51 protein-coding genes and 4 pseudogenes (1 of these 55 running past the window's edge) are annotated in these 56570 nt (G+C 68.7%); 26 read left to right on the top strand and 29 right to left on the bottom strand.

Going from position 1 to position 56570, the window contains the following annotated elements; translation table 11 throughout:
- The 3 genes from J4O73_RS21250 to J4O73_RS21240 all read right to left on the bottom strand — a co-directional run.
- Nucleotides 1-498, bottom strand: the start of a protein-coding gene (locus tag J4O73_RS21250; RefSeq protein ID WP_426220635.1) for a HEAT repeat domain-containing protein. 1722 nt of this gene lie to the left of the window's left edge; the window shows 498 of its 2220 coding nt (coding positions 1-498); it begins with the start codon at nt 496-498; its stop codon lies off the left edge, out of view.
- Nucleotides 499-759: 261 nt separating this feature from the next.
- The gene (locus J4O73_RS21245; RefSeq protein ID WP_426220633.1) at nt 760-1512 is read right to left on the bottom strand and encodes a hypothetical protein; all 753 of its coding nucleotides are present in this window, start codon (nt 1510-1512) and stop codon (nt 760-762) included.
- Nucleotides 1497-1772, bottom strand: a complete 276-nt coding sequence (locus J4O73_RS21240; RefSeq protein WP_426220631.1) for a hypothetical protein — start codon at nt 1770-1772, stop codon at nt 1497-1499. The genes J4O73_RS21245 and J4O73_RS21240 overlap by 16 nt, the downstream gene beginning before the upstream one ends.
- Before the next feature lie 300 nt (nt 1773-2072).
- Here J4O73_RS21240 and J4O73_RS21235 point away from each other — a divergent pair, with 300 nt between their 5' ends.
- Together J4O73_RS21235 and J4O73_RS21230 are read left to right on the top strand one after the other, a co-directional pair.
- On the top strand, nt 2073-3233 hold the full coding sequence (locus J4O73_RS21235) for a helix-turn-helix transcriptional regulator (RefSeq protein WP_426220629.1): 1161 nt from the start codon (nt 2073-2075) through the stop codon (nt 3231-3233).
- A gap of 73 nt (nt 3234-3306) precedes the next feature.
- Nucleotides 3307-4060, top strand: a protein-coding gene (locus J4O73_RS21230; protein ID WP_426220628.1) for an IS5 family transposase whose coding sequence is annotated in 2 segments (ribosomal slippage) — nt 3307-3638 and nt 3637-4060 — 756 coding nt in all. Because the reading frame shifts where the segments join, the coding sequence is not laid out codon by codon here.
- Nucleotides 4061-4200: 140 nt separating this feature from the next.
- On the opposite strand, the gene J4O73_RS21225 is transcribed toward J4O73_RS21230, so the two are convergent.
- Nucleotides 4201-5718, bottom strand: coding sequence for a hypothetical protein (locus J4O73_RS21225; RefSeq protein WP_426220626.1), 1518 nt, complete (start codon nt 5716-5718; stop codon nt 4201-4203).
- Between the two features lie 327 nt (nt 5719-6045).
- On the opposite strand from J4O73_RS21225, the gene J4O73_RS21220 reads away from it, so the two are divergent.
- Complete coding sequence (locus tag J4O73_RS21220; protein ID WP_426220624.1) at nt 6046-6183, top strand: hypothetical protein; 138 nt, start codon at nt 6046-6048, stop codon at nt 6181-6183.
- Nucleotides 6184-6653: 470 nt separating this feature from the next.
- Here J4O73_RS21220 and J4O73_RS21215 read toward each other — a convergent pair.
- Nucleotides 6654-7286 (bottom strand): annotated as a pseudogene (locus J4O73_RS21215) (tyrosine-type recombinase/integrase).
- A 631-nt stretch (nt 7287-7917) separates the two neighbouring features.
- On the opposite strand from J4O73_RS21215, the gene J4O73_RS21210 reads away from it, so the two are divergent.
- A complete protein-coding gene (locus tag J4O73_RS21210; protein ID WP_426220622.1) occupies nt 7918-8898 on the top strand; it encodes an HWE histidine kinase domain-containing protein in 981 nt (326 codons plus the stop codon).
- Nucleotides 8899-9082: 184 nt separating this feature from the next.
- Nucleotides 9083-11740, top strand: a complete 2658-nt coding sequence (locus J4O73_RS21205) for a PAS domain S-box protein (RefSeq protein ID WP_426220620.1) — start codon at nt 9083-9085, stop codon at nt 11738-11740.
- Between the two features lie 57 nt (nt 11741-11797).
- On the opposite strand, the gene J4O73_RS21200 is transcribed toward J4O73_RS21205, so the two are convergent.
- Nucleotides 11798-12343, bottom strand: a complete 546-nt coding sequence (locus tag J4O73_RS21200) for a PAS domain-containing protein (RefSeq protein ID WP_426220618.1) — start codon at nt 12341-12343, stop codon at nt 11798-11800.
- Nucleotides 12344-12558: 215 nt separating this feature from the next.
- On the bottom strand, nt 12559-12834 hold the full coding sequence (locus tag J4O73_RS21195; RefSeq protein ID WP_426220616.1) for a hypothetical protein: 276 nt from the start codon (nt 12832-12834) through the stop codon (nt 12559-12561).
- Between the two features lie 274 nt (nt 12835-13108).
- Between J4O73_RS21195 and J4O73_RS21190 the strand changes: the two genes are divergently transcribed.
- Together J4O73_RS21190 and J4O73_RS21185 are read left to right on the top strand one after the other, a co-directional pair.
- Nucleotides 13109-13741, top strand: a complete 633-nt coding sequence (locus tag J4O73_RS21190; protein WP_426220615.1) for a PAS domain-containing protein — start codon at nt 13109-13111, stop codon at nt 13739-13741.
- Nucleotides 13742-13795: 54 nt separating this feature from the next.
- Nucleotides 13796-15541: an ATP-binding protein gene (locus J4O73_RS21185; protein WP_426220613.1), complete on the top strand. Its 1746-nt coding sequence runs from the start codon at nt 13796-13798 to the stop codon at nt 15539-15541.
- A 10-nt stretch (nt 15542-15551) separates the two neighbouring features.
- Here J4O73_RS21185 and J4O73_RS21180 read toward each other — a convergent pair whose 3' ends face one another.
- From J4O73_RS21180 to J4O73_RS21165, 4 genes are all read right to left on the bottom strand, one after another.
- Nucleotides 15552-15926, bottom strand: coding sequence for a response regulator (locus J4O73_RS21180; RefSeq protein ID WP_426220611.1), 375 nt, complete (start codon nt 15924-15926; stop codon nt 15552-15554).
- Nucleotides 15927-15937: 11 nt separating this feature from the next.
- Complete coding sequence (locus J4O73_RS21175; protein ID WP_426220609.1) at nt 15938-18436, bottom strand: GAF domain-containing protein; 2499 nt, start codon at nt 18434-18436, stop codon at nt 15938-15940.
- An 11-nt stretch (nt 18437-18447) separates the two neighbouring features.
- Nucleotides 18448-19248, bottom strand: a complete 801-nt coding sequence (locus J4O73_RS21170; protein ID WP_426220713.1) for a Crp/Fnr family transcriptional regulator — start codon at nt 19246-19248, stop codon at nt 18448-18450.
- A 172-nt stretch (nt 19249-19420) separates the two neighbouring features.
- On the bottom strand, nt 19421-19564 hold the full coding sequence (locus J4O73_RS21165; protein WP_426220607.1) for a BA14K family protein: 144 nt from the start codon (nt 19562-19564) through the stop codon (nt 19421-19423).
- A 794-nt stretch (nt 19565-20358) separates the two neighbouring features.
- On the opposite strand from J4O73_RS21165, the gene J4O73_RS21160 reads away from it, so the two are divergent.
- Nucleotides 20359-20571, top strand: a complete 213-nt coding sequence (locus tag J4O73_RS21160; protein ID WP_426220606.1) for a hypothetical protein — start codon at nt 20359-20361, stop codon at nt 20569-20571.
- A gap of 107 nt (nt 20572-20678) precedes the next feature.
- On the top strand, nt 20679-20840 hold the full coding sequence (locus J4O73_RS21155) for a hypothetical protein (RefSeq protein ID WP_426220604.1): 162 nt from the start codon (nt 20679-20681) through the stop codon (nt 20838-20840).
- Nucleotides 20841-20893: 53 nt separating this feature from the next.
- Here the strand turns inward: J4O73_RS21155 and J4O73_RS21150 are convergent, their stop codons facing one another.
- Nucleotides 20894-21139, bottom strand: coding sequence for a hypothetical protein (locus J4O73_RS21150; protein ID WP_426220603.1), 246 nt, complete (start codon nt 21137-21139; stop codon nt 20894-20896).
- Nucleotides 21140-21280: 141 nt separating this feature from the next.
- Here J4O73_RS21150 and J4O73_RS21145 point away from each other — a divergent pair.
- The 4 genes and pseudogenes from J4O73_RS21145 to J4O73_RS21130 all read left to right on the top strand — a co-directional run.
- Nucleotides 21281-21595: pseudogene (locus J4O73_RS21145) on the top strand (FAD-dependent oxidoreductase); the annotation flags it as partial.
- A gap of 143 nt (nt 21596-21738) precedes the next feature.
- A complete protein-coding gene (locus J4O73_RS21140; RefSeq protein WP_426220601.1) occupies nt 21739-22644 on the top strand; it encodes an SDR family oxidoreductase in 906 nt (301 codons plus the stop codon).
- Between the two features lie 94 nt (nt 22645-22738).
- On the top strand, nt 22739-23527 hold the full coding sequence (locus J4O73_RS21135) for an alpha/beta fold hydrolase (RefSeq protein WP_426220599.1): 789 nt from the start codon (nt 22739-22741) through the stop codon (nt 23525-23527).
- A 189-nt stretch (nt 23528-23716) separates the two neighbouring features.
- Nucleotides 23717-24286 carry a type 1 glutamine amidotransferase domain-containing protein gene (locus J4O73_RS21130; RefSeq protein ID WP_426220597.1) on the top strand — a complete coding sequence of 190 codons (570 nt, stop codon included), beginning with the start codon at nt 23717-23719 and terminating at the stop codon, nt 24284-24286.
- A gap of 111 nt (nt 24287-24397) precedes the next feature.
- Here the strand turns inward: J4O73_RS21130 and J4O73_RS21125 are convergent, their stop codons facing one another.
- On the bottom strand, nt 24398-24811 hold the full coding sequence (locus tag J4O73_RS21125) for an ester cyclase (protein WP_426220595.1): 414 nt from the start codon (nt 24809-24811) through the stop codon (nt 24398-24400).
- A gap of 213 nt (nt 24812-25024) precedes the next feature.
- On the bottom strand, nt 25025-26104 hold the full coding sequence (locus tag J4O73_RS21120) for a molybdopterin-dependent oxidoreductase (protein WP_426220593.1): 1080 nt from the start codon (nt 26102-26104) through the stop codon (nt 25025-25027).
- 225 nt (nt 26105-26329) lie between these two features.
- On the opposite strand from J4O73_RS21120, the gene J4O73_RS21115 reads away from it, so the two are divergent.
- Together J4O73_RS21115 and J4O73_RS21110 are read left to right on the top strand one after the other, a co-directional pair.
- Nucleotides 26330-27502 (top strand): zinc-dependent alcohol dehydrogenase, encoded by a 1173-nt coding sequence (locus tag J4O73_RS21115; RefSeq protein ID WP_426220591.1) that lies wholly within the window; start codon nt 26330-26332, stop codon nt 27500-27502.
- A gap of 89 nt (nt 27503-27591) precedes the next feature.
- Complete coding sequence (locus J4O73_RS21110) at nt 27592-28398, top strand: SDR family NAD(P)-dependent oxidoreductase (RefSeq protein ID WP_426220589.1); 807 nt, start codon at nt 27592-27594, stop codon at nt 28396-28398.
- A 328-nt stretch (nt 28399-28726) separates the two neighbouring features.
- Here J4O73_RS21110 and J4O73_RS21105 read toward each other — a convergent pair whose 3' ends face one another.
- From J4O73_RS21105 to J4O73_RS21095, 3 genes are all read right to left on the bottom strand, one after another.
- Nucleotides 28727-29683, bottom strand: a complete 957-nt coding sequence (locus J4O73_RS21105; RefSeq protein ID WP_426220587.1) for a DUF1775 domain-containing protein — start codon at nt 29681-29683, stop codon at nt 28727-28729.
- A 100-nt stretch (nt 29684-29783) separates the two neighbouring features.
- Nucleotides 29784-31934: a TonB-dependent receptor family protein gene (locus J4O73_RS21100; protein ID WP_426220586.1), complete on the bottom strand. Its 2151-nt coding sequence runs from the start codon at nt 31932-31934 to the stop codon at nt 29784-29786.
- Nucleotides 31935-31979: 45 nt separating this feature from the next.
- Nucleotides 31980-32318 carry a hypothetical protein gene (locus J4O73_RS21095; protein WP_426220584.1) on the bottom strand — a complete coding sequence of 113 codons (339 nt, stop codon included), beginning with the start codon at nt 32316-32318 and terminating at the stop codon, nt 31980-31982.
- 364 nt (nt 32319-32682) lie between these two features.
- Here J4O73_RS21095 and J4O73_RS21090 point away from each other — a divergent pair, with 364 nt between their 5' ends.
- Genes J4O73_RS21090 through J4O73_RS21080 form a run of 3 tightly spaced genes read left to right on the top strand, consistent with a single transcriptional unit; the run spans nt 32683 to nt 34882 of the window.
- Nucleotides 32683-33519 (top strand): DUF4394 domain-containing protein, encoded by an 837-nt coding sequence (locus tag J4O73_RS21090; RefSeq protein WP_426220583.1) that lies wholly within the window; start codon nt 32683-32685, stop codon nt 33517-33519.
- A 59-nt stretch (nt 33520-33578) separates the two neighbouring features.
- Nucleotides 33579-34118, top strand: a complete 540-nt coding sequence (locus J4O73_RS21085) for a sigma-70 family RNA polymerase sigma factor (RefSeq protein WP_426220581.1) — start codon at nt 33579-33581, stop codon at nt 34116-34118.
- Nucleotides 34115-34882: an anti-sigma factor gene (locus J4O73_RS21080; RefSeq protein WP_426220580.1), complete on the top strand. Its 768-nt coding sequence runs from the start codon at nt 34115-34117 to the stop codon at nt 34880-34882. Before J4O73_RS21085 ends, J4O73_RS21080 begins: the two co-directional genes overlap by 4 nt.
- 220 nt (nt 34883-35102) lie before the next feature.
- Here J4O73_RS21080 and J4O73_RS21075 read toward each other — a convergent pair whose 3' ends face one another.
- The 8 genes from J4O73_RS21075 to J4O73_RS21040 all read right to left on the bottom strand — a co-directional run bounded on the left by J4O73_RS21075 (nt 35103) and on the right by J4O73_RS21040 (nt 44643).
- The gene (locus J4O73_RS21075; RefSeq protein WP_426220578.1) at nt 35103-38246 is read right to left on the bottom strand and encodes a multidrug efflux RND transporter permease subunit; all 3144 of its coding nucleotides are present in this window, start codon (nt 38244-38246) and stop codon (nt 35103-35105) included.
- A gap of 20 nt (nt 38247-38266) precedes the next feature.
- Nucleotides 38267-39445, bottom strand: coding sequence for an efflux RND transporter periplasmic adaptor subunit (locus tag J4O73_RS21070; protein WP_426220711.1), 1179 nt, complete (start codon nt 39443-39445; stop codon nt 38267-38269).
- Between the two features lie 10 nt (nt 39446-39455).
- Nucleotides 39456-39899: a hypothetical protein gene (locus J4O73_RS21065; RefSeq protein ID WP_426220576.1), complete on the bottom strand. Its 444-nt coding sequence runs from the start codon at nt 39897-39899 to the stop codon at nt 39456-39458.
- Nucleotides 39900-40020: 121 nt separating this feature from the next.
- Nucleotides 40021-40305, bottom strand: coding sequence for a hypothetical protein (locus tag J4O73_RS21060; RefSeq protein WP_426220574.1), 285 nt, complete (start codon nt 40303-40305; stop codon nt 40021-40023).
- Nucleotides 40306-40401: 96 nt separating this feature from the next.
- On the bottom strand, nt 40402-41733 hold the full coding sequence (locus J4O73_RS21055; protein WP_426220572.1) for a sensor histidine kinase: 1332 nt from the start codon (nt 41731-41733) through the stop codon (nt 40402-40404).
- Nucleotides 41733-42404, bottom strand: coding sequence for a response regulator transcription factor (locus J4O73_RS21050; protein ID WP_426220570.1), 672 nt, complete (start codon nt 42402-42404; stop codon nt 41733-41735). Before J4O73_RS21050 ends, J4O73_RS21055 begins: the two co-directional genes overlap by 1 nt.
- A 112-nt stretch (nt 42405-42516) precedes the next feature.
- On the bottom strand, nt 42517-44289 hold the full coding sequence (locus J4O73_RS21045; RefSeq protein WP_426220569.1) for an ABC transporter ATP-binding protein: 1773 nt from the start codon (nt 44287-44289) through the stop codon (nt 42517-42519).
- A 135-nt stretch (nt 44290-44424) separates the two neighbouring features.
- Nucleotides 44425-44643 (bottom strand): hypothetical protein, encoded by a 219-nt coding sequence (locus J4O73_RS21040; RefSeq protein WP_426220567.1) that lies wholly within the window; start codon nt 44641-44643, stop codon nt 44425-44427.
- A gap of 815 nt (nt 44644-45458) precedes the next feature.
- Between J4O73_RS21040 and J4O73_RS21035 the strand changes: the two genes are divergently transcribed.
- Complete coding sequence (locus tag J4O73_RS21035) at nt 45459-46274, top strand: hypothetical protein (RefSeq protein ID WP_426220566.1); 816 nt, start codon at nt 45459-45461, stop codon at nt 46272-46274.
- 474 nt (nt 46275-46748) lie between these two features.
- Nucleotides 46749-47165, top strand: coding sequence for a BA14K family protein (locus J4O73_RS21030; protein WP_426220564.1), 417 nt, complete (start codon nt 46749-46751; stop codon nt 47163-47165).
- Between the two features lie 343 nt (nt 47166-47508).
- Here the strand turns inward: J4O73_RS21030 and J4O73_RS21025 are convergent, their stop codons facing one another.
- The gene (locus tag J4O73_RS21025) at nt 47509-47688 is read right to left on the bottom strand and encodes a hypothetical protein (RefSeq protein ID WP_426220562.1); all 180 of its coding nucleotides are present in this window, start codon (nt 47686-47688) and stop codon (nt 47509-47511) included.
- A 975-nt stretch (nt 47689-48663) separates the two neighbouring features.
- On the opposite strand from J4O73_RS21025, the gene J4O73_RS21020 reads away from it, so the two are divergent.
- From J4O73_RS21020 to J4O73_RS20995, 6 genes are all read left to right on the top strand, one after another.
- Entirely contained in the window at nt 48664-49119 is a 456-nt protein-coding gene (locus J4O73_RS21020) for a hypothetical protein (RefSeq protein ID WP_426220560.1), read from the top strand.
- 138 nt (nt 49120-49257) lie between these two features.
- Complete coding sequence (locus tag J4O73_RS21015) at nt 49258-49776, top strand: PRC-barrel domain-containing protein (protein ID WP_426220558.1); 519 nt, start codon at nt 49258-49260, stop codon at nt 49774-49776.
- Nucleotides 49777-49938: 162 nt separating this feature from the next.
- On the top strand, nt 49939-50268 hold the full coding sequence (locus J4O73_RS21010; RefSeq protein WP_426220556.1) for a ribosome modulation factor: 330 nt from the start codon (nt 49939-49941) through the stop codon (nt 50266-50268).
- Nucleotides 50269-50913: 645 nt separating this feature from the next.
- Nucleotides 50914-52974, top strand: a complete 2061-nt coding sequence (locus J4O73_RS21005; RefSeq protein WP_426220554.1) for an ATP-binding protein — start codon at nt 50914-50916, stop codon at nt 52972-52974.
- 17 nt (nt 52975-52991) lie between these two features.
- A complete protein-coding gene (locus J4O73_RS21000; RefSeq protein WP_426220552.1) occupies nt 52992-53657 on the top strand; it encodes a response regulator transcription factor in 666 nt (221 codons plus the stop codon).
- 67 nt (nt 53658-53724) lie between these two features.
- A complete protein-coding gene (locus J4O73_RS20995) occupies nt 53725-53952 on the top strand; it encodes a hypothetical protein (RefSeq protein ID WP_426220551.1) in 228 nt (75 codons plus the stop codon).
- A gap of 14 nt (nt 53953-53966) precedes the next feature.
- Here the strand turns inward: J4O73_RS20995 and J4O73_RS20990 are convergent, their stop codons facing one another.
- The 3 genes and pseudogenes from J4O73_RS20990 to J4O73_RS20980 all read right to left on the bottom strand — a co-directional run.
- On the bottom strand, nt 53967-55880 hold the full coding sequence (locus tag J4O73_RS20990; RefSeq protein ID WP_426220549.1) for a potassium transporter Kup: 1914 nt from the start codon (nt 55878-55880) through the stop codon (nt 53967-53969).
- Between the two features lie 239 nt (nt 55881-56119).
- Nucleotides 56120-56416: pseudogene (locus J4O73_RS20985) on the bottom strand (DUF2254 family protein); the annotation flags it as partial.
- 42 nt (nt 56417-56458) lie between these two features.
- Nucleotides 56459-56570, bottom strand: a pseudogene (locus J4O73_RS20980) (IS630 family transposase); the annotation flags it as partial.

Raw genomic sequence — 56570 nt, 5'->3', positions numbered from 1 at the left:
GGCGGCGAACCGATCCAGCAGGGCCGTCGCGTCGCGGAAATACTCGTCCGGAACGCGCCCTGTGTTCGGCGCCGACATGCGCACGATCACCCTGCCGCGCACGACCCTGAACAGGAGGAACTCTTCGGGAATAAAATCGTCCCAGCCGGTGCCCTCGGCGCGGCCCGATGGGCAGAAGAGATCGCCGGAGATCCAAGAGGCCGGCACCGGCGTATCGACCTCATGGACGTCGAGCAGGCCGATCAGCCGTCGGGGTCGCCTGCTCCTGACGCTCGGGCCGAAGCCGTCTTCCGCCTCTCCGCCGAACCCTTGTAAGGCGAGCTGGTCTCCTGCGATCGACCATGTGGCGGTGTAGCCCCTGTAGTTTGCAGTGCTGGTCGTTCGGCTGAACTCACAGTAGTCCCAGCGCGGATGCCCGGGCGGCAAGAGTGGATATCCGGGGTATACGAAATAGGATCCGGTATCCAGTTCGAGCCTGTCGGGCACCTGTCGCGTCATTTTTTCCTCTCGCATGGCCCATCGTTCGCCGAGGTGATTTCGTCGCAAGCAGATATGACTGTTAGTTATTTGCCATCGATGGACGAAAATTAGGCCGCGAAAGATGATGCAATCCGATCCTCCGGATGTGAACGGCCCGACCATGGCGCATCGCCTGTTCGACTCGCGGGCCGTTCTAGTCATTCTCCACAAAGATATCTGATTCTATGGCTGTGCCGGGCCCATACGTTTTCGGAGGTCATGATCTCGACGTGCGGGCGATCAGTAGACGCAGGTTCGAGACGCGCTCCCGCGCTTGACCTCGACCGCCCGGATCGACGGAACATCGTAGGCGGGGGCGGCCACCGTCGCGCCGCCGCCGGGCGCGAGCTCGCCGGCCTGCGTCCACGCGGTACGCGCGGTGTTGGCCGCGTCCACGAACTGGACGGCGATCGCCAGCGCCGAGCACGCGTTGGTGATGCGGTACTCCCGGCCCCGCTCGCCGAAGCCCCCGCCGCCGGTCGGCACCACTGAAGCGCAGCGGCAGGCCTCGGGCCCGAGCGGGGCGTCGTCCGGGCGATCCTCCGGCCCGCGGCCCTCCAGGTAAGCCTCGACCCAGCCGCGGCAGCGCAGGAAGCTCTGCTGGACAGGGGGGTTGTGGCCCTGCGCCGCCATGAGCGCGTCGAAGGGCACGCGTCCACCGGCGAGAAACGCCCGGAACCGCGCCTGCGCGCCCGCATCGACAAACACCCAGTCGACGTTGCCCCGGTTCTCGCGGGCGCAGGCGGCCTTCATGTCGGGCCCGCTCTGCCCGGAGGCGCCGCAGCCCCTAGCCTCCGCCTGCGCCCGACACGCGCGGGCGGAGGCTAGGCCGGACTCCGCCACGCAGGCCGCGACGGCCCGGGTGATCGTGTCGGCACAGTCGAGGGCGCGGGCCGGGCCGGCCTGCCCGAGGAGGATCGCCGCGGTCCAGGCGAGGCCCCGGATCGGCCCGGGCGAGCGCCGCGCGGGCCGAGGGCTTAGATCTCGTCGCATCCCGACGGCATCCGTGCGCATCCGCCCGCGATCATGGCGTTGCAGTAGACCTGCAGGCACTCGCGGAAGGACCCAGCCTGACCGCTCGATCCGCCGCCGATGTCCTTCCAGTTCCTGTGGCACTGCTCGGCGTTCTGGTAGGCCGTGGGACACAGGGGTGATTCGGCCATCCGGAAGCGGCCGTCCCGACTCGCCCCATCCTGGGCCGCGAGCGGCGTGCTGCACAATCCCACGATCAACGCGATGAGCGCCCGCTTCATATTGATCTCCCACACCGCCGGTCGGTCGCGACCCTGGGTAGACCGCTGTCTCGCCCGTCGTCCGGTCCGGTGACCGCCCGCTGAAGCGAAGATGCCTGCGCTCGCGCGGGCGTTCGCCACCCGAATGGGTGGATGGCCTCGAGAAAGGCAGTGCAGCGTCGCCACCTCTTCGATAGACTTCTGTCTCGGAAAGCGTCGGTCCCCGATCGCCGCGCCGCAGGGGGACAGCGGCGATCGGGCTTGGCGAGAGACGGGGCCGGCCCGACCCGCGCGGATCGTCCAGGAGATGACACGAACAGGATGGCCGCCACGGATAGACACGCTGCGATCGAGGACCTCGGTGCGCTGGTCGATCTGGCCGCGTTCGACCTCGAACGGTGGCAGGAAGTCGTGGACGCGCTCGCGCGCGACCTGCCGGGCACACGCGTCGCGCTGCAGGTCGTGGATCCCGCCCTGGGCCGCGCCGCCCCCGCGGTCGCCGCGGGGTGGGACGCCCGTGACCTAGACGCGTACGCGAAGCACTACGGCGCCATCAACCCGTGGGTCCCGGCGCTGCTGCGGGCCCGACCGATGACGACGTTGTTCTCGGATCGGGTGCTTGCCCCGTCCGAGTTTCGCCGGAGCGCGTTCTATCAGGATTGGCTCCGGCACGTCGGAGACGCCGACGCCTCGACGGGCGTCAAGCTGCTGGACGGCGGCGGCCGGTTCGGTGCGCTCACGCTGAGCTACGACGCCCGCCGCGCCGACCGGGTCAACCCGGACGCCACGCGAGTGCTCGTCGCGCTCGCGCCGCGCATCGAGCGCGCGCTACGCGCCGGTCGCATCCACGCCATAACCCGGTGGCGGGCCGGAACCATCCCTCTACTGGGGGCCGTATCGGAGCCGATCCTAGTCGCCGCGCGCGACGGCAGGCTCCTGGAGGTCAACGCCGCCGCGTCGGAACTGGTCTCGGCGGGCGTCCTCCGCGCGGGCGCGTCCGACCGAATCCGACTGGCCGACCCGCGGCTGGACCGGATCTTCCACGCGGGGCTCCGCGCAGCTTGCGCGGGCAACCCCATAAGCGAGCCGGCGGGCGGCCTCAGGATCGAAACCCCTCTCGGGCGCTTCGCGCTGACGATCCTCGGCCTGCGCCCCGAAGTGTCGCGGACGCTCGGCTTGACCTCGTGGCTCACCGCGGGCGAGGCCGCACTCGTGGTGATGCAGCCCTGCTGCGGCCCGCCGGAGGTGGCGCGGCACCTCGTGCAGCGCTACGGCCTGTCGCCGGCGGAACTGCGCGTGGCGCTGGCCATGGACGGCGCACGCCCGCTGCCCGCCGTCGCGGCGGATCTCGGGATCGGCTACGAGACGGCGCGCTTCCATCTCAAGCGGATCTTCGCCAAGCTCGGGATCTCGCGGCAGGCCGAATTGGTGGTCTTGCTCACCAAGCTCCGGGGGGCGGACGGCGAGGCGGGATGGCTGTGAGAACTAGCGTCCGGACCCATAACGGTGGCGCGGACGGCTTGGGTGTGATTCACGGCTCCTGTGGGAGGGGCCGATGGATCATTTCTGGCTGACGGACGAGCAGTTTGCGAGGATCGCACCGCTTCTGCCAAACGACAAACGGGGCAAGGAGCGCGTGGACGACCGGCGCGTGATCAGCGGCATCGTCCACGTGCTCAAATCTGGAGGGCGCTGGACGGACGCGCCGCGCGAGATCTACGGGTCGAAGAAGACCCTCTACAATCGCTTCGTGCGCTGGGCGGCCAAGGGGATCTGGGTCGAGCTGTTCGAGACGCTGGCCCGAGCTGGCGGGCCGCCCTCTCAGGTGCTGATCGACTCCACCGCCGTGAAGGCCCATCGCTGCGCCGCGGGGGGCAAGGGGGGAGCAGAGCCAAGCCATCGGTCGCTCGCGGGGCGGGCGCACGACCAAGATCCACGCCCTCACCGACCGCTTCTGCCGTCCGCTCGCGTTCCTGCTGACCGGGGGACAGGCCGCCGACTGCAAGGCTGGCGCGCTGCTGCTCGAACGCTTGCCCGCCTGCCGCATCGTGCTGGCGGACAAGGGCTACGACAGCGACGCCATTCGGCGGCAGATCGAGGCGGCCGGGGCCGCACCCAACATCCCGCCCAAGATCAACCGCCGCTGGAAGCCGTGCTTCTCCCCCGCACTCTATCGAGGGCGTAACGCCATCGAACGCATGTTCGGCCGCCTCAAGGACTTCCGCCGCATCGCCACCCGCTACGACCGTCTGGCGATCAACTATCTCGCCGCCGTCTGCCTCACCGCCACTGTCAGCTATTGGTTATGAGTCCGGACGCTAATCGCCGGAGCGGCTGATCCCGCGCGACGTGAGGCCGTCCCGCGGCCGGTCTCGGGGGAGGCCCCTCCGTTCCCGATCGAGGCGGGCCCCGAAGCCCTCGCCGCCGCGCGCCCTCGGCGCCGGGCGCTCTACCGGCCGCCGCTTATGCCGCTCCGGTTGGACGGGGCATTGCCAGTCGGGGCGCCGGCTGCGTAGGGATGGCACGAGAAGGCGGTGCCGTAACCATTAGAGGCCGCGTAGGAGCCCGGCGGACAGCTGCGTGTGCCACCCGAGGCCCCCCCGCCGGAGAAACCGCCGCCGTGTCCGGCAGCGTAGCCCTGCAGGGCAGCCGATCCGATTGAGAGAAGGCCGCCGAGGAAGCTCGACACGTCGCCGGACCCGCCGGACCCGCGACGATCGACCCGTCCCTCCTCCTCTAACACCCAGTCCGACAGGCGATTGCCGAGCGCAAACCTGTAACAATCGCTCACACCGGCCTGCGCGCAGTTCCTCTCGGCGTCGGCGGTGGCCTCGTTCTGCGAAGCCCGCCCCCACACGGAGAAACATTGTCCCCGATCTCCGACGATCCCGCCGGCGATAGCCTTGTAGTTGTCCTTCGACCGGTAGCCCTGCAGGTTCCAGATGTCGACGCAGGAGTCGTAGATCCCCTGCGAGGGGGACCGCCAACCGGTCGAGCTCGTCGCGAGGACGCGGTTGGCATTGAAGCCGTTCAGGCGGGCGTTCTCGTCGCGGCGGTACTCCGCGTCGCGGTCCGCGAGGGCGCGCCGCGCCTGTTGCGCCACCCATTCGCGGACCCCACGGTCCCAGGCGACCACGTGGCAATCCCGTACGCCCCCGGCGTGGCAGCTCGCCTTGACGGCGTCGAGCGCAGCTGCCTGATTGGCGTAACCGCTCCCCCACCAGCAACGGTATCCCGAGGCCGCCTTGCCGCCGAACATTGCGACCGAGCCCGAGGCCGCCTTGGCACTCAGGTCGGCTCGGTCCCAGTTGGCCTGGCACGCGTCGTATATGTGTTCCTGCTCATTGCGCGCCGGTGTGGAGGCCTCCCACATCATGATCCCAGCCAGCGTTTCGGCCGCGACGCCCGGATCGCCGGCCCGCATATCAGGATTGCTGGCGTAGGTGTCGCCGACCCGACGGTCGTTGAAGCTCGATTGCTCGATGCGGACGACGACCCCGCTCCTCCGAGCGTAATTCAAGAATTTCGTCCAATATCGCGTCTTGCTCGGTTCATCATCGGTGGCGATCTGGACGACGACCGTGCATCTGGCGCATTCGCCCGTACGTTCGCCGTAGACGATGAATCTTTTTCCGCTGAGCGTCTTGTGCGGCCCGGCAAGGTAGAACGCGTTCTCGGCGATGTGCTCCTCATCGACCCGCGTGATCGCCTGCTCCTTGATGAGCCTCATCCACGACGGCGCGTCCCAGCCGACCGCCAAGCTGATCGTGAAGCTGGACGTCACCTTCTCGGCGGTGCCGTAGGTGTACGAGGCGGCCTTCTCACGCGTGGCCGGCGTGACCGCACGGAACGTGTTCGGGATCCGCATCCGGAAGGTCGTGTCGTATCCGTCCTTGGACAGGACGCGCACCGACTGCTCGCCCATTGTCTTCAGGAATGCCGCGTCCTCGCCCTGAACGACCGACATGGACGCTGCGGGCATCGCCGCGCTCGGGATCAGGATGGCCGCGAAGACCGTGAGCCGACTGCTAGACAGGGTGTACCTCCCCCCGGAACATACGTCGCCACTATCCCCGCGCGATGGATGGGCCGATCTCGCCCGAGCGCCGTGCCATCTCGACGACGGGCGCCTTCCGTTGACTGCGGTTGCGGCCGACGATGCTCCGTCGATCCATCCACAACCCTCGCGATGCTTCACCCCGCACCGTAACCCCCGGACGCATCTTCGCACTTGAGAAGAGCGACGTGTATAATGTCGATGAATTCGCTGGTCCCCACCCGATCGGGGGGCACATTGACCCTGTTTGTGGCGACCAGCCTCGTCGCTCCGCCGACCTCGGAAGCCTCGATCATTCCGATCAAGTCGCCGAGTTGGGTGCCGACTATCTGCGAAGTCCTGCCCAGCGGTGGCATCGCCGATTACACCATCTAGGATGAGCCACGTTCGGCCCGCGGTTTCTTTGCCGCGGGAGCGCCAATCCGTATTCAGACGGACGCGCAATGCCCTGTGTATGGGCGTCCAGTCCGTGCCGGCTGTTGTCCTCATGCTCATGGACGCACTGTTGGCTCCTTGTGCGCCGACGCCGAACTGGGATCGGGGGCTGAGCGACCTCTGACCGGCATCACATCAGATCATCAGGACCGAAGCATCGTCCGTCAGTGCGTGGGCGACGCGCTGCACCTGCCGAGCTCGCCCTACACGCTGAAGCAAGCAGGGCGGATCATTCGGTACTGAGATGGTGGGCCGACAAATCCCGCGGGTCCCCTCATACGAATGCGCTGGCGTCGAATAGTTGCATCTGCTTCTGGGATGGCTTCACGCGGATTGGATGACCGGCGTGGGCGCTTTGCTGCCAGTCCGGTTCCGAAGCCCCTCGACCTAAAAGCCGAGGGGCCAAACGCTCAAATCTCAGTTCCCTCTGCCGAGGTCAGGGCATCCTCGACGTCGACACCGAGGTATCTGACCGTGCTCTCGATCTTGGTATGGCCGAGCAGGATCTGGACGGCACGTAGGTTGCCGGTTCGCTTGTAGATCAACGATGCCTTCGTGCGGCGGAGGGAATGGGTGCCATAATCCTCGCTGCGCAGCCCGATGCCTGTGACACACTCATCGACCAAGCGCGCATACTGCCGGGTGCTGATGTGCGTGACCCCGTCGAGCCTGCTGGGGAAAGCGTAGTCGTCGAGCGTACCACTCCTGGCCTCCAGTCATGCGAGGATGCTGGTACGTGCGGGTTCGAGCAATTCGAACTGCACCGGTCGGCCGGTCTTGCGCTGGATAACGATGGCCCGGCTACGAACGCGGCCGCCACTGACGAGATCGCCGATCTTTAGCTTGACGATGTCGCAGCCGCGCAGCTTGCTGTCGATGGCAAGGTCGAACATTGCCCGGTCGCGTGTGCGCCGTTCGCGGTCGAGCCAGAACCGGATGGCCCAGACCTGCTGAGGTTTGAGGGCCCGTTTGGCGCCAAGCTTGCGTCCAGCATTCCAGGCCGGCCGTCCTTTGACGGCCGGATCGTGTGCAGAATGTCCCATCGTCTATCTCCTCGCCGGCCTATGCCGACGAGGCGAGGAGACACCCGAACTGATGCTCCGTTGATCAGGCCGTATGCGGACGTTCCGCTGGCGACCCAACTCAGCCATTCACGAAGAGACACGCGGCTCTCGAAAGCGGACATGGGTCCGTCATGTGCATCCTCGGCATCATGTTGGCTACCAGCGGACTGGCATTCCTTGATCTCGCGCACGCGGTAGGGATGCAGCGCCAGCGCTTAGATCTCACCGCTGTTGAGAACGCGGTGCGGCAGCACCCCATAGTAGTCAGACGGAATGCACTGGCTAACCGACGCGACCATGGCCGAACGCGGCACGGGCACGACGAATAACCCGGCTGCGCCATCCCGTTTCTCGGGCGCGAAGTCCCCAAGAAGTGCACGCCGATGTCGTCGAGGTGTTCGGCCATCATGCCCCGCCGGCGATCTCATCCTGCGGATTAAGACCGCCGACGCCCATTTGAACTCGCCTGGTCTGTTGGCAACCGCAATATCGCGAATGGGTTGTCATGCGTAACGTCGACCCGCCCTAAGTCATTTGGGACACCGGGTTTTCAGCGACGGCCAGGGTTGGGGGTTTTGCGGTGTCGGTAGCAAACGATGGTTCGGGCGGGGTGGACTTGCGGCTCCTCCAAGCCGCGGTCGAGGCGACCGGCGAGGCCATCCTCATCACCACGGCCGACCTCGACGAGCCCGGGCCGATCATCGTCTACGCCAACCCAGCATTCACCCGGCTCACTGGCTACGATGCACGAGAGGTGGTCGGTCGCAGCCCGCGCTTCCTTCAAGGCGAGGGCACCGACCGGGCGGCGTTGGACAGGACCCGCGCATCGCTGATGGCCGGCGAGCCGTTCCAGGGCGAGGCGCTGAACTACCGCAAGGACGGGTCGACCTACATGGTCGAGTGGCTGATCACCCCGGTCAGGGACGGGGGCGGACGCATCACCAACTGGGTCTCCGCCCAGCGCGACGTCACCGAGCGGCGCGCGTTCGAGGACCGGCAGGCGCTGATGGTGCGCGAGCTCCATCACCGGGTGAAGAACACCCTGGCCACGGTCCAGGCTGTCCTGAACGCCACGATGCGCTCGTCGGTCACCATGGCCGAGTTCTCGCGGGCCTTCGGCGGCCGCATCGTGTCGCTGGCCCGCACCCATGCGCTAATCACCGAGGACGAGGCCCAGGTCGCATCGTTCGAGGGCCTGCTGCGGGCCGAACTAGACGCCTACAACGAGGGCGGCCGGATCAGGCTTGAAGGGCCACGTCTCAAGCTGCCCTCGGACCTCGCGGTGCCGGTCAGCATGGCCCTGCACGAGTTGACCACCAACGCCCTGCGCCACGGCGCGCTGGGGCATCCGGACGGGCGCGTCGTCGTATCGTGGTCGGTCGCGGACGGTCCGGACGGCCCGTGGATGGCCTGGACCTGGAACGAGCATGACGGGCCTCCGCCGGCGCTTCCCACGCGGGAGGGGTTCGGGACGCGCCTCCTGAGCAAGATCTTGACGGCGCAGGTTGCGGCCGAGGTCGAGATCGCATTCGACGACGACGGTTTGCGGATAGATGTCCGGCTCCCGCTTGGGCGGCGCCAAGCGCAGTGATTTTGCCAGACCCGACGGGGATGGGTCGTCCACGGCTCCTCACGGTCGACAATGCATCCGGGGCGCTTCGATAATCCGTAGGGACGCCCCGCGCACGGCCTGATAGACGGGTAGCCGGGCCAGCGCGCCGGGCTACCATATTTCCGGCTCGAAGCCCCGCCGATACCTGCAGCCTGCCCGTGTGATGGAACCCAGTCGCAACAGCGCGGACGAGAACGCGCGCCTCCGGGCGCTGGACAGCTATCGCCTGCTCGACACCCCGCGGGAGCAGGACTTCGACGAGATCGCGGAGGCCGCCGCCGAGCTGTGCGAGACGCCCATCGCCGTGGTCAACCTCGTCGGCGACGGGCGTCAGTTCTTCAAGGCCGAGGTTGGCCTCGGCGTCCGCGAGACCCCACTTGAGAGCTCGTTCTGCCGGCAGGCCCTCCTGCAGGAGGACTTCCTGTACGTTCCCGACGCGACCCGCGACGCCCGCTTCGATTGCAACCCCCTGGTCCGAGGCGAGCCCGGCCTGCGCTTCTACGCCGGCGCGCTGCTGAAGACGGCGGAGGGCCACCCGGTCGGCACGGTGTGCGTGCTCGACACCAAGCCGCACGCGCTCACCGAGCGGCAGCGCAAGGGCCTGATGCGCCTCGCCCGCCAGGCCATGGCTCAGATGGAACTGCGCCGCTCCCTCAGGGAGCAGGCCGAGCAGCGGCTGCTGCACGAGCGCATCCTCGACAGCGCCATCGATTACGCCATCATCGCCACCGACCCCGAGGGGCGGATCACCCGATGGAACGCCGGCGCCGAGCGCATCCTGGGCTGGACCGAGGCCGAGATGCTCGGGCAGCCCGCCGACACCTTCTTCACGCCCGAGGACCGCGAACGCCGGAGGGCCGGGACCGAGATGCGCCTCGCCTGCGAGTTCGGCGCCGGCGACGACGAGCGCTGGCACCTGCGCAAGGACGGCACCCGGTTCTGGGCGTCCGGCGAGATGATGCCGCTCCGGACCGAGGCCGGCCAGACCGTCGGCTTCATCAAGATCCTGCGCGACCGCACCGACCAGCGCGAGGCGAACGCCGCGCTAGAGGCCAGCGAGCTCCGCTACCGATCGCTCGTCGAGGTCAGCCCGCAGGTCGTCTGGTTCGGGGACGCGGGCGGCACGGTCACCTACTGCAACGCCTACTGGTACGAGTACACGGGCCTGCCTCAGGACGAGGCCGGCCGGGTCGGCTGGGGGGAGGCCATCCATCCCGACCACCTGGAACCCGTGCGGGAGGCCTGGGCGGCCGCGGTCGCCTCCGGACAGCCCTACGAGATCGAGTTCCCCCTGCGCAGCTCCGACGGCCGGTACCGCTGGTTCCTGTCGCGGGCGCGGCCGGTGATGAACGAGGCCGGCGCGGTCGCGAGCTGGATCGGCACGTCGCTCGACATCCACGACCGCCGCGTGGCCGAGGACGGGTTGCTCAGGACCCGGGAGCAACTGCGGCTGGCGGTGGATGCGACCGCCACCGGCATCTTCGACTACGACCTCGTCGCGGACGACCTCGTCTGGGACGCCCGCACCAAGTCCTTCTTCGGCCTGGGGCCGGACGCGCATGTCGACCTCGATGTCTATCTCGCACGCGTCCACCCCGCCGACCGCGACCTCGCCACCGAGGCGGTGAACGCGGCCCTCGATCCGGCGGGGAGCGGCACGTACGACGTTTCCTACCGGACCGTGGCCGCTGAGGACGGGACCGAGCGCTGGGTGTCGGCCAAGGGCCAGACCCTTTTCGAGAACGGGCGGGCGATCCGCCTCATCGGCACCGCGCGCGACATCACCGCCGACAAGCGTGCCGAGGAGGCGGTGCGCGAGGCCGAGGAACGCTACCGTCTGGCCGCCCGGGCCACCAACGACGCGATCTGGGACTGGGACCTCGCCACGAACCACGTCCTCTGGAACGAGGCGCTCCATACCGCCCATGGATACGCGCCGGACGCCGTCGAGCCGACCGGGGACTGGTGGATCGCCCACATCCATCCCGACGACCGCACCCGGGTCGAAGGCTCGATCCACGGGGTCATCGACGGCACGGGGACGGGCTGGATGGACGAGTACCGGTTCCGCCGCGCCGACGGCACCTATGCGGACATCCTCGACCGCGGCAACGTCATCCGTGACCGGGACGGAAAGGCGGTGCGGATGATCGGAGCCATGTTCGACATCAGCGAGCGCAAGCGCGCCGAGGAGCACCAGCGCCTTCTCACCGGCGAGTTGCAGCACCGCGTGAAGAACACCCTGGCCATGGTCCAGGCCATCGCCGCACAGACGTTCCGGAACGTCGGCGGTGCCGAGGTGGCGCACGAGGCCTTCTCCGCGCGCCTGATCTCGCTCGGTCGGGCGCACGACATCCTGACCCAGGCGAATTGGACGGAGGCGCCCATCGCCGAGGTCGTCGAGGGGGCCCTTTCCGTCCATCGCGGGGCGGCCGCTTCCCGCATCCGCGCCAGCGGGCCGGACGTCCCCCTGTCCGCCAAGGCGGCCCTCGCGCTGGCGCTGTCCCTGCACGAACTCGCGACGAACGCGGCCAAGTACGGGGCCCTGTCCGTGGAGGCCGGCAGCGTCGACCTGCGCTGGCACGTGGTGCACGAGGGCGGTGCCCCCCGGTTCTCCCTGACCTGGGCCGAGCAGGGCGGCCCTCCGATCCTGGCGCAGCCGACCCGGCGCGGCTTCGGCTCCCGCCTGATCGAGCGCAGCTTCGCGTCCGAGGTCGGCGGCGAGGTCAGGCTGACCTACGCCCCGACAGGCCTGACTTGCCGGCTGGAAGCACCGCTCGCCGCGATGCAGGAGACACGCGGCGACGAGGCAGCCGCGTAACGCGCCCCGTTCCCCGGACCGGGCATCGTCCCGGGGAGCATCTGCCCTCGGGGCGGATCAGTTCAGTCGCTTCGGTTCCCCCATCCTGGCGGCCAGGGCCCGGCCGATCTTGAACAGTGCGTTGCGGAGGTCGGGCAGCGCCTCCTTGCCGCCGTCGACCTCGATCAGCGAATGGGCGAGGAGCAGGTGATCGGCGACTTGGTCGAGGCGGGAGCTCGGCATGGTGTTCGGATGTGGCACCGGCGGCACGAAGCGCTCGATGTTGCCGTAGGCCGTGATCGTGTCCGTCGCGCCCTCGGCCAGTTCGGTCACCGTGCCGAGATGGCCGATGAATGCATCCCCATGCATCCCGAACGAGGGGACGCCGCCGGCCCCGACCCAGCGGAGGGCGCCATCCGGCTTGATCAGCCGGTACCGGACGCTGAACTCCTCGCCGCGACGGACAGCGACGGACATGGTTTCCTCGACAACGGTCCTGTCGTCGGAATGGACCCGGGCCAGCCATCCACGTCCCAGGGCGTCGGCAACCTCCTGGCCGGTCAGCGTCGTCCACTCCGGACTGGCGTAGACGCAGCTACCGTCCGCGTCCGTGACGAAGATCATCGGCCGGCCTCGGCTTGGGCGAACACCCGAAGACAGTATCGTTCCGCCGGCGTTAGACAAGCGGCGAACCGACAAGCCGCCCGACGGCATCGTTAGCCCGACAGCCACCGAGGACTCCGTGGCATCCCCGCCGAGAGAGTTGCGGCGGGACCCGCTTGGCAAATCCCGCCGCCCGTCACCCACTCAGCCGCTTATCGACCGAGGCGGGTGAGCCGTCACATCCGGTGACCGCGGTGATGGCCCATCATGCGGCCGCGCATGTGGTGGTGGTGCATCATGCGGTGGCCGCGGTGATGGCGCATCATGTGACCGCGCATGTGGCGGTGACCCATCATGTGGCCGCGGTGGCCGTGCATGCCGTCCATCCGGACCTCGGTTACGGCGGTCGGTGCCTCGACCGCGCCGACCAAGCCGGGGGCGGCGGAAGCGGGGGCGACCGAGAGGGCCCCCAGGGTCGCCAGGATGGCGGCGGCAAACAGAGATTTCTTCATGGGCGTCCTCGCATCATCTTTGCCGGCCCGACGTCGGGTCGACGGCGGCCAGGAACAGGGAACGGCACGGCATCCGCCCCGTTCCGTCAGCTAAGCTGTCTTCCTCGGGGGAGCCCGGGACGGGCCTTCCGCGCGGCGCCCCACCGTCGAGGCGACCCGGGTCCCGACCGAAGCCCGGGGTTTCCGGCCGCGGCGTCGCGACCGGGCCGCATGCCAAGTCCGGCGTTGTCCCCCGCCGCCGCCGGGGCTATCCACCCGTGTGACCGAGGGGGCCATGGACGCCGAGAACGAGAGGCTGCGACGGCGCGAGCGAGAGCTCGAAGACCGCGTCGCGCAACTTGAGGCACGCTTGGAGGCGTCCCGGGGCGACGGCCTGCGGCGACCGGGCCAGGGGCAGCGCACCTCGGCGGCCTCCGCCGACCTGCTGTTCACGGCGGCGGAGAAGACCCGCATGCCGCAGATCATCACGGACCCCAACCTGCCCGACAACCTCATCGTCTTCGCGAACCGGGCGTTCCAGAACCTGTGCGGCTACGACGCCGGGGAGCTGATCGGGCGCAACTGCCGGTTCCTCCAAGGACCGCGCACCGACCCGGCCGACATCGCCAAGGTTCGCGACGCCATCGCCGCCCGGCGCGACGTCGTCGTAGAGATCCTGAACTACCACCGCGACGGCACGCCCTTCCGCAACGAGCTGTACGTCAGCCCGGTCTTCGACCCGGACGGCCACCTTCGTTACTTCTTCGCGAGCCAACTCGACGTCACCCGGTTCCGCACCGCCGAGGGCGTGCTCGCCGAGAGCGAGGCCCGCTACCGCGCCCTGTTCAACGCCGTCGACAGCGGGTTCTGCATCATCGAGATGCGCTTCGACGCGCGCGGGCGCGCCGTCGATTACCGCTTCGTGTAGGTGAACCCGGCCTTCGAGATCCAGACGGGGCTGCGCGACGTGGTCGGACGCAGGATGAGCGAGCTCGCACCCGCCCACGAGCGCTCGTGGTACGACACCTACGGGCAGGTCGCGCTGACCGGGAATCCCGTGCGGTTCGAGAGCGGCGCGGTGGCCCTCGGCCGCTGGTTCGACGTCCACGCCCTGCGGGTCGGCGAGCCCGAGCAGCACCGTGTCGCCGTCCTGTTCAACGACATCACCGACCGCCGCCGGGCCGAGACCACGCTCCGGGCGACGGCGGAGGAGAAGGCCACCGAGCGCGACCTCGTCTGGCGCGCCAGCCGCGACCTGCTCGTCGTCTGCGGCTTCGACGGCATCTTCCACTCCGCGAACGACGCCTGGACCGCGACGCTGGGATGGGACCTCTCCGACGTCGTGGGCGCCCGTTTCGACGCCCTCGTCCACCCGGACGACCGGGACGCCGCGGCGCACGCGTTCGAACGGGTCAGCGCCGGGGACGCCATCGACGACGTCGACGTGCGCGTCCGGACGCGCGACGGCGGCCACCGCTGGTTCTCGTGGAACGCCATCCCGACGGGCGACCGCTTCTACGCCGCCGGCCGCGACGTCACCGAACGGCGGGCCCTGGAGGAGCAGCTCCGCCAGTCCCAGAAGCTGGAGGCGGTCGGGCAACTCACCGGCGGCGTCGCCCATGACTTCAACAACCTGCTGACGGTGATCAAGTCGTCGACGGACCTGCTGAAGCGACCCGACCTCGCCGAGGAGCGTCGCGTCCGTTACGTCGGCGCCATCGCCGATACCGTCGACCGCGCCGCCAAGCTCACGGGCCAGCTTCTCGCATTCGCCCGCCGACAGGCGCTCAGGCCCGAGACCTTCGCGGTGAACCGCGCCGTGGCGGCGGTCTCCGACATGGTCGGCACGCTCACCGGGTCCCGGGTCCACGTCGAACTCGACCTGCCGGAAGGCGAGAGCCGCGACCTGCACGTGAACGCCGACCCGAGCCAGTTCGACACCGCCCTGGTGAACCTCGTGGTCAACGCCCGCGACGCGATGGACGGCGAGGGCCACCTGCGCATCCGGCTCCGCCGGGCGAACCTGGTCCCGGCCGTGCGGGCGCACCCCCGCCGTCGCGGGGACTTCGTCGCGGTCTCAATTTCCGACACGGGCACCGGCATCGCGCCGGAGAACCTGGAGCGCATCTTCGAGCCGTTCTTCACGACCAAGACCATCGGCCAGGGCACCGGCCTCGGGCTCAGCCAAGTCTTCGGCTTCGCCAAGCAGTCCGGCGGCGAGATCACGGTCGAGAGCGCGCCCGGCGACGGCACGACCTTCACGCTCTACCTCCCGCGCGTCGCCCCTGCCGAAGAGGTGCGGGAAGCGGATGAGCCGGAGGAACTGGCGGAGGGGCATGGCACCTGCGTCCTCGTCGTGGAGGACAACCTCGAAGTGGGGGCCTTCGCCCAGCAGGCACTGAGCGAGCTCGGCTATTCCACGGTCTGGGCCAAGGACGGGCACCAGGCGCTGGGCGAGATCGAACGCATCCCCTACCGGTTCGAGGTGGTGTTCTCAGACGTGATGATGCCGGGGATGAACGGCGTCGAGCTCGCGGGCGAGATCCGTCGGCGGCGCCCCGACATGCCCGTCGTCCTGACCTCCGGCTACAGCGACGTGCTGGCCGCCGAGGGCACCCATGGCTTCGACCTGCTGCGCAAGCCGTACTCGGTGGCCGACCTGTCACGCATCCTTCGCCGGGCCGTGCAGGACGCGGGGACGCGTCGCCGCAACCGGGAGCTTCGGTGAGGGTGGCCGGCTACGCCACCAGGCGGCGCATCGCGGCGGAAACCTCCTCGCACCGGTAGGGCTTCTCGAAGAACACCCCCCGCGCCGGAAGGTCGTCGGGCTCCGGGTTCACCTTGCCGGAGGTCATGATGATCTCGACGGGAGGCCATCGGTCGCGGATCACGTGGGCGAGCCTGAGGCCGTCCTCGCCGGCGCCGAGGTCGATGTCCGAGAACACGAGGCGGATGTCGGGTCGTGCCTCCAGGATGCGGACGGCGTCGTCCGCCCCGCGGGCCTCCAGGGCCTCGAAGCCCGCATCCTCGACGAGGTCCAGCGCCATCAGGCGCATCACCGGCTCGTCCTCGATGACGAGGACCGTCCCGCGCTGACCCGAACCCGATGTCACGACCACAACCCTCATGCTTGCTGCAACTGGACGAGCGGCGCGCGCATCGTCGCCTCGAAACCTTCCTCCGGATAACGCAGGTCGACGCCGCCCGATCCGGCGAGGCCCATGCGGATGAGCCGCGATCCGAACCCGGCGCGGTTCGACTGCGCGGGGGCGACCGGCGGCGGACCGCCACGCTCTGTCCACGTCAGCACCACCTCGGCGGCCTCGCCCGCACCCTCGAAGCGCCACGCGACCGCGACGCGGCCCGTCGGCACCGATAGCGCCCCGTACTTCGCCGCGTTGGTCGCAAGCTCGTGCAGGAGCAGGGAGAACGAGAGCGTCGCCCGCGGGTCGAGGTCGAACTCGGGACCCTCGACGGTGACCCGGTCGCCGTGGCCCGCCGCCGCGAGGACGGCGAGGACGACGTCGCGGGCGGGTGCCGCCGTCCACGTCTTGTGCAGGAGCACGTTGTGGGCGGTCGACAGCGCGTGGATGCGCCGCTCGAACGCTTCCACGGGCGCGCGGTCGGGAACGCTGCGGAGGGTCTGCGTCGCGATGGAGAGGACCATCGCCAGCATGTTCTTCAGCCGGTGCGAGATCTCCTCGTTGAGGATGCGCTGGTCCTCCTCGGCCCGCACGCGGGCGACGCCCGCCTCAAGGCGTTCGGCGACGTTGCGCAGGAATCCCAGGGTCTCCGGCGACCAGCGGTGGGGCTTGCCATCGTGGACGATGAACACCGCCACCGTGCGTCCGCGGTCGCGGACCGGCATGTTGACGATTGCGACGATGCCGATGTCGAGCAACGGTCGTGGGTCGTGGCGCGTGCGCGGATCGGTGAGTACATCCTCGATGACGAGGGCCTCGCCGCGACGCAGGTCGTCACGCAGGTCGCCGTAGTCGGCGAAGCGGTGCCGGCCGACGATGCTGGCGACGCCGGGGGCCGTCCAATCCGTCTCGATGTCGATGAACTCGACGGCGGCGTCGACCCGCCCGAACCCCGCGCGCGTCGCCCCGAGGGTGGTCCCGACGATCTCGGCGGCCGCGTGGACCATCTCGGGGATGGCGGTGAGGTCGCGCAGCCGGTCACCCAGCGTGAGCAGGGCCACGCGCCGCGCGTCGGCCTGAACGCGGTCGGTCACTTCGAGGAAGGTGACCGCGAACCGGTCCGAGCCGACGGCGAAGGCCCGCCCCTCGTACCACCGGTCGAGGGCGCCGACCCGACGGACGAACTCATGCGGCTGCCCGGTCCGCACGACCTCCGCGAACTCGTCGACCCAGGCGTCCTCGATTCCCGGCAGGACCTCACGGATCGTCCGGCCCACGACCTCCGTCGCATCGATGCCGACGAGGTCGCCCCAGGCGCGGTTGACCTCGACGTAGCGCCAGTCGACGACGGCGCCCGCCGCGTCTCGGACGACCTCGCCGACGATGAAGCCTTCGCTCAGCCGCTCGAACAGGCTGCGCCAGTAGGCTCCCGTCTCGGCGAGCGCCGCCTCGCCGTCGAGGCGCTCGTACACCGCCGCCATCAGTCGGGCGAGCGTCTCGAAGAAGGTCAGGGCCTCCCGGTCGAAGGCGGGGATCTGCGTCGAGGCGAAGGCGATGACCGCGCAGAGCTCACCCCGGCTGATGACCGGGAAGCCCGCGTAGGCGTCGAGGCCGAGGCTGCGCGGGCCGGCCCGCTCTGGCTCAAGCCCGACCTGGAGGCCGGTCAGGACCAGCGGCTCTCGCGTCTCGGCGACGATCCCGCAGAGCGGCGCGCCGAACGGCATCCGTTGGAGGGCCCTGCGCACCTCGGGGTTGACGTTCACGGCGTGGGTCAAGCGCAGGTGCCCCCGGTCCGGGGTCAGGTCGTAGAGGTAGGCCCGGTCGAACCCCAGGGCCTTGGCCCCGTCGTTCAGGATGGGTTCGAGGACCGCCGCGGGGTCGTCCGCTGAGACCAGGGCCGTCGAGGCCCGGGCGAGGACGTCCAACCGCTGCGCTTGGCGGATCTCGGCGGCCTGGGCCTCCAGCAGCCTGTCACGGTCCTCCACCGCCCTCCGCATCTGGAGCTGCGTCACGACCTGGGCGGCGAGCGTGCGCAGGTCTTCCTTCTGGTCCGGGGTCAGGCCCCCGGGCCGCGGCTTGGTGTCGATGACGCAGAGCGAACCGAGCACCTGCCCGTCCGGCATGCGCAGGGGCGCGCCGGCGTAGAAGCGGATGAACGGCTCGCCTGTGACCAGGGGGTTGGCCGCCGTGCGCGGGTCCGCGGTCAGGTCGGGCACGATCAGGAGGTCGGGCTCGGCCAGCGCGAACTTGCACACCGAGCGGTCGAGGTCGGTCTCGCAAGAGGGGAAATTGACCCGCGCCTTGAACCACTGGCGGTCCGCGGCGACGAAGCTGACGAGGCCGACGGGGACCTGGCAGAGCCGCGTGGCGAGGCGCACGATGCCGTCGTAGGCGGCCTCCGGGACGGTGTCGAGGATGCCGAAGGATTGCAGCGCTGCGAGCCGCGGGTCGTCGGCGACGAGAAGGTCGATGTCGTTCATGCCCGGCGTGTTCATGCCGACAACGCCCTGCGTGCGGACACGGGGTCGGGAGCCCCCTCGGGATCGAGCGAGACGAGGGTGCCGTCCGGTGCGAACGAGGCGCCCAGGACGAGGGCGAAGTGCACGTGGACTCGGCGATGGCACTCGCAGGACGCCGCCTCCAGCGCTCTCCTGTCGCGGACCGTGATCCGCGCCCGGGCGATCTCCACGAGCCCCCGCTCGTGGAGGCGGTTCAGGATGCCGCTGAGGTAGGTCCGGCGCACGCCGAGCATGTCGGCCAGCAGGTCCTGGGTGACCGGCAACACGTCGCTGCCCAGCCGGTCGTGCAGCGTCAGCAGCCACCGCGCGCAGCGCTGCTCGATGGGGTGCGCGGCGTTGCAGGCGACCGACTGCACGACCTGCGCGAGCAGGCAGTCGGCGTAGCGCACCATGGCGTTCCGGACCGGCAGCGAGGCGCGCTTGGCCGACTGCATCTCGGCGGCGCCGATGCGCACCGCCGCCCCGCCCATCTGGACTACGGCTCGGTTGAAGGCGGGCAGGAAACCCTCGCTGACGACGCCGCCCAGCGCACCCTCGCGCCCGACGGTGGCTGTCTCGATGGTCCGGCCCTCCTCCAGCGGCACGATCAGGGTGACGACGGTCCCGTCGAGCGGAAAGACCACGGAGGTGACGTCGTCGCCCGGCTCGAACAGGACGTCGCCGCGGACCAGGGAGATGAGTTCAGCGTGGGGCGCGAGCCGCCCGCGCTCACCGGGCGGCAGGGAGCGCAGGAGGAGGTTGCGCTCCATCTGAGTGGTCGAGCAGGGCGGCATTCTTTGAGGCAGGTCGGTTTCCTTCGCCCGCTCTAGCTCGGCCAAGGCGCCGTGTCCGTTCTGTAGTGAACACTTCGCGGTGAAAAGGGGCGGAAGTGCGGGTGGTCGGTGACCGCAAACAAAAGGGCCCCGGCCGCATCGCGACCGGGGCCCGCATCCTCAACCCCGAACCTTACAAGCGAGGATGACGGAAGCCGTCACAGCCGAGGTAGGTGCCCGAGGCCGGGTCGTAGGACGCGAAGCGGGCTGCGCAGTAGCCGGAACCGCCCACCGCGACGGGGCGGGCATACACGAGGGCCGGCTCGTAGACCGCCACGGGACGCGCCGCGGCGTTCGCGGCCGCCGAGCCGATACGGTGCCCGCCGTGAAGCCGAGGAGCCCGGCACCGACCGCGGCGCCGACGCCTAGCCCGCGACGATACCCGTGGCCGCCCCGCCAGCCCCCGAAGCCGGGGCGGTGCCAGCCGCCGTAGCCGCGGGACTACGAGCCGGTGGTCGGGAGTGCGCCCGCCTTCAGGGCGCTCATGGCCTTGCCGGCTCGGCTTGTGTCGGAGCGGCGGCGAGGCCCACCAGCAAGGCCAGGGTGGCGACACCGGTCATGATCCTCGTCGAATGTCTCCGTCCTCGTGAAATATGGGAAAGCCGCCCGGCAGCATTTCACGAGGGCGGGAGCGGTAACTCGGGATCGTGGTTCCAAAAATACGGCTATATTTTCGTATCGGCATGCAAAGTGGAAGACATTTGGAAACGCACGCGAGTGACTTGAGCGCTATAAATCATGAAAGGCACGGGCCGGTCGGGAGATTGGTCTTGGAATTCAAATTTTGGGTGCTTTTCCGCACGCCGACACCGCGGACATAGACCTGTACCGGTATGTGCGCATCATCGACATCGCTGACCGGCACACCATCTGCGAATCCATAAGGCCAGGCACAATGGTTCGGGCCGCGCCGGGCCTGTTCCGTTCCTCCGAGCTGCCTGCGGACCATCGGTCCGAGGGTCTTTCCCTTCCCCAGGTTGTACCGGCGCCCCCGTGCCCTTCGGCGACTGGTACGGCCGCGTGGCCGGGCCTCGCACGAGGCCCGGCCCGTGCCTTTTCGATGGAGCTTCGATGGACCTGTACTGCGAGACGGCCGTGCGCGAGGCGACCGAAGCGGGCCTGATGCCGCGCGAGATTGACGCCCTCCTGCAAGGCCGCCCGTTGACCGCGCTGGTGCCGCCGCTGCTGGCCGAGGCGGTTGACGACTACGCCGACAGGGCCACCAGCGAGCTCTTCATCCGCTACCTCGTGGAAGGTCCGGACGGCGACGCGGCCGTCGCTTGAACCGCGGTCGAAGCACTGCAGGCTTTCCCGGGCAGGTGCCGGGGGGCGGCCGCGACCGTGCATCCGCAGTCGCGTTCGTGCGTATTGAAGAACGCACGGAGGTCACCATGCCCGATGACAAGGACCGCACCGACGAGGCGCCCACGCCGACCGAGGATCTCGGCCTGCCGACGCCGCCGAGCCCGGGGCGGATGCCGCCGCCCCACCTTCCGCCCCCTCCCGAGGACGACGCATCGCCGACGAAGTCGCCCTCCGACGGTAGAGGATGATCCTCCCTTACCGGTCGGCCCCGCCACGCTGCGCGTCGGGGTCGTCTCCGGGATCAGGCGGTGAGGCGCTGCGCGTTGTCTGCGACCAGTTCTCGGTATCGGGCTACGACCTGCCCAGCGCTGCCGCCGGCCATCAGGGTGTTGGTGGCCTCCATCGCGGCCAAGACCTTCTCGCCCACCATCGAGACGATCTCAGCCTGGCCCTCGGCTCCGCCCCAAGCTATGCGCACGAGGCGCAGCTCGATGACCTTCTGAGCCTCGATGGCGAGGAGGAAGGCGGCGAAGAACGGGTTCGGCATGGAGGCTCCGGTCGGACGATGTCCTCCGGGAACGCCTGGGCGATGCCCCGGTGCATGCCTGCGATGACACAGGCGGGCGATGAGGCCCCCACGATGCGACCACCGCAGCCGTGCCGCCTGCTCTATTCGCCCCAACGGATGGCCGCCGGTTTCGCCTTCGCGTCGGCGGATCTGGTCGCCCTGTTCGGAAGCGACGTGGCGTCGGCAATTCGGCCGCTCGCGGCGACGTCGTGGAGCCGGACGGCCTCGATAGGCTGCGCGTATAGCTGTGCTCTGCCGGGCCGGTCGGGTGCGCGGGCGCTGCTGGCCCGGCCCTTCGAGGACAGGCTCTTCTTGGCCGGCGAGGCCACTCATTCCTTCGATTTCACCACCGCCCACGGCGCCCACGACAGTGGGCAGCGGGCCGCCGACGAGGCCATGGCGGCGCTCGGGTGCCAACGCGGCCAAGCGGCCTGACGGGAGCTCCGGCGGCGTCCACGTGGCCGCAGGCGCCGGAACATCAGCGGATGGGGCCGATTTCCGTAGCTCCCGGACAGCATCTCCCGACACGCGCGCCGCATGAGCTGTCCCGTTCAAAGGCGGCGCGACAGGACAGTTTCATGACCGACGCCGCCGACAAGCGCCTCACGATGCAGGACCCGCGCACCCAGTACCCGCAGCCCCCGTTCCCGCGGCAGCCGCAGGAGGCACCTGGCCTCGCGGGAGCGATGGACCCGAAGCCGGACCACGGCGAGACGAGCTACCGGGGCCATGGCCGCCTCGCCGGCCGCAAAGCCCTGGTGACCGGTGCGGACAGCGGCATCGGTCGCGCCGCCGCCATCGCCTTCGCCCGCGAGGGCGCCGACGTGGCGCTCAGCTTCGTCGAGGCGGAGATGCCGGACGCCCAGGCGGTGGCGAAGCTGATCGAGGCGGAGGGCCGCAAGGCGGTGCTGCTGCCTGGCGACATTACCGACAAGGCGTTCTGCGAGACGCTGGTGAAGAAGGCGGCGACCGACCTCGGCGGGCTCGACATCCTGGTCAACAACGCCGGGAAGCAGACGAACCAGAAGGACATCGGCGACATCACGGACGAGCAGTTCGACCGGACGCTGAAGACCAACCTCTACGCCATGTTCTGGATCACCAAGGCCGCCCTGCCGCATATGCCGGCCGGCGCGTCGATCATCAACACCGCCTCGGTCGTCGCCTACAACCCGCCGCAGATCCTGGTCGACTACGCAACCACCAAGGCCGGCATCGTTGCCTTCTCGAAGGCTTTGGCCAAGCAGCAGATCGCGAAGGGCATCCGGGTGAACGCCGTGGCGCCCGGCCCATTCTGGACTGCGCTGCAGCCTTCGGGCGGCCAGCCGCAGGAAGCGGTCGAGAAGTTCGGCTCCGAGGTGCCGCTCGGCCGCCCCGGCCAGCCGGTGGAGCTCGCGCCTGTCTACGTCTTCCTGGCGAGCCAGGAGGCGAGCTACGTCACCGGCGAGGTTTACGGCGCGACGGGCGGCAACGGCACAGCATAGGCTTCCATCATCCGGCCGGATGCCGGGGCGCGGCCGGCATCGGCCGTCAACCCCAGGCGTTCGGGCACCGAACCTCTGGAAGGACAATGCTGTCATGGCCCTGCATTTTGAACGCCTCGGAACGGGCCGGCCGCTGCTTATGGTCCATGGGCTCGGGTCCAATCTCCGCACCTGGGATCCGCTCCTGCCGGCATTGCGCGACTCGCGCGAACTCATCTTGGTCGACCTGCCGGGACATGGCAGGTCGGCCCCGCTCGTGGGTCGGCAGACGATAGAGGCCCATGCGGACGCCCTCTCCGGCTTCGTGCGTTTGCAAGGCCTGACGACGGCGGACCTCGTCGGCAGTTCGGTGGGGGGCCGGCTGGTGCTGGAGCTGGCGCGGCGAGGCATCGGTCGGCACTGCGTGGCACTCGATCCCGGCGGTTTCTGGCACGGATGGGAAACACGCTGGTTTCACTGGACGCTCGCGGCATCGATACGCTTGGTGCGATTGCTGAGGCCCTTCCATGCCGGCCTGCCGCGCCACGCCTTCACCCGTACGCTGCTGCTCGCCCAACTGTCGGCCCGTCCGTCGGCACTGCCACCGCAGCTTGTCGCAAAGGAGCTACAGAGCCTGGCGGCCACACCGGTGTTCGATGCGATGCTGCGTGAGCTGGCACGCGGGCCGTTGCAGCAGGGTTCGGCAACGGCCCCCGGCCTCGTCACCATAGGCTGGGGCCGCCAAGACCACCTGCTGCTGCCGCGCCAGGCTGCACGCTCTCAGGCAGCGTTCCCATCGGCCCGTCTGCATTGGTTCGAGCGCTGCGGCCACTTCCCGCATTGGGATCAGCCTGCCGAGACGGTGCGCGTGATCCTTGAAACCGTCGGGAAGGATGCGCCTTGAATTGCTCGTCGAACACCCGAGCTCACGGTCATCCGGTCGGGCTTCCAGGTCTACAGGGCGCTGAGCGACTGCCGCCACCGCGAGAACGGCGTGGCGGCCGAGGATACCGCCGGCATCGACCGCATCCCGGCGTGAGGAACGGCGCGAACGGCGCCTCGTTTGAATCCCGACACCCAGAAGGATGATAAGATGAGCTTGCAGGGCAAGAAAATCGCGATCCTGATCGCACCGCGCGGCACCGAGGAGCCGGAGTTCGCGAAGCCCCACGAGGCGGTGAAGCAGGCCGGGGCGACTGTCACGGTCATCGGATTGGAGGCCGGCGAGGCCGAGACGGTCAACAACGACCTCGATCCGGCCGGCCGCTACAAGGTGGACAGGACCATCGAGGGGGCATCGGCCGCGGACTACGACGGGCTCGTCATCCCCGGCGGCTGCGTGGGCGCCGACAAGCTCCGGGCGAGCAAGGACGTCGTGGCGTTCGTCCGGGACTTCTTCGCCGCGGGCAAGCCGGTCGGGGTCATCTGCCACGGGCCGTGGACCCTGATCGAGGCCGACGTCGTGAAGGGACGGACGCTGACGTCCTATCCCACGGTCCGCCGCGACATCGAGAATGCCGGCGGCACCTGGGTCGACGAGGAGGTCGTCTGCGACAAGGGGCTCGTCACCAGTCGCACGCCCAAGGACCTGCCGGCCTTCTGCGCCAAGATCGTCGAGGAGTTCGCGGAAGGTCGCCATCCAGAACAGGCCCGGAGCGCCTGAGGCGTCGGGCAGCCAACGGTTGGTTCTTGAACCTCCGGGGCGGTCCATGGGCCGCCCCGGGTCAAACCTGAACGACGTCCCGTAGCTGGGACGCCGTCGCGGATGTCTCCATCAGCCCTCGATGGCACCGATCTGCTTGAGGATGCCGAGTTCGTCGGAGGAGCCCCACCGCTCGACCATCTTGCCGTCGACGAAGCGGCCTATCTGCATACCGCGGACCTTGATGGCCTTCCCGGTCGGCTTGTGGCCGTTAAAGTTACCCTGGTGCGTGCCGGTGAGCGTATAGGCGAAGGCGACGCTATCGCCATCGGCCACGAGCTTCTTCACCTCGACCTGCATGTCGGGAAAAGCCGAGCGGAGCTGCGTGAAGAAGGCTTGGTATCCCTCGGGACCCATGTGCTGGCCCGGCGCCGGGTCGTGATCGTGGCAATCCGAGGCGACGACCTCTGGGAAGGCGTCGAACCGGCCGGCGTTGACGAGCTCGCCGAACTTTTCGGTCGCCCGGATGCTGGTGTCGCGGGACATGGTGTTCCTTGGAGATTGGGGGGCGGCGAAACGGCGCCGGATATCTCGACGCACGGGCAACTCCTGCCACGGTCGGACGTTGCCGCCGCCGCGCACGACCGGGTCGGGATGACCGCCGGCATGACGTCGGATCGCTGCGCTGCGCCCGGCCTACCGCTGGCGGGGACGCCGTCCCCGAGGGCGGACGTAGCCGGTGTGCCAGGTTGTCCGTCCCTAGGTGACGTTCACCCGCACCCGATGCCAGCAGGCGCATAGGTAGCCCTTGTGGTTCCAGGTCTCGTCCGGCAGTGCCGGCTGCGTCTGGCCGGCCGCGTCCCAGGCGCGCACGGCAAGCTCATGCTCGCCCGGAGGCAGGTCGAGGTCCGTGCTCCAGAACGTCCAGGCGAACGGAGCGTCGGCCTCCTGTTCGAGGTCGGCCTGCACCCAGGACCGGCCGCCGTTCCCGGAGACGTCGACGCGCACGACGGCCCGGTCCCCGCTCACCGCGTAGCCGCGGACCCGGTTGCTCCCCGACTTGAGGGCGGTCCCGGACCCGGGCTCGCAGATCGCCGCGTTCAGCGGCATCGTATCGATGGTGTGGCCCTTGGCCGGATCGGCGGTCTCGGCGGTCTCGGCGGCCGGGTACAGCTTGTAGTCGCCGGCCTGGATCGGGTTGTCCGAGGGGTGATCCTGGACGGTCAGGCGCCGGAGCCATTTGGGGCTGCGCACGCCGGCGAAGCCCGGCACCACCGCGCGTACCGGGAACCCATGCTCCGCCAGCAAGGCTTCGCCGTTCATGGCGAAGGCCAGCAGGGTCTCGGGCGCCATCGCCTTCGCGAGCGGGATGGAGGCGCCGTAGGGATGGCCTTCCACCGTGTCGTGGCTCTCGAAGGCGACATGGAGACCTTCGTTCTCCGCGACTCCCGCCGCGCGCAGGACGTCGCCGAGGCGCACCCCGGTCCAATCGGCGGTGCCGATGGCGCCGGCGTCCCACGGGTCGCCCGATACCGGGGCGACCGCCCGCATGTCGGCGCGGCGATTGCCGGCGCACTGCATCGTGGCCGTGACCGTGGCCCCCGGGAAGCGGGTCCGCAGTTCGGACAGCGACAACTCAAGCGCGGGGCCGGTCCCGCCATCGACGGTGAGGCGCCACGTTGCCTCGTCGAGGTCCGGCAGGTCGCCGTGGGAGCGGACGTAGAAATCCTCCGCCGGCGTCCGGAAGGAGGCCCGCAGCCGGTCGAGGGGCGGTTCGGCGTTGTAGGGCCGGTCGCCGTGGACGATCAGGCGTGCCTTGCGCTTGGTCAGGCTCGACATCGGGGCTCCCGTGCTGGTTTGGTCACGGCAGTGAACGCGCCGGGGGGTGCAAGGGTCATTCGGCGGCCCAGGGGAGAGGGTTCGAACGTGGGCCGCAATCGTCGCGGCACGTGGACGGGCGCTACGGAACCCCCGTGAACGAGGCTGACTTCCCAAAGGAAGCCTCGTTCGCGAGCGCGTTCCTCCTGATGGGAACGTGGCCTCGCCCCCGACCGGAGAACCTCGATGAAGGCACTGTGCTGGCACGGCAAGGGTGACATCCGCTGCGACACGGTCCCCGATCCCCGGATCGAGGATGCGCGCGACATCATCCTCAAGGTGACGTCCTGCGCCATCTGCGGCTCGGACCTCCACCTGATGGACGGCCAGATGCCGACCATGGAGGCCGGCGACGTGCTCGGCCACGAGTTCATGGGCGAGGTCGTCGAGGTCGGGCAGGGCTTCACCAAGTTCAGGAAGGGCGACCGCGTCGTCGTCCCGTTCAACATCAATTGCGGCGAGTGCCGGCAGTGCCGGCTCGGGAACTGGTCGGTCTGCGAGCGCTCGAACCGAAACGGCGACATGGCGGCGGCGCAGTTCGGCTACCCCACCGCGGGCTTGTTCGGATACTCGCACCTCACCGGCGGCTATGCCGGCGGGCAGGCCGAGTACGTGCGCGTGCCGATGGCCGACGTGGCGCCGATGTTGGCCCCCGAGGGCGTCGACGACGAGTCCCTCCTGTTCCTCACCGACATCCTGCCCACTGGCTGGCAGGGCGCGGAGCATTGCGAGATCCAGGGCGGCGAAATCATCGCGGTCTGGGGCGCGGGCCCGGTCGGGCTGTTCGCGATCCAGTCTGCCAAGATCATGGGCGCCGAGCGCATCATCGCCATCGACACGGTGCCGGAGCGCCTCGCGCTCGCCCGCACCTACGGCGCCACCGACATCATCGACTACGCCAAAGAGGACGTGTTCGAGCGGATCAAGGAGATCAGTAAGGGCGAGGGCGCCGACGGCGTGATCGACTGCGTCGGCATGGAAGCCAGCGCCGGCCACGGCGTCGCCAGTCTCGTCAACACCCTGCAGGAGAAGCTGACCTCGACCGAGCGGCCCTACGCCCTGATGGAGGCGATTAAGGCGGTGCGCCCCTGCGGCATCGTCTCGGTGCCCGGCGTCTACGGCGGCCCGATCCCGGTCAACATGGGCATGATCGTCCAGAAGGGCCTGACTATGAAGAGCGGCCAGACCCACGTGAAGCGCTACCTGGAGACGCTGACAAAGCTGATCCAGGAGGGGAAGATCGACATGACGTCGATGATCACCCACCGCTCCACCGATCTCGCCGACGGGCCGGACCTCTACAAGACGTTCCGGGACAAGAAGGACGGCTGCGTGAAGGTCGTGTTCCACCCGAACTGAGCGCCCGGGCGGCGTCGACTTTCTCCAACCCACCCATCCAGGGTCCTCGTCATGTTTGGCGGGACATGCGCGCCAACGGAACGAAACAGATGGATCTTGGAATCAAAGGGCGGGTCGCCGTCGTGACGGGCGCCAAGTCGGGCATGGGGCGCTCGACGGCGGAGCACCTCTTGCGCGAGGGCGTACACGTCGTCCTGACCGACAAGGAGGGACCGGAGTTGGAGGCGACCGCCGCGGAGTTGTCGGCGCTGGGTCAGGTCCGTGCCGTTCAGGCCGACCTCAGCGAGGCCAAGGGGATCGAGGTGCTCGCGGCCTTCGCCGACATGGCCTTCGCCGACAAGCCGACCATTCTCGTTTGCGCCGCCGGCATCACCGGCGCGTCCGGGGACTTCCTCGAACTGACCGACGACGACTGGCTGGAAGCGATACAGACCGACCTCATGGCCGGGGTGCGCGCGACCAGGGCCTTCATCCCGCACATGCGCAAGGCCGGGTGGGGCCGCGTCGTGCTGTTCTCGTCGGAGGACGCGGTCCAGCCCTACGTCGAGGAGTTGCCCTACGCAGCGGCAAAGGCGGGCGTTCTCAACCTCGCGAAGGGTCTATCGAAGGCCTACGGGCCGGACGGCGTGCTCGTGAACGCGGTCGGGCCGGCCTTCATCGCCACGCCGATGACCGACGCCCAGATGGAGCAGAAGTCGAAGGAGAAGGGCATCACCTTCGACGAGGCGATCCAGCAAACTCTGGACAAGGAGCGCCCCGGCATCGTCGCCAAGCGCCGGGGCAAAGCCGAGGAGGTTGCCGCTGCCGTGACATTCCTCTGCTCTGAGCACGCCAGTTTCATCACCGGTGAGTTTCTCCGGGTCGGTGGCGGCTCCGTCATGACCATGGGGGCCTGAGGCGCCGGTCAGTCCAGCGTCCTCGGCAGCGCCATCCCCGCCGGCTCCCGCGCCCTTTGATTGTCGGTCAATCATCGGCCTTCTTCAGGCAATGGGCGAGTGGCCGCTTTTTCAAAATCTGTCTCCAAAGCGGACAGGCGGGAAACCACCCACCCCAGTCATTCAAAAGACAATCATGCGGGACTGGATCTGGCCGTAAGCAGAATGGCTGCTTTGGAGGAGGTCCGCTAGAAAAGCGGACGAGCCCCTATCGACCCAACCCGGCCGCTCAGGCGCCGGTCGCCGCACGCCGAAAGCAGCCGTTCGTCGGTTGTGCGGCGACTTCGGCTCAGTGAACATGACCGTTATCAGAGGGGGCCTGAGCACCGATGCCCTCGACGTCGAATTCTACGGTCACCGGGCCAGCGCGCTCGAAGGTAATGATGCCCTTGACAGGCTCGCCCTTCTTCAGTGGCGCCTTCATGTCGAGAAACATAAGGTGGTAACCGCCGGGCTTGAGGGTCACCGCCTCACCCGGCTTGATCACCAGCCCGCCCTCGACGGGGGCCATCTTCATCACGCCGCCCTCCATCGACATGGAATGCACCTCACCCCGGCTCGCCCCGCCAAGGCTGGCACCGGTAAGTCGGTCCGGATCGGTGCCGGTGTTCGTGATGCTGAGGTAGCCGCCCGCCACCTGGGCGCCGTTCGGCGTCGCTCGCGACCAGGGATGGCTGATCCGCAGGGAGCCGACGGTGTAACTATGCGCTGGCATCGCAGGGGCTGCCTGGGCGGCGACGATGCGGACGCCGGGGGCAGGCTCCTTCAGGGTGTGGGCGGAGGTGCCCAGTGCCGGAATCTCGCTCCAGCTGTAGCTCCCTTTTTCGCAGTCCTGCTGGATCGGAAAGTAGACGGTCTGGCCGGGCGTGAAGGCGTCCGAGATCCGGGCGAAGAACGTGAACTCGTCCACTTGGTCGTCGGGTAGGCTGCCGCCGGTCCAGGTGATGGTCTTCACACCCTCCGAGATCGAGCCGTGATAGTAGGGGTATGCTCTGGCATAGGCGCCCTTCGTGGTGGTTACCTGCCAGCCGGGCTTGGGCATCGGCTTCGCGCCGACCACTCCTTCGGGAATGGTGACGCTGACCTTCGTCGTCGGCGACCCCGCGCAGCCGTGCGTGATCTGGACGACGCCCCGGTAGGAGGCGTCCGGGGACGCTTCCTTCCGCTCCAGGACCGCATGGGCCCAGGTCTCCGTCGAGGAAATCGAGACGAGGCCGATGAACGCGAGGCGAGTGGCGAGGTGCATGGCTGAAGATCCTGGACGTGATCGATCAAGGTGAGGTGGCACAACGTCTGTGCCGCCACGCCGACCAGCGCCGGCGCAGCGGTGGGAGATGCGTCCGGGCTCAGAACGAGGCGCGTACGCCCGCGAAAACGCTGCGGCCGTTGCCGGGGTAAAACGCCGCCAGCGCGGCCGCTCCGCCGACCGTGGTCCGGGCGTTGTTCACCACCGCGATATCGGAGACGTAGCGCTCGTCCGTCAGGTTGCGCGCGTCCACGAACAGCGACACGCCGTTGGCGAAGTCGATGCCGGTCTGGATATTAAACAGCGCGTAGCCGGGCGCCTGCAGGGTGTTGGCGTGGTCGGCGAACGCCCCCTGCGGCACCCAATCCATCGAAGGGGCGAAGTAGAAGCCGCTCGGATGGCGGTAGCTCAGGACCGTGCGGAGCACATCGTCCGGGATGCCGGCGATGCGGTTGTTGCCGTAGACGGGGTCGCGCACGAACCGGAAGTCGTTGTGCGTCCAGATCTGGGTGACGGCAAGCGTGTCGCCGATCCCGGTCAGGTCGCGAACGAGGTCGAGGGAGACGGCGGCCTCGACGCCCTGATGGATCGTGCGCGGTGCGTTGAAGGCAGCCGCCTGGATGCCGAGACCCGGATTGGTCGAGAAGTTGATCAACTCGTCGCACAGCTCGGCGCGGTAGAGGGTCACGTCCCAGGTGAGCCGGTCGATGTGCCCGCGTGAGCCGGCCTCGTAGGTCCAGGCGCGCTGGGCCACGAGCGGCACGAAGGTGGCGCTGATCAGGTTCTGCTGCACCAGATCGCTGAAGTCCGGCACGTCGCGCGAGCGGGTGATGTCGGCGAAGACCTGGATGTCGGGCAACGGCTGCCACAGCAATCCGATCTTCGGGTTCACCCCCTCGTAGGTGGTGTCGGCGAATTGGACGCGGGGGCTCGCCGGCAGGCCGCCCTTGTTGCTGTAGGTGCGGTTCGACGAGAACAGCTTGGCGCCGGTCATCAACGCCATGTCGGGCAGGAACCAGAACCGGTTCTCGCCATACGCTTCGTAGTTGGACGCGCTCTGCAAGGCGTTCAGCGTCTGCACGCCCCGCTGACCCTGTATGTTGACGAACTGCTGTGCGGAGTTCTGCCCGGCAAAGGCGCGCAGGCCCAGGACCGTGTCGTTGCGGAAGCCGCCGACGTCAAAGGTGCCGGCCCAGTGCGGGCTGATGCCGTAGGTCCAGCCGTCCTGGTCGATCACCTGGAAGATCGGGTGGTACAGGTTTTTGTGGATCGCCCAGGTATCGATGTCGAGCTTGCCGACGTCGAGGAGGAACGAGGTGCGGTTGGCGACCCGCTCGGTCTCGACCTGCCGCGACTGGTTGCCGGCGATGGCCGTCGGGTTCGCGATCCGTGGCGTGTTGAGGGCTTGCCCGAGGGTGATGGCGCCCGGCAGCTTCTGGTCGGTCAGGTAGCCGCCGAGGTAGAACCGCGTCTCGACGCCAGGCGCGAGCTGGTAGCCGATGTTGGCGTTGAAGTTCTGGGTGCGCTGGGTCTCGTGAAGGCGGAACCCGTCCGAATTGGTGAAGGTGCCGTTGACCATGAAGTCGACGGGACCCGAGATGCGAGAGAACTGGAAGTTCTCCCGGATCGTGCCGAAGCTGCCGCCCTCGATGCGCAGGATGTTGGGGGCGAAGGCCGTGTACGCGGTGGGCGTGACGAAGTTGGCTGCGCCGCCGAGCGTCGTCGCACCGAAGGTCAGCGCGTTGCCCCCCTTGAAGACCTCGGCCGAGCGCAGGGCGAGCGGGTCGATCTGGTAGAAGTCGCCGCTGCCGTCGGCGAGGTTGAACGGGATGCCGTCCTGCAGCACCTCGATGCCGCGCAGGTGGAAGCCGCGAGCGATGCCGGAACCGCGGATGGAGAGGCGCAACTCCTGCCCGTAACGCTCCTGCACGTAGACGCCGGGGACATCCTTGAGCACGTCGCGCAGGGTGTTGGCGTAGCGGTCCTGGAAGTCCTTGGCATCGACGAACGCGACCGAGCCGACGGTCGAGTTCACAGCGGCACGCTGTCGGGCGACGCTAGGCACCGTGACGGAGCCGGAGTTCTCGCCCGGTGTCGGCGTGATGCCGACGCTCGGCGCGGAGGAGCCCGCCACGCTGATCTCGGGAAGGGTGACGGATTGCGTGGCAGCGGACTGGGCGAAGGCTGACGTGGAGGCGAGCAGCGTCAGCAACAGGGCGGCGTACAGCTCGACCCGAGGGATGCAGTGCATGATGGGACGTCCATGGTCTGAAAGGATCGGGAGGATGCGATCGGATCAGACGACGGGCGGTGCTCTCGCGTGGGCTTGGAACCGCGGCGGTGCGCGGGGGACTGCGACGACCTCCGGCCGCCACGTGAGGCTCACCGCATGGCGACGCGGCCATGCGATGGTCGATACCGCCAGAACGGGGATATGGCTTGCGGGATGGACATGGGCTGCGGTGCAGCAGTCGCAGCCGGCATGAGCGGGCAACGGCTTAGCCGGCCCACCCTCATCGGTTCCCGAGATCCCTGCGCAGATTTGATGGTCAGGCCCGGTGAGGCTGACTGAGAGCACGCCGCCGAGGAAGCTCTGCAAGGCGAGCGCATAAAGCGCGGCCACGGCGATGGCCACGCGGACAGCCGCCGATCTTGGCCGTGACGCGCTCATGCCTCAGCGGGTAGGGCGCGGGAACGCGCTGCGTCAACGCGCAAGTGTGGATCTCTCGATGATTTCAGGTCGCTGTGACCTAAGGGCAAATCACCCGCTTTCGTCTTGATGGTGTATGCCCGCGTGAGCCGGGTTGGCGTCAAGCGTATCCCCAAAGGTTTGAGATAGACGATAATTAGGAGAGACGGCGAGGTTCGCTTCGATGGTGTTTCCGTCCGGAAGCAGATCAGCTGCACACCATCCAATCCGGCCATAACTGACTGTAGAGACTGGCTCTCGCAACCGGATTCAGAGCCGCAGCGCAAAAATCCGGCTCCGGCTGCATCCGATGGCCGAGCCCGTGGCTAGCGACCTCGATGCCGATTTTCGGCAGATGGAGAGCACCATGCGTCTGAACCTGATCGCTGCAACCCTCTTGGCCGGTACTTGCTTTGCAACGGTCTCGCATGCCGACACCGTTGCGGCGCTCGTCGGCGATGCCACTCTGGCGCACGTCGACACAGCCGCGAAGAAGGTCACGAAGACGGTGACAATCACCGGGATCAGCGGCAGCGTCCTCGGCATCGACGTCCGGCCGGCCGACGGCATGCTCTACGCGGTGATCTCGGACGGCAGCGTCGTCACGGTTGATCCGATGTCGGGCAAGGCCACGGCGAAATCGAAGCTCGATACGACGTTGGCCGCCGGCACCCCGGCCACGGTCGATTTCAATCCCGTCGCCGATCGACTGCGCATCATCGGCTCCGATGGGACCAGTCTCCGCGCCAACGTCGACGACGGCAAGGTCACGAAGGACGGCCAACTCAAGTTCGCCGAGACCGACACCATGAAGGGCAAGACGCCAAAGGTGATGGCGGGTGCCTACACCAATGCCTTCAAGGGCACCAAAGAGACGGCCCTGTACGACATCGACGCCTCCGGCGCGCTGCTAAAGCAGGCTCCGCCGAACGACGGTATCCTGAACACCGTCGGCATGCTCGGCATGTCCGGCGAGGCGGTAGCCTTCGACATCCTCTCAGACGGACAGGGCGGCAACCAAGCCTGGGCCATGGCGGGCGACACGCTCTACAAGGTGGATCTCGCCACTGGGAAGGGCGAGATGGTCGCCAAGATCGACGGCGTGTCGGGCAAGGTCCGCGACATCGCCATCCTGCCCAAGTCGTAGTTCGCTCCGCGGATGCAGGGCCGGCCGGATGGCTGGTCCTGCCGAGCGCCGGGAGGATCATGGAGCCGTTCGATCACGCGTCCGCCCTGGAGGGCTGCGCCCGCCGGGACCCCGCCTCGTTGCGTCGACTGTATGACCACGAGGCGGGGTTCCTGCTCGCCGTCGCGCTCAGGATCGTCCGGCGGCGGGAGGTTGCCGTCGACGTCCTCCACGATGCGTTTCTCGATATCTGGGAGCGCGCCGGCAGCTTCGATAGCAGCCGCGGTGCGGGTCGCGCCTGGATCACCAGCATCGTGCGACACCGCGCGCTGAAGTACATCCGCGCCGCCGGTCGGGAGACGGATATCGACGCGGCGACGGTGGCGGAGATCGTTGATGCTGCGCCCGATCCGTTCGCCGCGCTCGCGGCGTCTCAGGACGGCGCTCGCCTGCACGGTTGCCTCGCGCGGCTCGGCGCCGACAGGCGACAGGTGATCCTGCTCGCCTACGTCGATGGACTATCGCAGTCTGAGATAGCCGAACGGCTGGCAACGCCGCTCGGGACCGTGAAGGCGTGGGTCCGCCGTAGCCTCATCGCCCTGAAGGATTGCCTGTCATGATCCCGAGCGATCCGGAAGACCGCGATGTCCTGGCGGGTGAATACGTTCTGGGCCTGCTGGACGCGGCGGCGACTGCGGACGTCGAGCGGGCCCTGCGTTTAGATGCAGATCTCGCGCGCCGTGTTGCCTTCTGGGAGGAGCAACTGCTGCCGGCCTCCTCGGCCCTTGGGAAGGTCGAGGTCGATCCGGCACAATGGGCGCGCATCGAGCAGGCCCTCGCGACGCGCCGGCAGGCGCCCGGTCGGACTGCGGCTTCCGCTTTTAAGCGGTTGAGGCGCGGAATGTTACGGGCAGCGTGGCGAAGCCCCACTCTGTGGCGGACCACTACTGGTCTCGCTACGGCCGCCGCGCTCGTCCTAGCATTCCTTTCGAGCCGCATGTCAGCGCCTGTCGAGAGCCCGACGCGGTACTTCGCGATCTTGCAGAGCCGCGACGCCCTCGGTCAGGAAAGCGGCCCGGGATGGCTCATCCAGGTTGCCCAGAATGGCACCGTTCGGTCGCTTCCGCTGGCTGATGTGCAGCCGGGAAGCGGGCGCGCACTGCAACTCTGGACCCTGTGGGACCAAGCTCGCGGTCCCGTTTCCCTCGGCGTTCTGCCCCCGGGTGGCGCAATCCGCTTGCCGCCGGAACGGCTGGAGGCCATCGGGGATGGGCAACTGTTCGAGATCACGCTGGAACCCGAGGCAGGCTCCCCCATCGGTCGGCCGACCGGCCGGATCTTATTCATCGGCCGCGCGAAGGGGGCTGCCACGCAGGCTCTGTGACGGGAGGAGCGGACTGCTGAAGGTGTTATTTGAGTTCGAAGCGAGTTGACACCACTCACAGCCATCCACTGCCTTCATCACTTTGATCTTTGGCAGACCGGCGACCACCAATCCTGAGCGGACCTTCCGCTGGCGACCCCACTCAGTCGTTAAGCCGCTTCTCTGTGGTTCTCGTAAGCGGACCTATGTTCCGCCGCTATTCTGGCGATGTTGATGACCTTCAGGTCACTGGAATGCCGCGTCGGACGGAAGCGACCTCCGGCTGGCCGGCTGCCACAGAACCGAAGACCCTCGCGATGAAGACGTAAAAGAGCGGCGTGACGAATACCGCGAGCACCGTCGCCGTCACCATGCCGCCGAGCACACCCGTCCCAATGGCCCTCTGGCTGTTCATGCTGGCCCCGGTCGCGACGGCGAGCGGTACGACGCCGAGGATAAAGGCGAACGAGGTCATGACGATGGGCCGGAAGCGTAGTTCGCAGGCCTCCAGCGCCGCCTCGTGCACGGGCCGCCCCTGCGCCACGAGATCCTTGGCCACCTCGATGATCAGGATGGCGTTCTTCGCCGTCAGGCCGATCACCGTGATCAGGCCGACCTTGAAGTAGACGTCGTTCGGCATGTCCCGCAGCAGCATGGCGAAGACCGCACCGACCACGCCGGTCGGCACCACGAGCAGCACGGCGAGCGGGATCGACCAGCTCTCGTAGAGCGCGGCGAGGCAGAGGAACACGCAGAACAGCGCCAGCGCGAGCAGGTAGATCGCCAGGGAGCCCGAGAGCTTCTCCTGCAGCGACTGCCCGGTCCAAGCGAAGTCGAAGCCCGACGGCAATTGCCCGGCGAGGCGCTCCATCTCGGCCATGGCGTCGCCGCTGGCGTAGCCGGGCGCCGCGCTGCCGGAGATCTTGATGCTGGGGTAGCCGTTGAAGCCCACGACCTGCGACGGGCCCATCGTCCACTGCACACGGGCGAAGGACTGGAACGGCACCATTTGCCCCTTGGCGTTGCGAACGTTGAGATCGAGCAGGTCCTCGGCCCTCATCCGCCGGGACGCCTCGGCCTGGACGATGACCCGCTGCATCCGCGCCTGGTTCGGAAAGTCGTTGACGTAGGCCGAGCCGAGGCTGGTCGAAAGCGCGTCGTTGATGTCGGCGAAGGTGACGCCGAGCGCGTTCGCCTTCTGCCGGTCGAGGACGAGCTCGATCTGCGGCGCGGTCGGCAGGCCCTCGACGTAGACGCCCTGCAGGATCGGGCTTTGGCTCGCCGCTTTCAGCAACTGGTCGCGCGCGGCCGCCAGCGCCGCATGTCCCTGCTGGCCCTTGTCCTGCAGGCGGAAGGCGAAGCCGCTCGAATTGCCGAGCGAGTCGATGGCCGGCGGCGACAGCGACATGGCGATGGCGTCCGGCAGGCCACCGAGGGCGGCGTTGGCGCGGGCGGCGATGGCATCGGCGCCATCGTTCGGCCCGCGCTCGCCCCAGGGCTTCAGCCCGACGAAGTTGAGGGCCGCGTTCTGGCCCTGGCCGGAGAAGCCGAACCCGAGCAGCAGCGTCTGGCTGTCGACCCCGGGCTCGCCCGCGAAGTGTTCCTCGATCCGCCTGGCCACGTCCGAGGTGCGGCCGGTGGCCGATTCCGGCGGCGTCTGCGCGTCGACGATGACGTAGCCCTGGTCCTCGATGGGCAGGAAGCTTCCCGGCATGCGCCAGTAGCCCCAGCCGAGGGCGGCGACGAGCAGGCCGTAGACGAGGAGCGCCCGCACGGGCCGGCGCAGCACGCCCGCCACGCCCGACCGGTAGGCCAGCGTGCCGGCGCGGAAGCGGCGGTCGAACCAGCCGAAGAAGCCGCGCTTGTCATGGCCGTGGCCCTTCTGGACGGGCTTCAACAGCGTGGCGCAGAGGGCGGGCGTCAGCGACAGCGCCAGGAAGGCCGAGAAGGCGATCGAGGTCGCCATGCTGACGGCGAACTGGCGGTAGATCACCCCGACCGAGCCCGGGAAGAAGGCGAGCGGCACGAACACCGCCACCAGCACGGCGGTGATGCCGACGATGGCGCCGGTGATCTGGCCCATGGCCTTGGCGGTCGCCTCCCGCGGCGGCAGGCCCTCCTCGGCCATGATGCGCTCGACGTTCTCGACCACGACGATGGCGTCGTCGACGAGGATGCCGATAGCCAGCACCATGCCGAACATGGTCAGCACGTTGATCGAGAAGCCGGCCAGCAGGAGCGCGCCACAGGTGCCGAGCAGCGCCACCGGCACCACGATGGTCGGGATCAGGGTGTAGCGGACGTTCTGCAAGAACAGGAACATCACCGCGAAGACGAGCACCATCGCCTCGGCGAGCGTCACCAGCACCTTCCTGATCGACGCCTCGACGAACGGCGTGGTGTCGTAGGGCACGCTCACCAGCACGTTCGCCGGCAAGGTGCGCTGAAGCTGGGCGAGCTTCGCCCTGACGCCGTTGGCCGCGGCGAGCGCGTTGGCGGCCGGTGCCAACTGGATGCCGATGCCGGCGGCCGGGCGCCCGTCGAGGCGGGTCTGCATCGCGTAGGACTGGCCGCCGAGCTCGACCTCGGCCACGTCGCGCAGGCGGACCAACGACCCGTCCGGGTTTGCGCGCAGCACGATCTCGCCGAACTCCGCGGGCGTGGTCAGTTGCCCCTTCACCAGGACGTTGGCCGCGATGCGCTGGCCTTCCACCGCGGGCTGTGCGCCGACGGTCCCCGAGGCGACCTGCGCGTTCTGTGCGCTCACGGCGGCCGTGACGTCGCCTGGCGTCATCCCGAACCCGACGAGCTTGACCGGGTCGATCCAGATGCGCAGCGCCTTTTCGGACGAGAACAGTGTCGCCCGGCCGACGCCCGGCACCCGCCGCAACTCGCCGAGCAGTCGACGGGCGGCGATGTCGCCGAGGTCAGTCTCGCTTAGGGAGCCGTCCTTCGAGGAGACGGTGACGAACTGGAGGAAGCTGGTGCTAGCCTCCTCGACGGTGACGCCTTGCTGGGTGACCGCCCGGGGCAGGCGCGCCTCGATGCGCTTGATCCGGTTCTGGACCGCCACGGTGGCCTTCGACGGGTCCGAGCCCGGCGCGAACGAGGCCGTGATCTGCGCCATGCCGGAGGTGTCGCTGGTGCTCTCGAAGTACATCAGCCCGGGGATGCCGCTGAGTTCCTCCTCGATGATGAGGGTGACGCCGTCGTAGAGCCGCTCGGGCGGCGCGCCGGGGTAGGTCGCGCTCACCTGGATCGTGATGGGTGCCACGTCCGGGTACTGCGAGACCGGCAGGTAGACGATGGATATCGCCCCCACCAGCATGACAAAGATGGAGATCGCCCAGGCGAAGATCGGGCGCGCGATGAAGAAGCGGCTCATGGCGGTCGGTCCCGGCGCGGTCAGGGCTTCGCGGACGCGGCGGCCGTCCGGGCGCCGTGCCAGGGCATCGGGTTCACCGCCATGCCGGGTTGGATGCGCTGGAAGCCCTCGACCACGACAGTCTCCCCGGCCTTGAGGCCCTCCTCGACGATCCAACCCGCATCGGTCAGCGCCCCCGCCCGCACAGGGCGCAGGGCGACCGTCCTGTCCTCGCCGATCACGAAGACCTGCGCGACGCCGGCGCTGCTTCTCTGGATGGCCTGGGCCGGGACGACGACCGCGCCCGGCAAGGTCCCCTGCGCGACGCGGACGCGGACGTAGGTGCCGGGCAGCAAGGCGACCTTCGGGTTCGGGAACTTCGCCCGCACGGATACCTGCCCGGTGCCGGGGTCGACGCTCACCTCGGCGAACAGCAGCCGCCCGGCATCCGCATGGAGCGAGCCGTCCGGCAGGACGAGGCGTACCTCCGCCCCCTCGGTACCGGGCGCGGCGAGGCTGCCCGGATCGGCAGCAGGGGCGTTGAAGTCGGCGAAGATCGGGTCGACCTGCTGGATCAGGGCGAGCTTCGTCGCCTCGCCCTGGCCCACGAGGGCGCCCTCCGTGACCGTGGCTCGGCCGATGCGGCCGGCGATTGGCGCGCGGACGGTCGCGTAGTCGAGGTCGATCCGGGCGCGGGCGAGTTGCGCCTTCGCGCTCGCGACGTCCGCCTCGGCCTGCCGCAGGGCGGCCGTCGTGATGTCGTGTTGGGCGGTGCTGGCCGCTTGACGCTCAAGCAGCGTCTCGGTGCGCTCCGATTGCCTTAGCGCCTGCACCCGCGTCGCCTCGGCCCGGTCTAGCGCGGCGGACTTGGCGTCGACCTCGGCGCGGTACACGGCGGGGTCGATGCGGAACAGGACGTCGCCCTTGCTGACGAGGCCGCCTTCCTCGAAGGCGCGCTCCCGGACGATGCCGGCGACCTGCGCCCGCACCTCCGCGACCCGCGTCGAGGCCAGGCGCCCCGGCAGGTCGAGGGTGCGAGGCACCGTCGCCGCCTCGACGACGGCGGTCGAGACCGTCGGCGGCCCCGCGACCGCTCCCGGCGCGGCGTTCCCGTCGGCGCCCCGTTCGCATCCGGCCAGGGCGAGGATGAACAGGCCGGCCGCGACCGGGTGCGGGCGACGGGGCCGCACGCGCAGGGATGGCGGGATCGGGCGCGACATCACGGACGCATCACCAGCATAGGGCATGGCTTATCCAGGCGGACGGCTTGCAGGAGAGGGACGGCCCGCCCGTCTGCGAGGCGATGCCGCCCCGGCAGGTCCGCGCCGTCGTCACGTCGAAGGAGATGCCCGTCATGCGACCGGCTTCCCGGCAAATGCGGTCGGTGGCCAGCCCGCAATCCAGGGACGCCCCGTTGTCCACGCTCGGGCAACGGGCCTTCGCGAACACGAGGACCGGCCCGAACGACGGCCCTTCGGATATGGCGGCGCCGAGGGACGCGACGGCCTCCGACCAGGAATGTGCCAGCGCAGCCAGCGGACCGTCGTCGGCGCGCGCCTGCGGCACCCCCGGGATCACGGGGGCCGACGCCGCCGCGATGGACGCCTTCAGCCCCAGCACCGCGGCGAGGCAGCATGTCATGGTCGAGCGGGCGCTCGAACTCGGAAACCGCATCTCGAAAATCCCGTCGGGCCGGGCCAAGCCCCGGACGCCCGGTTCTCCGGGCGGCCGTCGGCGACGGCAGCCCCTGCCTTCGTGGACCCGTGCCCTGGGGACGGGTGGGGGACCTGGGGCCTCAGTCGTCCCAGTCGTCGTGGAAGCCGAGCGGCTCGAACGGGGGCTCGTATTCGCGCATGACGAACCGGCGTCGATAGACTCGGTCGCACTCGGGCGGCACGTTCTCGTAGCCGTCGTCGTAGACCGGCTGCGCCCGTGCCGCGGACGCGGCGAGGGCGCCCACGGCGAGCCCCCCGACGAGGCCCGCGGCGAATGCCCCGGACCGCCCACGGGCCTGGGCTTCCGGGACGGCGGACGAGAACGCGGCGAGCGCGGCCGCGAGGACTAAGGCTTTGTTACGCATGGGGTCACCTCGGCTCCCGGGAGGGGAGTTCGGGCCGATCCTACCGGCCGAGGTTGCCGCAACATTACGCCCGGCGGGATCGGTCGAGGGCGATGGTCAGTCCGCCGCCCCTCGGAACGTGAGGAAAACCGTCAGTCCGCCGCCGGGGGTCTCGTCCATCGCGACGCTTCCCCCGTGCATGGCCATCACCTGCGCGACCAGGGCGAGGCCGAGCCCCGTGCCGTCGCTCGCCTGCCCCCGCGTGAACGGCTGGAGCATCTCCGTCCGGGCCCCGTCCCCGACCCCCTCGCCGTGGTCGATCACGAGAACGGTCCCAGGGGGACGGACCTCGACCAGCACGGACTTTCCGGAACGGGCGTGCTGCAGGGCGTTGCGCAGGAGGTTGCCGACGGCGATGCGTGCGGCGGTCTCCGACCCGGTGACGAGGACGGCGTCGCCTTCCCCGGAGAAGGCGATGTCCACGCCGGCGGCGAGCGCCGCGGGGACATGCTCTGCGGTGGTGGCGCGGACCGCCGCCACGAGGTCGAACCGGGGCATCTCCGGACTGTCCGAGGACAGCCGCGCGATCTGGAGCAGCATCGTGACGGTCGACGACAGCGACTGGATATCGGCCACGAGCACCCTGCGCAGATGCGGGTCCTCCACCCGCTCCAGCCCGGTCCGGACCCGGGTCAGCGGGGTCCGCAGTTCGTGGGCCGCGTTCGACAGGAACCGGCGCTGCGCGGCCGAGGCCACCTCGATGCGCTCCAGGGCGCGGTTGAAGGCGGCCACCATCGGGACGAGTTCCCGCGGCGCTTCATCCAAGGGCAGGCGAACGCCGTCAGACCCGCCGTCGATGCGCTCCGCCGAGTGCGAGACCCGGCGCACGGGCCGGGCGATCAGGGCGGGTACGGTGAGGAGCGCGACCAGGATGGTCGCGACGACCACGGCCAGGATGGGGATGGCCGTGTAGTTCACGTCGCGCAGGCTGCTCAGGGCGGCTTGAGCAGGGGTGTAGGCGGCGCCGCCGACCCGAATCCGTACGAGTTCCCCTCCGAGCCGCATCACCACGGTCGCGTTGGTCAGGCGCATGGCGTCGCCGCCGTCCGGGAAGGCCGAGGCGTCGGGTGCCGCGATGTCGCCGTCCCGGACCGATGCCGGCACGGCGCCGTGATGCGTCGTCCCTCCCTTCGTCGTCACGACGTACCAGAGGTCGGGGAAGGTCCGCTCGATCCCGTCGAGCTCGCTCGTCGGCGACACGACCGGCGCCCCGGCCGCGTCGCGCGAGACCGACGCCTTGATCGCCCTCGCCGCGTCGTACTGGGCGAGGAGACCGTCATCGCCTTGCAGGGCGATGACCAGCGTCCAGGTGCACAGGATGGTGGCGGCGACGACGAGGCTGAGCAGGACCGCGGCAAGACGGGCGATGGAGGGCTGCCGGCGCGGCATCACCCGGCCTCCAGCACGTAGCCCAAGCCCCGGAGCGGCTTGATCGCCACGGAACAGTCGGCGGCCCGCAACCGCTTCCGCAGGCGTGAGATGTGGGCGTCGATGGCGTTGGACTGGATCTCGTCGTCGAAGCCGTAGGCCGCGGCTTCGAGGGTTTCACGCATGGTGACCTGTCCGGCACGGCGGATGAGGGCTTCGAGCAGCGCGAGCTCCCGGCGCGGGACCGGGATCGGGTGACCCTCGATGCTGACCGACCTTGCGGCCGTGTCGAAGGACAGGTTGCCGATCCTCAGCACGCCCTTCCGGTCGACCTGGAGCCGGCGGATCACGGCCCTGGCGCGGGCGACGAGTTCCACCGGCTCGAACGGCTTCGGCACGTAATCGTCGGCCCCGGCGTCGAGCGCCCGCGCGATCTCTACGGGATCGTCGAACGCCGTCAGCATCAGCACCCCCGGCCGGGGCCTGAGTTGCGCCAGCAGCGAGATCAGCGTGATGCCGTCGCCGTCCGGCAACCTGCGGTCCAGGACGATCAGGTCGAACGGCCGGACGCTGACGGCCGCCAGCGCCTCATCGAGGTTGTCGACGAGGTCGGCATGCCCGAGCGCATCCGAAAGCGTGGCCTTGAGCCAAGCGCCCAGTTGCGGATCATCCTCTACGACCAGCACTCGCAAGACGGTCGGACCTCCCATGGATGGTGGCGGCGGGTCGGGGTGACGGGCCCCCGGCCCCCGTGCGGTGGTGCGTGGGGACCGGTATCCCGACGGGTCCGGCTGGACGGGGTCATCACGCCGCCTTGCGGACGAGACGCGCATAGGCGCCGCTGCCGCCCAGCAACTCCTCGTGCGTCCCGTGCTCGACCACCGTCCCCCGGTCGAGCACGATGATCTGGTCGGCGCGGCGCACGGTCGAGAGCCGGTGCGCGATGGTGATGGTCGTGCGGGTCGTGCCGGGTTGGTCGAGGGCACGGGTCATCGCCAACTCCGTCGCGGTGTCGAGGGCGCTCGTCGCCTCGTCGAGCAGAAGCACGCGCGGGTCGCGCAGGATGGTGCGGGCGAGGGACAGGCGCTGCTTCTCGCCGCCGGAAAAGCGATGCCCCCGCTCGCCGACCACGGTGTCATACCCGTCGGGCAAGGCCGCCAGGAGGTCGTGCAACTGCGCCGTCCGGGCGGCCGCGTGCAGGTCCGCGTCGGTTGCGTCGGGCCGGGCGAAGCGCAGGTTCTCCGCGACGCTGGCATGAAGCAGGTACGGGTCCTGGGTGACGACGCCCAGGATGTCCGTGAGCGAGTGCAGGCTCAGGTCGCGCACGTCGACGCCGTCGTAAAGCACGGCGCCGGCATCGACGTCGTAGAGGCGGGCCAGCAGGTAGCCGAGCGTGGACTTGCCCGATCCCGTGGTGCCCACGATGGCGGTGTGCGAACCCGGCGGGATGTCGATGGTGACGCCCCGGATGGTGGCCGGTCCCGCCCGGTCGTAGGAGAAGGCCACGCGATCCAGCCTGACGTGGCCTGCGACCGCGGCCTTGTCGAGCGTGACGGCGTCCGGCCGTTCTGTGATCTCGACCGGCTTGTCGAGGTATTCGAAGATGCGGGCAAACAGGGCGCGCGTCTTCCTGACCTCGACGCCCGAGCGCAGGACCTCTTCAAGCGGGAACAGGAGTTGCTCCTGCAGGGCGATCATGGCCACCAGCGTGCCGATGGTCATGGCGGTGCCCGACGCCATCATCCAGCCGCCGAGGAGCAGGGTCAGGGCCGGCATGGCCTGCAGCACCAGGTCGATGATAGACCACTGCCACTGGCCCGCCGTGTGGGACCGAACCTCCAGCGTCGCGACTTCGCGCGACGCCCGGGCGAAGCGTTGCGTCAGGTACGACGTACGCCCCATCGTGCGGGCGAGGACGATGCCGGACACGGACAGGGACTCCTGCACCGTCGAAGACATCCGCGCGATCCGCTCCTGCTGCTCGTAGGTCAGGGCCTCGCGCGTCCGGCCGACCCGGTCGCTGATCCAGGTCGCCAGCGGCAGGACGAGGAACGAGAGCAGGGCCAGCCGCCACTCTAGGAGCAGCATGGCCGCGGCGGTCATGACGACGGTGCTGGCGTTCCGGGTCGCCTCGCCGGCCGTGTGGGTCACCAGGGCCTGCAGGGCTCCGATGTCGTTGGCGATGCGGGACTGGATGTCACCGGCCCGGGTCGCCGTGAAGAACCGCAGCGAGAGCGACTGGAGGTGGGTGTACACCGCCACCCGGAGGTCGTGCATGATCGCTTGCCCGACCTTGGCGGTGACGAGGACCTGCAGCACGCCGATGCCCGCCCCCACGGCGGCGAGACCGACGAGGCTGAAGGACAGGATGGCCAGCAACGGCAGGTCGCCCTTGGGCAGGGCCTCGTCGATGATAGCCCGGAGCAGGAACGGGGCGGCGAGCCCGGTGGCCAACGCCAGGGCGATCAGGACCAGGACCAGCGCGATCCGCTCCCGGTATGGCCGGAACAGGCCGAGGATGCGCGCCACCGACACATGCGTCGTGGCGACGTCGTCGTAGGCGGTGTCGTCCGCCATTTCCGGTTCGAACTGGTTCGCTGGATTATGTCTCATGGACCTGGGGTTGCTGTCGTCCGGATTAGTGATCCACGTTTGGCGGAGGTATCGAACGCGATGCGCCGTTTGCCGTGGCCGAGGCGGCCGGCCGTTTTCTTACGATCTGCCGAGAATGCGCCTCCCCGACAGGATGACCTGCAGGGTCTGGGAGCTCAGCCGCTCCTGCTGGGCTCGCGCTTCGTAGTTCATCAAACGGACAATGATGTCATCATTCCACGAATGCTCGTTTTCCAGCCCTGAGATGACGGCCTTCGTCACCGTTTCCCTCAGCAGTATCTCGAAATCATCGTCCGGTCGTTCTGGACATTCGGCCATGAAGCGCCTTCCTCCGTGCAGGAGGGGGCTAAGCGTGCTCGATTACGGCAGCATTACGCGATGTCCGGTCCGTGGGATGCGCAAAGCCGTGTGCCTGCTCATCTCGTTCATTGCGCGGACAATCGCGATCCGAGCTACGTCGGGCATAGGACCACGCTCGTGAAGCCTGAGAATGAGTCTATTCCGAAGGTCGTCTTATGCAGTCATCGGAGGTCCGCTTCATAAGGTCTGTTACTCGAGAGCGGACGGTCTCCAATCCACCCAACTCGGCCGTTCAAAGACGCCCGCCAACGCGACCGGAGCTGGCCGAAAGCCGCTAGTCCGCTCCAGAGCTTATCGGCCGGAAAAGCGGACGGTCGCTGAACGCATAGATGCACATGCCGAAGCGCGACGGCGACACCCGGGTAGTGTCCACTCTGCGCAGAGGAACAATTCAAGCTGATCAGCTAACCTTTTTGGATCGTCCCCTGAGCGTGAGATACGGCAACCTAGGCGGATCAGTCTTCTGAACGCCCTGGCGGCTGCGGAATCATGCACCGGCGAACGGAGCAGCGGCTGCTGATGCGCGCCGCTAGGGTCTCACGTGAGTGTGTAAGGGTTGCCCTGACGACGGGCCGGGTTTGCACGGACTCGATGCGCAAACCAAAAAGGTTATGTTGTCGGTACCCGTTCACCGCACAGCCGGCGACGTCTCCGCCCCGACATACGCTAAGGATCACGTCTCCGACTGCAGCGACCGAGAGTCGACCGATGCTCAGCATTGGTGCGGACGACAGCCAAAACATGGCCGGTCGCCTACCTCACGGCAGGTCGTCATGACGCTTTCCAACATCATGGTGAGCCTCGATGCTAGCAGCGGTACCCCCGCGAGGGTTCAGTTGGCCTGCAACCTCGCCAAACGCTTCGATGCGGAACTGACAGGCGTGGCAGCGCAGGATCCCCTGCCCATCTCGATCTACGGGAAGGGATCATACCTGGACAACCACATCATCGAGACCGCGGCCGCAGGCGCACGGGATGAGCTAGCCAAACAGGAGGCTGTCTTCCGGGAGATGACTAGCGGTTACGGAAAGGCCCATTTGCGCGTGTACGACAGGGAGCCCCTGGAATGCGTGATCTCGGAATGCGCGCGCTGCGACCTGCTGGTCGCGCGAGGCAATGATGACGCCAATTCGGGTGACATCATCCAGGCGCTGAGCCCGGCCGAGATCATCCTGCGCGCGGGCCGCCCCGTGCTCATTACGCCATCGGATCTTGATGACCTTCCCCTCAAGTGCGCCGTCATCGCATGGAAGGACACGCGCGAGGCCCGACGAGCCGTCGCGGACGCCTTGCCGCTGCTGCGGAAGGCGGAACGCGTCCTTCTCCTGACCGTCGCCTCGGCGGAGGCGGAGACGAATGCGGATGCGACCGAGGCGTACCTGAAGTGCCATGACGTGCAGTGCGAGCGGGTCGAGCTTCCAGAGAGGGCAAACGTCGTCCAGGCGGTGACCGGGCTTGTCCGCGATGAAGCGGCAGGTCTCGTGGTGGCCGGGGCCTACGGGCACTCGAAGATGCGCGAGTTCGTGTTCGGCAGCCTGACCTATGAGCTTCTCACGTCGCTTCGTACCCCATGCCTGTACAGCCATTGAGTGTCGTTCATTTCGGTCGGTGCGATAGCCCCAGTTCCGGGCCACGACCGCCGGCACGGCCTTCGTGCCTGTTTCATGCCCGCCGAGACCGACATGACCACGGGTTGCCGAAGAAGGGCGCGGCAAACGGCTCCCGGAAAAGCGAGCCGAACGAGGATCACAGGTCACCAGCCCTCGACACGTCTGGAGAGGAAACGCGACGGCCGCCCGCCCAGCATGGGCGGGCGGCTACGAAAGACATGGATGATGTTCGCAACGGCCGTCGTGGCGATGCCTGAATAGGCGGCGGCAAGTCTCGGGAACGCTCCCGTGCCCACCATCAGCGCGCTGACTCTGCAACGGATGAAACATGGGCTCCCAAAGGGCCCGAACCGAATTTCGGCGTCGGTCAGTACCTGGGTTCCCGAACCGACCGCGACTGCCGGCCTATCCGCTGTCACCCCCAGCCCTGCCAACCAATGGAGATCCTCCGACATGAAGCTCACGCTCGTCCTCGCGGCCACCATCCCGGCATTGCTCCTCGCCCAACCCGCCATGGCAGAGCCGTTCGGAAGCCCGGTCAAGGCGCTGTCCGCCGGAGTCCTCCCGACCAGCTACGCCCAGTACCGCCGGTTCGGTCATCGCCACCATCGCTATGGTCAGCATTACGGCTACCGGCGCGGCTATGGCTATCGTAGGGGCCCAGGTGTCGGCGCGGCCGTCGGCGCGGGTATCGGAGGTTTGGCCGCGGGAGCGCTCATCGGCGGCGCCATCGCCAACTCGCAGGCGCAGGCCGCCCAAGGTGCGGCGGACGCCGAGACGGTCGCCGCCTGTGCCCGTCGGTTCCGCTCCTACGACGCGGCAAGCGGCACGTACCTAGGCAACGACGGCGCACGCCATCCTTGCCCCTGACTTTTCGGACCGCTCCCCCGCGCTCGCACCTCCGGCGGCACGATGCTACCGCCATCCGAAAACACGTTCACCCCAAGGATACCATGCGCCTGCGCATCCTCGTGCCACTCGCCGGCCTGCTGGCACTCACCGCATGCAAGGACGAGAAGGCGGAGACGCCACCGGGCAACCCAGTGGCTAACCCTGCGACACCGGTACCGGCCAACCCTGCTTCCCCGGTCGTGCCGGCACCGGCCGCCACGCCCCCGGCCGAGAAGCCTGCAGGGCAGTGAGCCGCGGCATCACCTGAGGCGGTGGCGCTCCCGGCAGCTACGTGCCGCAGGGGCGCCAGCGTTTCAGGATCTCAGCCCGCAGCCTCCAGCGCGCGGGCAACGAGATTGGAAGCCATCAGCAGGCAGAACGCGGCGAGCATGGCAGTCGCGACGATGCCGAGGACGAGGTCGGACGTGCGCGGCACGCCCGGACCCTGGCCGTTTAACGCGACGTGTCTGACGCGGCGGGTTCGGATCATGGGATGCGGCATGGCCGGCCTCCGTGCTGTGCCGTTCGAATGATCGGGAAATGGATGCCCTGGGCGGCCGCTCGCGGTCGACGCCTCGGGCGCGTTCAGGACGCGAGAGCGATCAGGAGCCCCAGGACGCACGACAGGCCCAGGAGCCCACAACCGACGGCGCGGACAGCCCAAGCCATGGCGCGCCCGCGGTTCTCGTTCGCGGGGCTGGGCAGCTCGCTCGGCCAGCGCCGCCACTTGCGGCAACGCGAGGGCGCTTCTTCGACCCAGCCTGCCGGTGGGGCGTCAAGCTGACGGCGGCATGTCATCGTTCGAGCATCGCGTGCTTGCGCTGCCTGGGGCAAGCACGCCCGAGACATGGTCGTTGGCAAACTCAGGCACGCTCAGGCCGCCACCAAACCGCGCCAAGTCCTCGACGGAGTTCCTCCCCGCCGACGATGGAACCGTCCGGCCCGCTACCCCGGGTGCAGGTGGTCTCGGGAAGTCAGCCGGCTGGCTACGCCAATCCCGCGCGAGCCGTGCCGTCCGTGCCAGTGCCATCCTCATGCTGCCTCCTGTCGCCCACGCCGGTGTCCACGTCCAGGACCCACGCGACCGCGCCGTTCGGGTGGCGAAGCCGAGCCGCGTGTGGGGCACCCGTCCGGCCGGTCGCGCACCAGGTCCCGGGATCGTGCTTAAGCCTTCGTGAAGCGGCAAGCGCCTCGCCGGAGCCACGACGGGGGCTTCCCTCTGCGCTGTCAGGGTTGTCCCGACAGGCTTGCGGTCTTCTCTGACTGCAAGCCTGCGCCTCGCACCACAGATCACCTATCGAGCGGGATGGGGACCGCCGCCTGACCCAGGCAGCATCCAGGGCTAGGCGACACCGGCGACCGAACTGCGGTCACCGGTCCGAACCGTCCCGTAGGCACTCCGAACCATCGAGACCGTCCCGCGGCTCAACAGCCAGCCGCGGGACGGCCACCCCAAAGCCATCAGGGAGCCGAGTTCATGAAACGCCTTGCGATCGCCCTCGCGGCAGTATCCAGCCTCGTCTTGTTCTCGCCGTCCAGCGAGGCGCGGCCCTTCGGCCGGGGACATGGCTTCGTCGGCCATCACCACGGTTTCCACGGCCACAGAGGGCTAGGCTTCCGGGGCCATCATCGCGGCTTCAGGGGTCATTACCGCGGGTACCGAGGCCATCGGCACGGCTTCCGGGGCCATTACCGTGGGTACCGCGGCATCGGCTTCCGTCCGGCGCGGTTCGGCTATGGGCACCAATACGGCCGCTACGGCTACCGCCGCGGCTATCGTGGCCTGGGCCTAGCCGCAGGTCTGGGCTTCGGGCTCGCCGCCGCGTCCGCACGACCCGCCTACTACGGGGCGTCCTACGGCTACGGCTATCCCTACGCCCCGGTCGGCTACCGCTACGGCTACGGCGGGGGCCGACCCTACTGCGGCTACTGAGCAGCGGGCGGAGAGTGGCGACGGTCGCTCGACGCGAGACGAGGCTCCCCTCCGCCACGCGAACGAAGCCGGCCGGCATCGGGCGGTCCACGGACCGCCGGTGCCGGGTCATTCACTCGAAACTCCGAGGTAAAAGCCATGAAAAACGCAATCATCAGCGCCATCGCTGCCAGCGCCATGCTCGCGATGCCCGCCCTCGCTCAGGACAAGCAGGCGGCCCAGCCCGCGAGCGATCCGGCGAAGCCGATGGCGACCCCGCCGGCCGGCACCGCGATGCCGGCGACCTCGAACAGCGGGGCCATGGCCGCCGGCTCCGGCGGAATGACGATGGCCGACACGGCGACCGCCAAGATCAAGTTCGTCAGCGTCAAGCCGGCCGACGTCACGTCCTCGAAGCTTGTGGGCAAGAACCTCTACAACAACAAGAACGAGAATGTCGGCGAGATCGAGGACCTCGTCATCGAGAACGGCAAGACGGTGACCGGCGTCGTCGTCAGCGTCGGCGGCTTCCTCGGCATGGGCGAGCGTTACGTGCTGGTCGATCCCTCGACCATCTTCCTCCACCGCGACGGCGGTTCGCTGAAGGCGATGGTCGACGCCGACAAGGACACGGTCAAGAACGCGCCCGAGTTCAAGTACAACAAGAAGAACACCTGACCACCTCACCTCATGGCGGGGGCTCAGCCGTTCAACGCCGAGCTCCCGCTCGGGTCTCGCCATTAGCGACCATTGGGTGCGGGATTGTGCGGACGCAACGGTCAAGCTCCGTGACGACATCGGCCTGTCAGGGCAACCCTGACACGTGTCGGTGGAAACGGCATGTCCGCGCAAATTGCTTGCTGGATTGTAGAATTTAGGCGCTACTCGGCATGGTTGAACAGAAGATTCAGGCTGGCTGAAAGGTTCGCGCCCATGCTCATGGACATCATCAAGCTAGGTGCCCGTGCAAGGGCTGTCGGTCGACCGCGTGATGCTTGTCCGTATCCGGGCGACTCCCGTGAACGCCGGGCCTGGTTCGAGGGTTACGACGGTTCCTGCTGGGAAATGGCGTCTCGCATGCCTCACCCCGCTCGGCTCCTCCCGAACCTCGGCGACCCTGGGACCGGAGACGGCGTCGCAGCCCAGCGGCCTCTGCTGGCTTCGGCCTGAGCCCCGTCTCGGCACGTCAGGGCTTGTTACGCCAGCTCTGAAGCCGGCTGCTGCCAAGCCGGACCTGTGTGGGTGCTTCTCCCGACATGCGCGGCGCACCAGTGACGGTTACACCATGCCCCACACGATCCCAGTTGCCGCGAGGGCGTGATCCGGCCGCGCCTCGGCCAGGCTCCGCGAGACTGGGCGAACGACGGGGAGGTCGAGACGATGCGACGAAAGTCCCTGGAAGCGCTGAAGAACCGTTCGCTGGGTCGGCTGGAGCGGGTCGTGACCGTTCTGGTGGAGGCACAGCTTACATGCGGAGCGCCGCCGCCGGACTTGATCGGCCGGCTGCGGCGGATGGAACGCACAGTGCGGGAGCACCGAGGCGATCCTCAAACCATACAGGTCATCGAGTCGGGACGTCGCCTCTTGGGTGACGTAGGCGAGCTCGCCCCTACGGAATGCAATGTTCCGTCGGATCCTAGTCCATCGGATCCCAGAGTGTCGCGGGATGATCGATTGGTACCCTTCGGACGCCATAGCTAGGATCTCAAACCGTCGCCGCCGGTCTACGGACAGGAACAAAGCTTTGGGCTGCCAGCTCCCGAGCTAGGACTGCTTCCCTGCCCGTCGGCGGAGGACCTACACAAGCGACTGTCGATGACCGCACGGAGGCCAGGTGAGCACGATCCAACGCCCGCCGAACGGCTGAACCGCGGCAGCGGCCGCACCTTGGTCGCCCTGGCGTTCGCGGCCGCTATCCCGGTGCTGCTGCTCAGCGGCTGGGTCGCCACGCTGATGGCTCAGCAGCAGCGCGACCTCACGCGGGACGCCGCCGTGGCCAGCGCCACCCGCGTTGCCGAGCGCGTCGCGTCCGACATCGCCTCTCAGATCGCGGTGCTGCAAGCCGAGGCGGCCTCGGCCACCCTCGACAAGCCGGACCTTGCCGCCTTCTACGCCGAGGCCGACCGCCTCCGGCAGGCGCACCCGCTCTGGGCGACCGTCGAGCTCGCCGACCCCGACGGCGCCCAGGTCGTCAACCTCCTCCGCTCCCTCGACGAGGAACTCGGTCCCACCGCGGACCGCAAGAGCTTCGACGCCGTCGTGCGGACGCAGCGTCCCGTAATCGGCGGCATCGGCCCGGTCGGGCCGATTTCGGGCAAGCGTCTCGTCGCCCTGCGCGTCCCGGTCATCCGGGAGGGCAAGCTCCGCTACGTCCTCTCCGTTCGGCTCGCCACCAACGCGGTCAGCTCGATCCTGCGCGACGCCGGTGCACCGGAGGGCTGGGTCGGGACCATCGTCGACGCGGACGGCAACACCATCGCCCGCACCCGCGCCGAGTCGGAGGAACTCGGCCATCGTGCGAACGCCGCCCTGCAGGCGGCCATCCGGCGGGCTCCGGAAGGCTTCTACACAGGCTCGACGCTGGAAGGCTCCAACGTCGAGGTCGTCTACCGCACGCTGAAGAACACCGGCGGTTGGTCGGTGCACTTCGGCATGCCGGCCGCCACGCTGAACGCACCCGTTCTGCGGTCCTATGCGGTGCTCGCGGGCGGCAGCATCGTCAGCATCGGTCTCGGTCTCGCGCTGGTCTGGCTGGTCGGTCGAGACATAGCGCAGCGTCGGGCCGGCGAGCAGGCGCGGTTCGCCCTGGCGCTGCGGTCGAGCGAGGAGCAGGGCGCCGTGGCCGTGGAGGCCGCGGAGCTCGGAACCCTACGATGGGACACGGTGGGGGAAAGGGTGACCGGCTCTGCCCGTGCAGCCCAACTTCTCGGTTGGAAGGCCGCGATCCTGGAAGGCGGGGAGAGCGAGGCGGATGCCCGGGAGGTCCTGAGCACGGTCCATGACGAAGACCGTGAGCGGCTGTCGGAGGCCCTTCGGCAGAGCCTAGCGGACGGACGGCCTCTCGACATTGAGTTCCGCGTTGTCACACCGGGATCCGGCCCGCGCTGGATCCGCATGACCGGGCGCGTGCCGCAGTTGCAGGAGACACACGCCGGCCTGATCTACGGCGTGGTGGTGGACATCGAACCGCGCAAGGCTGCCGAGGCCGAGCGCGCCGAACTTCTGCGCCGGTTGAGCGAGGCGCAGGAGAACGAGCAGCGCCGGATCGCGCGCGAACTCCACGATCAGGTCGGGCAGACGGTCACCGGCCTGTCGCTCGGGCTCAAAAGTTTAGAAAGGCTGCTCGGGAACGGGGCTCAGGGCGACGTAGGCCGTCACGTGCAATGGCTGCAGTCGCTCGCCGGTGAGATCGGGCGCGACATACACCGAGCCGCCGTCGACCTCCGACCGACTGCCCTCGACGACGTCGGCCTGCGTGAGGCGCTCGCCACCTTGCTGCGCCAGTGGACGCTGCGCCACGACATCCGCTCGGACTTCCAAGTCCTCGGCGAGAGCGTCCGCCTCCCGGCGGCGGTAGAAACCGCCATATATCGCATCGTGCAGGAAGCGCTGACCAACGTCCTAAAGCACGCGCGAGCCTCGACGGTCAGCGTGTCCATGGAGCAGCGCGCCGAGGAGGTGCGGGTGATCATCGAGGATGACGGCGTCGGCTTCGACGGCGAGGCGGATCCCAGGCCATCCGCCAAGCCTCGGCTGGGTCTCTCCGGCATCCGCGAGCGGCTGTCCCTGCTGCGAGGAAGCCTCACGCTTGAGACGTCGCCGGGATCGGGAACCACGCTGTACGTCCGCATCCCGCACCCGCAGCAGATCGCCTGAGTCACGGAGAACGTCAAATGAACCGCATCCGTGTCTTCCTCGCCGACGACCACCCCATCGTCCTCGCGGGCATCCGGACGCTCCTGAACGCCGACCCAGAGATCGAGCTCGTCGGCGAAGCGACGAACGGCGGCGAGGCCCTTCCTCTGATCCGCACCCTCGTCCCCGACGTCGCGGTGCTCGACGTCTCCATGCCGGGCCTCAACGGCCTCGAACTGACGCAGCGGGTCGCCGCCGAATGCCCGACGACCCGCGTCCTGGTGCTGACGGTCCACGAGGACGCCGCCTACGTCCAGCCGCTGCTCAAGGCCGGCGCGCGAGGCTACCTTCTCAAGCGTTCGGCGGCGGATGACCTGCTCCGCGCGGTCCGCGCCGTCGCGACGGGTGGCGTCTATCTCGACCCGTCCGTCGCCGGCCAAGCCCTTGCCGACCCGTCCGCCTCGGCCGGCGGGACCGGGCCGGGCGAGGATGGCGAGGCCTTGAGCCCGCGGGAGACGGAGACCCTGCGGCTGATCGCGCAGGGCTTCAGCAACAAGGAGATCGCGCGGTGCATCGACGTCAGCGTGAAGTCCGTAGAGACCTACAAGGCGCGGGCGGCCGAGAAGCTGGGCTTGCGAACGAGGGCGGAGATCATCCGCTACGGCGCCGCGCATGGCTGGCTGGACGCGCTTACGCTTCGCTAGCCCCACGTCTCTCCACCAACTGCAGCGTGCTTCGGCGGAGCCGCGGCCGAATCGTTCGGGAGGAACCATGCAACACCGCATCGCCCCGCTCGTGCGCGAGGCCGCGACGTTCGATGCCATAGCCGACGGCCTCGCCCGGGGGGCGACTGTCCACGTCCGCATGGGCAATCACTTCGGAGCCCGGACGCTCCTGCGCATGTGCCGGGAACACCGGGTGAAGGCGTTGAAGAGACGCTGCCAGGCTGCGGCGATCCTGGGCCGCGAGCTGCCTTCGACCGACCCGGTGAGCCGTTAGGCGGTCGTGATGGGTCAGATGTCGATGCGGGCGCCGATCTCGACCGCCCGTTCGGCCGGGATGCGGAAGTAGCGAGAGGCGTCCGTCGCGGCCAGCGCCATCGCGATGTACAGTCGGTCCTGCCAGACCGGCATGCCCGTCACCGGCGAGGCCACGAGCACCCTCCGAGTCAGGAAGTAGGACAGGCCGCCGGCGTCGAGCCCGGCGCCGGCGAGGGCTTGGGGCAGGTCAGGCAATTCCGTGAAGCCGTAACGCACCGTCACGCCGGCGAAGGCGTCGGACAGACGCTCGACGGTGACGCGTCCGGCCTCGAACACCCTGGGCACCTCTTCGGTCACCACGGTCAGGATGAGGTTGCGCTCGTGCAGCACGTGGTTGTGCTTGACGTTGTGCATCAGCGCCCCGGGCGCGTCCTCCGGCGACCCGGTGAGGAAGACGGCCGTTCCCGGAGCGCGCAGGACCGAGCCGGTCTCGGCCATGCGCGTGAAGTCGGCCAGCGGAACGCGGTGCTCGTGGATGTGCGCGGCGATTAGCGCCGAACCCCTCCTCCAGGTCCACATCGCCGTGACGAGCCCGGCGCCTGTGGTCAGGGGCACCCAGCCGCCGTGGAGGATCTTGAGGGCGTTGGCGGAGAGGAATACCAGCTCGACGAGGAGGAAGGGCGCGAGGACGAGGGCCGCGACTGCCGGCGGCCAGCGCCAGAACCGCCACGCCACGACGAAGACGAGGCACGCCGTGATCACCATGTCACCGGTGACGGCGATGCCGTAGGCGGCGGCCAGCGCGCTGGACGACTTGAACAGCACCGCCAGGAACACGACCGCGATCAGCAGCCACCAGTTGATCCGTGGGATGTAGATCTGGCCTTTCTCGGTCTCCGACGTGCGCAGGACGCGCATCCGCGGCAGGAGGCCGAGTTGCATGGCCTGCTGCGTGATCGAGAACGTGCCGGTGATGACCGCCTGGCTGGCGATGACCGTCGCCACGGTCGCGAGCAGCACCATCGGCAGGAGGGCCCAGGACGGGTAGAGCAGGAAGAAGGGGTTCTCGATCCGCTCAGGATGGGCGAGCAGCATTGCGCCCTGCCCGAGGTAGTTCAGCGCCAGGGCCGGCAGGACGAGGCCGAACCACGCCGCCCGGATCGGCTGGCGGCCGAAGTGCCCCATGTCCGCGTACAGCGCCTCCGCCCCGGTCACGGACAGGAACACGGCGCCGAGCGCAAGAAGGCCGGCGGTGCCGTGGCTCAGGAGGAAGGCGATGCCATGCGTCGGGTTGAAGGCGGCCACGATGCTCGGGTCGTCGAGCAGGTGGCTGAGGCCGCCGAGCGCCATGACGGTGAACCAGAACGCGGTCAGGGGACCGAAGAACAACGCCACCCGCGCTGTGCCGTGGCTCTGGACCGCGAACAGCCCGACCAGGATGGCGAGGCTCAGGGGCAGGACGTAGGGGTCGAGGGCGGGCGTCACGAGCTTCAGCCCCTCGATGGCGGACAGCACGGAGATGGCCGGCGTAATGATGGCGTCGCCGTAGAACAGGCTGATGCCGATCATGCCGAGGACGATTACGAAGCCGCCGGACCGGCCAAGTGCCCTCTGGGCGAGCGCCACAAGGGATGGCGTCCCGCCCTCGCCGTCGTTGTCGGCGCGCATGACGATGAGCACGTACTTCAGCGTTACGATGAGGATGAGTGCCCAGAGGATCAGGGAGACCACGCCGAACACCATCTCGCGCGTGGGTGCATGTCCGCCGCCTGCGGCGGCATGCAGCGACTCTTTCAGCGCGTAGAGCGGGCTGGTGCCGATGTCGCCGTAGACCACGCCTACTGAGCCGAGTGCCAGCGCCCAGAAACCGGTCTTCGAGCCAGCACCTGCGTCGACCGGTTGGGGCGTCTGCGACGTCGAAAACTCGGTCCTGGCGGTTGCGGGCATGAAGGGCTCTCCAGGTTCGTGACAGGGCCACGATCGCGAACCGTGCCTCCAACGGGCGAGCGGCCAGGAACGTTCGCGCGGCTTGGCGCGCACACCAAACGCATCGGCTTCCGTGTTGGGTTCGGACCGCGGGGACGATGCGTGAACCCGCTTGGATCAGGCTTCAACGACTTTTCGTCAGGAGGCGACGGGTCCGGCGATGCATGCCAAATCGGCCTACCTGTGAATGCCGGGTGATCTCACATGCGCTCCTTGATGCCCGTCGACACGAGCCACCAGTTCACCGGGTATTCCAGGTCCTGCAGGGCCGCGGGCCGGCGGCCGAAGGTGAGCGCCCGGCCAACGGCATCGTCGGCCCCCTCGACGCCGGCGGATAGGTAGGCGACCGGCAATCCGTTCGGGACGCAATGGCCGGGGCGAACCCGCAGGGCCACGACGACCCCATGCTCGTGTGCCCAATCCGCGAGCCCGTCCACGTCGAGCGCCTGCAGGTAGCCTCCAGCTGCCGCCGCGACGGGCGCTCCCCCGGGCACCTCGGCCGGGGGCTGCGTGTCGGCGGCCGTTAGAGCGTTTTCGGTTTAATCTGGCTCATATCCCGCGGCGGCGAAGAAGTTGGCGCATTCGTCTGGCGTGATGGTGTCGATGAGCCGGCCGATGGCCGTCCACAGCCCTTCGACCGTGCGCTCAGCC

The sequence above is a fragment of the Methylobacterium sp. NFXW15 genome, assembly GCF_049887755.1.
GTDB lineage: Bacteria > Pseudomonadota > Alphaproteobacteria > Rhizobiales > Beijerinckiaceae > Methylobacterium.
Note: the sequence above shows the minus strand (reverse complement) of the source record. Positions and strands in the feature narration are given on the sequence as shown.

Excerpts from the sequence above, each read along its gene's own strand:
- J4O73_RS21130 (WP_426220597.1), top strand. The coding sequence starts at position 23,717 with ATGAGCTTGCAGGGCAAGAAAATCGCGATCCTGATCGCACCGCGCGGC.
- J4O73_RS21235 (WP_426220629.1), top strand. The coding sequence starts at position 2,073 with ATGGCCGCCACGGATAGACACGCTGCGATCGAGGACCTCGGTGCGCTG.
- J4O73_RS21115 (WP_426220591.1), top strand. The coding sequence starts at position 26,330 with ATGAAGGCACTGTGCTGGCACGGCAAGGGTGACATCCGCTGCGACACG.
- J4O73_RS21185 (WP_426220613.1), top strand. The coding sequence starts at position 13,796 with ATGAGCGAGCTCGCACCCGCCCACGAGCGCTCGTGGTACGACACCTAC.
- J4O73_RS21120 (WP_426220593.1), bottom strand. The coding sequence starts at position 26,104 with ATGTCGAGCCTGACCAAGCGCAAGGCACGCCTGATCGTCCACGGCGAC.
- J4O73_RS21240 (WP_426220631.1), bottom strand. The coding sequence starts at position 1,772 with ATGAAGCGGGCGCTCATCGCGTTGATCGTGGGATTGTGCAGCACGCCG.
- J4O73_RS21125 (WP_426220595.1), bottom strand. The coding sequence starts at position 24,811 with ATGTCCCGCGACACCAGCATCCGGGCGACCGAAAAGTTCGGCGAGCTC.
- J4O73_RS21105 (WP_426220587.1), bottom strand. The coding sequence starts at position 29,683 with ATGCACCTCGCCACTCGCCTCGCGTTCATCGGCCTCGTCTCGATTTCC.
- J4O73_RS21025 (WP_426220562.1), bottom strand. The coding sequence starts at position 47,688 with ATGCCGCATCCCATGATCCGAACCCGCCGCGTCAGACACGTCGCGTTA.
- J4O73_RS21200 (WP_426220618.1), bottom strand. The coding sequence starts at position 12,343 with ATGATCTTCGTCACGGACGCGGACGGTAGCTGCGTCTACGCCAGTCCG.
- J4O73_RS21155 (WP_426220604.1), top strand. The coding sequence starts at position 20,679 with ATGCCCGATGACAAGGACCGCACCGACGAGGCGCCCACGCCGACCGAG.
- J4O73_RS21150 (WP_426220603.1), bottom strand. The coding sequence starts at position 21,139 with ATGCCGAACCCGTTCTTCGCCGCCTTCCTCCTCGCCATCGAGGCTCAG.
- J4O73_RS21195 (WP_426220616.1), bottom strand. The coding sequence starts at position 12,834 with ATGAAGAAATCTCTGTTTGCCGCCGCCATCCTGGCGACCCTGGGGGCC.
- J4O73_RS21040 (WP_426220567.1), bottom strand. The coding sequence starts at position 44,643 with ATGGCCGAATGTCCAGAACGACCGGACGATGATTTCGAGATACTGCTG.
- J4O73_RS21055 (WP_426220572.1), bottom strand. The coding sequence starts at position 41,733 with ATGCCGCGCCGGCAGCCCTCCATCGCCCGTCTTGCCGCGGTCCTGCTC.
- J4O73_RS21100 (WP_426220586.1), bottom strand. The coding sequence starts at position 31,934 with ATGCACTGCATCCCTCGGGTCGAGCTGTACGCCGCCCTGTTGCTGACG.
- J4O73_RS21060 (WP_426220574.1), bottom strand. The coding sequence starts at position 40,305 with ATGCGTAACAAAGCCTTAGTCCTCGCGGCCGCGCTCGCCGCGTTCTCG.
- J4O73_RS20995 (WP_426220551.1), top strand. The coding sequence starts at position 53,725 with ATGCAACACCGCATCGCCCCGCTCGTGCGCGAGGCCGCGACGTTCGAT.
- J4O73_RS21170 (WP_426220713.1), bottom strand. The coding sequence starts at position 19,248 with ATGCCGCCCTGCTCGACCACTCAGATGGAGCGCAACCTCCTCCTGCGC.
- J4O73_RS21010 (WP_426220556.1), top strand. The coding sequence starts at position 49,939 with ATGTCCGCGCAAATTGCTTGCTGGATTGTAGAATTTAGGCGCTACTCG.
- J4O73_RS21065 (WP_426220576.1), bottom strand. The coding sequence starts at position 39,899 with ATGCGGTTTCCGAGTTCGAGCGCCCGCTCGACCATGACATGCTGCCTC.
- J4O73_RS21000 (WP_426220552.1), top strand. The coding sequence starts at position 52,992 with ATGAACCGCATCCGTGTCTTCCTCGCCGACGACCACCCCATCGTCCTC.
- J4O73_RS21160 (WP_426220606.1), top strand. The coding sequence starts at position 20,359 with ATGGACCTGTACTGCGAGACGGCCGTGCGCGAGGCGACCGAAGCGGGC.
- J4O73_RS21140 (WP_426220601.1), top strand. The coding sequence starts at position 21,739 with ATGACCGACGCCGCCGACAAGCGCCTCACGATGCAGGACCCGCGCACC.
- J4O73_RS21135 (WP_426220599.1), top strand. The coding sequence starts at position 22,739 with ATGGCCCTGCATTTTGAACGCCTCGGAACGGGCCGGCCGCTGCTTATG.
- J4O73_RS21075 (WP_426220578.1), bottom strand. The coding sequence starts at position 38,246 with ATGAGCCGCTTCTTCATCGCGCGCCCGATCTTCGCCTGGGCGATCTCC.
- J4O73_RS21225 (WP_426220626.1), bottom strand. The coding sequence starts at position 5,718 with ATGTCGGTCGTTCAGGGCGAGGACGCGGCATTCCTGAAGACAATGGGC.
- J4O73_RS21005 (WP_426220554.1), top strand. The coding sequence starts at position 50,914 with ATGACCGCACGGAGGCCAGGTGAGCACGATCCAACGCCCGCCGAACGG.
- J4O73_RS21205 (WP_426220620.1), top strand. The coding sequence starts at position 9,083 with ATGGAACCCAGTCGCAACAGCGCGGACGAGAACGCGCGCCTCCGGGCG.
- J4O73_RS21015 (WP_426220558.1), top strand. The coding sequence starts at position 49,258 with ATGAAAAACGCAATCATCAGCGCCATCGCTGCCAGCGCCATGCTCGCG.
- J4O73_RS21190 (WP_426220615.1), top strand. The coding sequence starts at position 13,109 with ATGGACGCCGAGAACGAGAGGCTGCGACGGCGCGAGCGAGAGCTCGAA.
- J4O73_RS21090 (WP_426220583.1), top strand. The coding sequence starts at position 32,683 with ATGGCCGAGCCCGTGGCTAGCGACCTCGATGCCGATTTTCGGCAGATG.
- J4O73_RS21045 (WP_426220569.1), bottom strand. The coding sequence starts at position 44,289 with ATGGCGGACGACACCGCCTACGACGACGTCGCCACGACGCATGTGTCG.
- J4O73_RS21070 (WP_426220711.1), bottom strand. The coding sequence starts at position 39,445 with ATGTCGCGCCCGATCCCGCCATCCCTGCGCGTGCGGCCCCGTCGCCCG.
- J4O73_RS21245 (WP_426220633.1), bottom strand. The coding sequence starts at position 1,512 with ATGCGACGAGATCTAAGCCCTCGGCCCGCGCGGCGCTCGCCCGGGCCG.
- J4O73_RS21030 (WP_426220564.1), top strand. The coding sequence starts at position 46,749 with ATGAAGCTCACGCTCGTCCTCGCGGCCACCATCCCGGCATTGCTCCTC.
- J4O73_RS20990 (WP_426220549.1), bottom strand. The coding sequence starts at position 55,880 with ATGCCCGCAACCGCCAGGACCGAGTTTTCGACGTCGCAGACGCCCCAA.
- J4O73_RS21035 (WP_426220566.1), top strand. The coding sequence starts at position 45,459 with ATGACGCTTTCCAACATCATGGTGAGCCTCGATGCTAGCAGCGGTACC.
- J4O73_RS21110 (WP_426220589.1), top strand. The coding sequence starts at position 27,592 with ATGGATCTTGGAATCAAAGGGCGGGTCGCCGTCGTGACGGGCGCCAAG.
- J4O73_RS21175 (WP_426220609.1), bottom strand. The coding sequence starts at position 18,436 with ATGAACGACATCGACCTTCTCGTCGCCGACGACCCGCGGCTCGCAGCG.
- J4O73_RS21020 (WP_426220560.1), top strand. The coding sequence starts at position 48,664 with ATGAAACGCCTTGCGATCGCCCTCGCGGCAGTATCCAGCCTCGTCTTG.
- J4O73_RS21080 (WP_426220580.1), top strand. The coding sequence starts at position 34,115 with ATGATCCCGAGCGATCCGGAAGACCGCGATGTCCTGGCGGGTGAATAC.
- J4O73_RS21085 (WP_426220581.1), top strand. The coding sequence starts at position 33,579 with ATGGAGCCGTTCGATCACGCGTCCGCCCTGGAGGGCTGCGCCCGCCGG.